This is a genomic window from Enterococcus sp. AZ128 (assembly GCF_051714485.1).
Lineage (GTDB): Bacteria > Bacillota > Bacilli > Lactobacillales > Enterococcaceae > Enterococcus_A.
In genome coordinates this window covers 1857180-1914850 of record NZ_JBIORZ010000001.1, presented here as the reverse complement: position 1 = coordinate 1914850, position 57671 = coordinate 1857180, and the positions used below count along the sequence as shown (strand labels likewise).

Sequence of the window (57671 nt, the reverse complement as noted above, 5' to 3'; positions counted from 1 at the left end):
GGAGGAGATCAAAAAATGATTGAAAAGCAATGTGCATTGACTGAATTTGTAGGAGCTACAGAGTTTGGAGATACGATTGGCTTAGTAATCGCAAACGTAGATTCATCTTTATTAGAAACGATGAAATTAGAGAAAAAATACCGTTCAATCGGAATTGTTGGTGCCCGTACTGGTGCTGGACCTCATATTATGGCTGCTGATGAAGCGGTTAAAGCGACAAACACTGAAGTTATCTTAATCGAAATGCCTCGTGATACGAAAGGCGGAGCTGGTCATGGATCGATCGTGATTTTTGGCGGCGATGACGTATCTGATGTGAAACGTGCGGTAGAGGTTACCTTGAAGGAAGTTGATACTCGTACGTTTGGCGATGTATACGGAAATGAAGCTGGGCATATCGAGTGCCAATATACAGCACGTGCTAGTTATGCCTGCAATAAAGTATTTGGTGCTCCAGTCGGAAAAGCCTTCGGTATTCTAGTGGGCGCTCCTGCTGCGATTGGGGTTGTAATGGCTGATACAGCGCTAAAATCAGCAAATGTAGATGTAGTTTCTTACGCAACACCGCAAAATGGTCAAAGTTTCTCAAACGAGGTAACGATGACAATTACTGGCGATTCTGGAGCTGTTCGTCAAGCGATCATTTCAGCGCGCGATATTGGTTGCCAATTATTGGGTACAATGGGAAGCACGCCTAAAAATGATCAACCATCATACATTTAAGAGTGGGAGTGAAAAATAGATGAAATCAAAACGATTTGAAGAATTAGAAAAAAGACCGGTCAATCAAGATGGTTTCGTAGATGAATGGGTAGAAGAAGGACTAATTGCGATGCAAAGTCCCAATGACCCTAAACCAAGCATCAAGATCGCCAACGGTGAAGTGGTCGAACTTGATGGAAAAGACAAAGCCGATTTTGACTTGATCGATTCTTATATCGCTCAATACGGAATTGATTTGACTCGTACAGAAGAAGTAATGGCTATTCCATCGAAGGAATTAGCCAATAAAATTGTTGATCCAAATATTTCGCGAGAAGAAATCGTTCAATTAACAACGGCTGCTACACCAGGGAAATTGAATGAAGTCGTTGGGTATATGAACGTTGTTGAAATGATGATGGCCGTTCAAAAAATGCGGGCTCGTCGTCGTCCTACAACCCAATCTCACGTAACAAACGTTCGTGATAATCCTGTTCAGATCGCAGCAGATGCGGCTGAAGGTGCTTTGCGAGGATTTGATGAACAAGAAACGACGGTTGCCGTAGCACGTTATGCACCATTCAACGCGGTTGCAATCATGGTTGGTTCGCAAACAGGGCGTCCAGGCGTATTGACTCAATGTTCATTAGAAGAAGCAACAGAGCTTGATTTAGGAATGCGCGGATTTACAGCTTATGCTGAAACAATTTCTGTCTATGGGACTGAGCAAGTGTTTACTGATGGGGATGATACACCTTGGTCTAAAGGATTCTTAGCTTCTTGTTATGCCTCTCGCGGATTGAAAATGCGCTTTACTTCGGGAACTGGATCAGAAGTACAGATGGGTTATGCAGAAGGAAAATCAATGCTTTATCTTGAAACACGTTGTATCTATTTAACAAAAGCAGCGGGGGTTCAAGGGTTACAGAATGGTTCAATCAGCTGTATCGGTGTTCCGGGGGCAGTTCCTTCAGGAATTCGAGCTATTTTAGCAGAAAATTTGATTGCAATGCTGCTTGACCTTGAAGTGGCTTCAGGAAATGACCAAACCTTCTCTCATTCAGATATTCGTAGAACTGCTCGCTTGTTGATGCAATTCTTACCGGGTACAGATTTCATTTCATCAGGTTATTCAGCAACACCAAACTATGACAATATGTTTGCTGGTTCTAACTTCGATGCAGATGATTTTGATGACTACAATATTATTCAACGTGACTTGAGAGTTGATGGCGGATTACGTCCAGTTAGTGAGGAAGATGTTGTTGCTGTTAGAAATAAAGCAGCGAGAGCCTTACAAGGATTGTTCGAAAAATTGGGCTTGCCTACGATTACTGATGAAGAAATTGAAGCGGCAACTTATGCGCGCGGTTCGCAAGACATGCCTGAACGTGACATGGTTCAAGACATCAAAGCTGCTCAAGAGCTGCTAACTCAAGGAATGACTGGATTGGATCTGGTAAAAGGCTTATCCGAAAGTGGTTTCGAAGATGTAGCAACCAGCTTGCTTAATCTCTTAAAACAACGTGTAGCTGGAGACTTCTTGCAAACCTCTTCAATCTTTGATGCGGATTGGAACGTAATTTCAGCAGTCAATGATAAGAATGATTACGCTGGACCAGGAACTGGTTACCGTCTAGACGGCGCAGAGTGGGAAAAAGTAAAAGCTATTCCTAAAGCCATCAATCCGAAAGATATTTAAGACTATCAAAGCCGCTTTTCACTGTGTGACAAGTGGAAGGATATGGATGGTAAATCAAAGCATCATACGATTTTGAAACTAACGCGGAATGATAAACAACGAAAAAATTAATTCCTTAATATGAAATAGGATGTCAGTTCCACTTTTCGCAGTTTGATAAAAAGACCAATAATGGTATCAAAGAGAACGACTATCAATTTTTAAGAAGCTAGTGGAATGATATACGGCGAGAAAATAAGACTAATTTTTACGTTAGAAAAATTAATTCCTTAATATGAAATAGGAGGATTAAAAATGACAGAACTGAATGAAAATCTTTTGCGCTCCATTATTAAAGAAGTCCTTACTGAGATGGAATCGAATACTGGAGACCAGCCTGTTGCCTTTGAACAAGCGAAGACAGAATCTGCGACTTCATCTGACTGGTTTAAATCTGTCGGTGTTGCGCAGCCGGGAAATTCTCAGGATGAAGTAGTTATAGCGGTGGCTCCTGCTTTTGCGGATTCGCAAACAACCAATATTATCGGCGTTCCTCATAAAGAAATTCTAAAACAAGTGGTTGCCGGTATTGAAGAAGAAGGATTAAAAGCGCGGGTTGTTAAAGTTTATCGTACGTCTGATGTTGCCTTTGCTGGTGTCGAAGGAGATAGGTTATCAGGTTCAGGTGTTTGTGTGTCGATCCAATCAAAAGGCACAGCAATCATTCATCAAAAGGATTTGCAACCGTTGTCAAATCTAGAGCTATTCCCGCAAGCTCCGCTGATTACGTTAGAAACGTATCGCGCGATTGGGAAGAATGCTGCGAAATATGCTAAGGGTGAATCACCAAATCCAGTACCGATGATGAATGATCAAATGGCTCGGCCAAAGTATCAAGCTTTGTCAGCCCTACTCCACATCAAAGAAACGAAGCACGTAGTAATCGGAAAACCAGCAGAAGAAATTTCTGTAACTTTATAGTGAGGTGACTAGAATGAATGAGCAATCTATAGAAAGTTTGGTTCGAGGAATCTTAAAAGATATGAATAGCGGAGCAAGTACCGTAGCGCCAGAAAATCCAGTAAACGCTGGAGCGGCAACGGTTGCTGACTATCCAATCGCAAAAAATCATCCAGACTGGATCAAAACAAAGACTGGCAAGACATTGGATGATATTACGTTAGAAAATGTGTTAAATGGATCATTGACACCTGACGATTTAAAAATTACTCCACGCATTTTGAAAGCACAGGGAGAAATCGCAACGAGTGCCGGCAGAAAAACAATCGCTTCAAACTTTGATCGTGCATCCGAATTAACTGCGGTGCCAGATGCCCGCGTATTAGAAATGTACAATGCACTTCGGCCATACCGTTCAAGCAAGCAAGAATTATTAGATATCGCGAGTGAGCTGGATACGAAATACAATGCGCCAATCAGTGCGAACTATTTCCGTGAAGCCGCTGATTACTATGAAAAACGTAAAAAACTTAAAGGTGATAATTAATTTTTTGTTCGGAAATTCAGGAAGAGGAGCAATGAACGATGAAACGTGTAATTGGGATTGATATTGGAAATTCCTCAACTGAAGTTGCTTTGGTTGAAATTGATGACCATCAACATGTCCGATTCCTAGAATCAGCAATTGCGGATACGACCGGAATAAAGGGAACGAAGAAAAATCTATTTGGTATCTATAAAGCAATCAACGAGGCTTGTGCAAAAAATCGTTTAAAGGTCGGAGAAATCGATTTGATTCGGATTAATGAAGCGACGCCTGTTATTGGCGATGTTGCGATGGAGACGATCACAGAAACGATCATCACTGAATCAACAATGATTGGGCACAATCCTAAAACGCCAGGGGGGTTAGGCCTTGGCGTTGGAACGACGCTTCGTTTTGCTGAGCTTGATAAAATCGGCGAGAAGGATGTTCCCTATATTTTGATCATCGAGAAGTCATTTGATTTTGACGATGTCGCTCGTCAAATCAATCATTTTGTGGCAAATGGCTATTTGATTAATGCGGCAATCATGCAGTCAGACGACGGAGTCTTAGTGAACAATCGTTTAACTAAAAAAATACCGATCGTTGATGAAGTTTCTTATATCGATAAGGTTCCTGTCAATATGTTGGCAGCAGTCGAAGTTGCTGAAACAGGTCGCGGAGTCTCACAATTATCAAATCCGTACGGGATTGCAACTGTCTTTGATCTTGATTCCGAAGCGACTAAGAACATTGTTCCTGTCGCCAGAGCACTGATAGGAAATCGTTCAGCAGTCGTGATAAAAACGCCAAAAGGTGATGTCAAGGCTCGAACGATTCCTGCTGGGAAAATCGAGGTCACTGGCGGAAATCGCCGCAGTACAGTTGGTATTTCAGCAGGTGCTGAAAAAATTATGGAGACTGTATCGGCTTTCGAAGTGATCGACAATGTGACTGGCGAATCAGGTACGAATGTTGGCGGCATGTTAGAAAAAGTTCGATTGACGATGGCTGAACTAACAGATCGCCCAGTCAATCAAATCTTTATTCAAGATTTATTGGCGGTCGATACGTTTGTACCCATCAGTGTCAAAGGCGGGGTTGCCGGAGAATTTTCTATGGAACAAGCTGTTGGGATCGCATCGATGGTCAAATCAGATCATTTGCAAATGTCAAAAATTGCGGATGAAATTCAACAAGATCTAGGGATCAAGGTTGAAATTGGCGGTGCTGAAGCTGAGGCCGCGATCTTAGGCGCACTGACGACACCTGGAACGTCTGCACCATTAGCAATCTTAGATTTGGGTGCGGGATCAACTGACGCGTCCATCATCAAAAAAGATGAGGTAATCGTAGCGACACACTTGGCTGGTGCAGGAGATATGGTAACGATGCTGATTCAATCGGAACTAGGCTTGGAAGATGTCTACTTGGCAGAGGATATAAAAAAATACCCATTAGCTAAAGTGGAAAATATTTTTTACATCCGCCATGAAGACGGCTCTGTTCAATTTTTTGATCAGCCGTTAGATCCAGCGTTATTTGCAAAAGTAGTGGTAGTGACACCTGATGGCTATGTACCGATACCAGGCGATGATTCGATTGAGAAGATTCGGTTGGTTCGACAAACCGCGAAGGAACGTGTTTTCGTAACGAATGCCTTGCGTGCGTTACGACGGGTGAGTCCTACTGGAAGCATTCGCGACATTCCATTTGTCGTGATCGTCGGGGGCTCGGCTTTAGATTTTGAGATACCGCAGATCGTAACTAATGCCCTTTCTCACTATGGGTTAGTGGCTGGACGTGGAAATATTCGACAAATCGAAGGGCCGCGAAATGCTGTGGCGACCGGTTTGATTCTTTCCTATTTGAGGGAGGGATTCGATGGAGCTTGATTTTAATGTTCGTCCAGAGGTGTTGATCTATTTTTCTAAAACCGCTTCGGCAGAGGATATCCAATACGTTCTTTATGGTTTAGAAGAGGAAAAGATCCCTTTTTCTCTAGAACAAAAAGATTTTCCAACAGCGACAGAAGCTGCCTATGTTGCAGCAAATACTTCTTCGCTTAACGTTGGAATTGGTTATGTAAATGATGAAGTAGCTCTTCATTACAAAAATTTGGCACCAGAAACTCCTTATCAATCGATTCAACGAGTTGTAACTTGTCCGCCATTAATTTTAAAAAGCTTTGGCGGGAATGCGGCACGTTTAGTAAAGGGTGTGCCATTCAAATCAATTGATCCTATGGAGGTGAAAATATGAATCAAGCAATTGGCTTAGTCGAAGTAAAAGGTCTGGCTAGTGCAATTGAAGTATCAGATACGATGGTCAAAGTAGCAAATGTTGAACTCCTAGGTGTAGAAAAAGCCAAAGGATTTGGCTGGATGACTGTGAAGGTCGCTGGTGATGTCGGGGCAGTGAAGGCAGCGGTAGATGCTGGAAAAGCAAAGGCTGTCGCAAATAATGTGTATCTTTCAGCACTGGTTATTCCTCGCCCAGCCAATAATCTAGAAAAGTTTTTCTTTGCGAAAGAGCAGAAAGCTTCTGATAACTCTGTTGAAAGTGTCGAGGAAACACCACCGATGGTAAATGAACCTGTAGAAATATCACCGGGAAAAGTTGAAGCAGAATCGAAAACGGATGAAAAATCAGTGATCGAGGAACCGACTAAAGCGGAGAATATCAAAGAAGAAGCAATCAAGAAAGAGCCAATTAAAGAAAAACCAATCAAGACGGAACAAAAAAAGAAAAAAAATCCATCTAGAGGATCGAAAAAAACTTCAGATTCCAAGAAGAAGTAGTCCCAGATGGTAGATGGTATACGGCTTGAAAAAAGAATTAATTTTTACGTTAGGAAAATTAGTTCATTGATATGAAATAGGAGGAATAGACATGAATGATGCATTAGGAATGATCGAGACAAAAGGATTAGTAGGTGCCGTTGAGGCAGCCGATGCAATGGTCAAGGCTGCAAATGTAACGCTAGTTGGAACTGAAAAAATTGGTTCAGGACTTGTTACTGTCATGGTTCGCGGCGACGTTGGTGCAGTCAAGGCTGCTGTTGACGCAGGCTGTGCAGCTGCTGAAAAAGTGGGAGAAGTGGTTTCCGTTCACGTAATCCCAAGACCGCATCGCGATGTGGATGATATTTTAGTACCTAAAGTAGGCAATGAGTAATTACAACATTGAGGAAATTAGAAAAATTGTTCGTGAAGTGTTATTGGAGATGCAAGCAGAAACATTTCCAATCGGCATCTCTAACCGACACATACATTTAACGGAAGAACATTTTGATATTCTATTTCCAAATGAAGTGATTGAATCGTTGAAACCACTTAAACAACCTGGAGAATTTGCTTCGAAACAAACCGTAACGCTTGTTGGGCCAAAGGGCGAGATTACTAAAGCTCGAATTTTAGGGCCTCTGCGGAAACAGTCGCAAGTTGAGATCTCAAAAACGGATGCTCGAAATCTTGGAATTCAAGCTCCGATTCGCTTATCTGGACATTTAGATGATGCGGTTGAAATCACGATTCGCAGTGAAGCTGCCGAGTTGACGATTCCAGCGGCGATTGTAGCAAAACGACATATTCATTTGAATTTTCAAGATATGGAACGTTTAAATTTGAAAGAGGGCCAAGTGGTTTCAGTAGAAATTTTTGAAGGAGCGCGTCGCTGTATTTTTAATGATGTTGAATTGCGGCCTGGAAAAAATTTCGTTTTAGAAATGCATGTAGATACAGATGAAGCCAATAGTGCAGATATTCAGCTAGATACACGAGGACGGATTATTAGAGAATAGTCCAAAGGAGGAAGTATGGAATCAATCGAGAAAGCCAATCAATTATTAACATCTTTTCATGAACTTGTGAACACAAAGCAAGCGGAGGATTTTGATCCGGAAGATGGCTATAAAGTTGGAGTCGATTTAGGTACTTCCTCGATCGTGTTGGTTGTTTTAGATAGCAATAATCGACCGATTTTTGGTGCTTTTGAGTATGCGGATGTTATTAGAGATGGGCTGGTTGTTGATTATCAGAAATCAGTTCAAATCGTTAATCGTTTACGGGAACAAGCAGAAGAAGCGCTTGGTTTTTCTCTGAAGGCCGCGTCAGGTGCCATTCCGCCGGGAACTGTAGGAAACAACAAGCGAGTGGTAGCGAATGTTATCGAGAGTGCGAATATGCTGGCAGATCAACTAGTCGATGAACCAACAGCGGCGGCATTAGTCTTAAGTGTAGACAAGGGTGCTGTAGTGGACGTTGGCGGAGGAACGACGGGGATCAGTATATTTGAGAATAATCAGCCGATCATTGTGGAAGACGAACCAACCGGCGGTACCCATATGACATTAGTAATCGCCGGGAATAGTAGAATTTCTATTGAGGAGGCGGAACTGATCAAACGAGATCCCGACCGTGACCGAGAAAATTTTATTATATGCCGCCCAGTGATTCAACGAATGGCAAATATTACCGCCAATGTATTAAGTAAGCATCCAACAGAACCAATCTATGTCGTTGGCGGAGCATCTTATCTATCTGAATTTGAACAAGAATTCTCAAATTATTTGGATCAAAAGGTTTATAAACCAAAATATCCTCAATTTGTCACACCAATTGGAATTGCGATGTCGTCCACTCCGATCGTTGATTAAGCGAGCAGACGCAAGGCAATCTTCAATGGAACAGCAACTATATCTGCAATAAGAATTGGGAGTAAGAATATGGACGAGTTAGTTGAGCGTATTATTTCAATTATCAATCAACGAGAACAAAATACCCTATTTCTTTCTTGTCGTACGCCTTACCATACTAATCAAGAAATTAGAAGCTTTTTATACAATAAGCATATTCATTTGACCGAGGTAGATATCCTATTTTTAGAGCGGTTCATAAAAAAGGACAGTGAAGATCCGCTAGTGAAGTGGCTTTATCATAGCTATGACTATGATTGTTGCTTAACCTTTGAACTTGCTTTTTCAAACACGGATTTGATTCCAAATGAATTATTCAACGAATGCAGTGTGACATTGCTTAACAATCAAGGAAAACAATATTTTCGATTTCCTAAAAAAATCATCACCTATCAGCAAATAGCCATGTTGACGCAGGAGGACATTTTGCTGCTTGCGTCCAATCAATTAATTACAGACTTGGCAAGGGATCGATTACGGGAAAAGAAAGTCATTGTTATAGAAAGGAGTTCAACCCTATGTTGATGGCAAAAGTAATTGGAAGTGTTGTTTCGACCCAGAAGGATGAATCATTAGTGGGGAAAAAACTGATGATCATTCAGCCGATTAATTCTGAACAGCAAGAGATTCGCTTTCAACAGGTAGCGGCAGATACGGTAGGGGCTGGTATTGGAGATTACGTCTTGTTGACGAATGGTTCCTCGGCCAGAAAACTATTTTCGACTCCTTCAGATGCTGTTGATTATGCAATCGTTGGAATTATTGACACGTTTGATTTTTAGGGAGCTGAGGAAAGTATATGGCGATTTATACAAAAACGGGAGATAAAGGAACAACGAGCCTTTTTGATGGGACACGAGTAAAAAAGTCTGATCTGCGAGTAGATACTTACGGAACATTTGACGAATGCTGTGCGCAAGTCGTTGTAGCTCAGAAATTAGTGAAGGATTCCGAGACTATCCGGCATTTGGAATGGGTTCAGCAAAAACTATTCCAATTGAATGCGGAAATCGCGACAGAAAAGGATTTCAACAAACTAGAGACAAAAAGCACCTTGATTGCGGCAGCTGATATTCATCAAATGGAAGACTGGATCGATCAGTACACCAAACGGTTGCCTGAGCTTCACAGTTTCATTTTACCGGGACAGACACTTTCAGCAGCCCAACTGCATGTGGCGCGTGCTATTTGTCGGCGAGGTGAACGCTTATTGACGGATTTATCGGAATCAGCGGAGGTACGAGAAGACGTACGGAAATTTGTTAATCGGCTATCGGATTGCCTCTATATTTTTGCTCGAATGGAAGATCATGGTGAAACCGAAAAAAAGTTAGTAGATGAAATTTTACACCGTTATCTAGAACAAACCGGAAGCCCAAGTAAAAAGAGTCCTCTGACAAGACATCATAAGATTTTTGGAGCTTGTGAAGAACAGGCTGAAAAAATGGGTGTCCCAGTTTCAATGGCATTAGTTGATGAAACGGGTTGTTTACTAAGTTTTTATCGGATGTCAGGAGCCTTGCTGGTCAGTGAATCCTTGGCTCAGAAAAAGGCCTATTCAGCTGTTGCGATGAAAACAAATACCCATGAATTGAAAGAACTGGTCCAGCCAGCGGGTGCTCTGTATCAATTGGAGACTCTGACGGACGGACAAGTCGTTACTTTTGGCGGCGGCTTCGTGATCAAAGATTCAGCGGGGAATGTAATCGGCGGTTTAGGTATCAGCGGCGGCGCGGTTGAGGAAGACATGGCGATCGCTCAAAAAGGTTTAGAGAAGTTGAAGGAGATTTGACATGCGAGAAGAAGAGATAAAAGAACTAATCACAAAAATTCTTCAAGAAGCTCAAACAACAACATCTCCGGCGAAGGAATTTGGTGTTTTTGAGACTGTTGAAGAAGCTATTCATGCGGCGAAATTTGCCCAGGAATGCTATGAAAATCAAACTTTAGAAACAAGAAGAAAAGTGATTGAAGCAATTCGTTGCGGCATGCGGCCGCATATTGAAAAAATTGCCTGCGACACTTTGGAAGAAACTGGCATGGGACGCTACGAAGATAAACTTCAAAAGCTCCAGCTCGTTTTAGATAAAACACCAGGTGTCGAGGATCTGCACACAGAAGCATTGACTGGCGATAATGGTATGACGCTTTATGAGTTATCACCTTATGGAGTGATCGGAGCTGTAACTCCGAGTACTAATCCAGCGGAGACATTGATTTGTAATTCGATCGGAATGCTGGCAGCTGGAAATGCGATCTATTTCAGTGTCCATCCAGGTGCAAAGAAGATTTCTCGCTGGGTAGTAAGTAAGATGAACGAGCTTGTCTATGAAGCGTGCGGTATTCAGAACTTGATTGTCACGATTGCTGAGCCGTCTATTGATGCGGCCCAAGAAATGATGGTTCATCCTGATGTGCCGTTATTGGCGATCACAGGTGGACCGGGCGTGGTACGACAAGCGTTGAAAAGCGGAAAAAAAGTTATTGCTGCTGGAGAAGGAAATCCGCCATCGCTGGTTGATGAAACTGCGAATGTTGAAAAGGCGGCGAAGGACATCGTTATCGGTGCTTCTTTTGACAATAATATTTTATGTACAGCTGAAAAAAGCGTAGTAGTTGTTGAACAAGTAGCAGACTATTTAATTCTTCAAATGGAAAAAAATGGCGCCTACTTGGTTCAAGATGAAGCGGTCATTCAAAAAATGGTCGATATGACGATTATGGGGAATGGTGCTCCAAGTCGGAAATTTATCGGAAAGGACGCCAACTACATTTTAGCTGAAGCGGGCATTGCGGTCGATTTTGATGTGCGGGTAATCATTTTACGGACAGATAAAATCCATCCTTTTGTTGTGAAAGAGATGTTGATGCCGATTCTGCCGGTTGTTACGGTGAAGGATTTTGATGAAGGGCTTGCGACAGCTTTGCAGGTTGAAAATCGCCGTCATCATACAGCAACGATGCATTCTCAAAATGTTGGCCGCATGAATCTTGCAGCTAAGAAATTCCAAACATCGATCTTTGTCAAAAACGGTTCATCTTTTGCCGGTTTAGGTTTTGGCGGGGAAGGTCCAACGACCTTTACGATCGCGACACCAACGGGAGAATGTACGACATCTGCCCGCGATTTTGCTCGAAAACGCCGTTGTGTACTGACTGATGGGTTTTCAATTCGCTAGAAGGAGGAATTCTTTTTGAAAAAATGGTCAATGAAGCCGGAAATATATTCTGGATTTGCCAGTCTTGAACGACTGCAGCAGTTTGAAAAAGAAAACCTCTGTTTCGTATGCGACCCTTATTTAGCGGAATCCGACAGCTTAAAGAGAATCTTAGGTTATGTGAAGCGGACCAACCATGTCGAGATTTTTTCTGATATTATTCCAGATCCTCCGATTGAGACCGTAGTAGAGGGTATCGAAAGAATGACGAAAATTCAACCAACTGTGGTCATCGCAGTTGGTGGAGGGTCTGCGATTGATACGGCTAAAGCGATGCTGTTCTTCTACAAACGAACTACCGGCAATAAAGTGAAACGATTTGTTGCGATACCAACAACGAGTGGAACGGGTTCAGAAGTAACAAGTGCTTCTGTAATTACGGATACACAGAACAAAATAAAATATCCGATTTTCCATGAAGCAATCATTCCCCATGAGGCAATTTTAGATGCCAGTTTGGTCATGTCCAGCCCGCCATCAGTTACGGCCTTCAGCGGATTGGATGTACTGACTCATGCAATGGAATCATTAGCTTCAACCAATCGCACCAATTATACGAATGCTTTGGCAGAAAAGGCGACAGAATTGGTTTTTCAGTTTTTGCCAACCTGTGTCAATCAGGGAATGGAGCTAGATGCTCGAATTCAAATGCACGAGGCCTCAACCTTGGCAGGATTAGCTTTTGATGCCGCCGGGTTAGGGGTGTGTCATGCGATTGCGCATCAGGTAGGTGCAAACTTTAAGGTTCCTCACGGATTAGCCAATTCAATGCTGCTTCCTTATGTGATTGAAGCAAACAGCAAAAACAAAGAAACCAGAAAAAATTACGCGAGAATTTCGCGTAAGCTGGGGATCTGTCCACCAAGTTTGCCAGACCATTTAGCTGTTTCGAATTTGTCGCAAGCGGTTCAGCAATTGGCAATCGAGTGTAAAGCGCCGATCAAGCTGAATAGCTTTGGGATTCAGGAAGAAGCAGCACTGCTTGCGGAGGATGTCATCGCAAGCAACGCATTAAATGACATCACCTTCAAAACCAATCCAATTCAGTTTTCAGTGGAAGAGGTTAAGGAAATTTATCGCAACATAATAAAATAATCATTTTTCCTGACAATATTTTACAACTTTAGCTATAAGAAAACCATTATACTATAGATAGGTAAATTGTCAGGATCGTGTCACGAAGGTCGGATTTATTTTTCTGCAGGAAAAATAAACGCATTAAAAGAATAAGGAGGTCAGGTCCTCTTTTCGCAGAATAATTAGATAAAGGAGAATAAAAACGGTTACAAAATTAAAGGCAGGTATGTTTAGAGGAATGATATACGGCATGAAAAACAGACTTATTTTTCTGCAAGAAAAATAAATACATTACTAAGAATAAGGAGGTCTCATAATGAATAGTCCTGTATTTGGAGAATTTTTTGGTACGGTTGTTTTGATCCTTTTTGGTTCAGGTGTTGGTTGTTCGGTCAATCTAAAAGGTACTTTAGCAAAAGGTGTGGGAGCTAGTTGGTTATACATCGCGATGGGCTGGGGTGTGGCAGTTATGCTGGGTGTTCTAGCCAGTGGACATTTTGGTTCACCTGGACATCTGAATCCAGCGGTAACTATTGGCTTTGCCGTAGCTGGTTCCTTTGAATGGGGGCAAGTAGCGCCGTTCATTTTAGCGCAAGTAGCGGGTGCATTCGTCGGAGCGTTGATCGCTGCGATCCACTTTTGGCCGCATTTCCAACAGACGACTGTGGAAGAAGGAAACAGCGTTGGAATTTTTGCGACTGGACCAGCAATTCCAAGCACAGCATTAAACTTAGTTAGTGAAATTATTGCTACTTGTTTCTTCGTATTAGCGATTCAATTAATGCCCGCTGATATTCCTCCAGGTTTACAACCATTGATGCTCGTATTCGTCTTGATCGGGATCGGATTGTCACTGGGATCGACTACAGGGTATGCGATCAATCCTTGTCGTGATTTTGGACCACGATTAATGTATGCATTGATGCCGATTCCAAATAAGGGCGATGCGAATTGGGGTTACGCGTGGATTCCAATCGTTGGTCCAATTATCGGAGCGTGTATCGCAACACTTCTAGTTAAAGGTCTAGGATAAATTAGATAGAATGATCATGGTGAATTCGTTTGACGCTCAATGAGTAGAGGACGAATTCATTATTATTAAGGGGGAAAAATATGGCGAGTAAAATTATGTCTATTAATGCCGGCAGTTCCTCGTTGAAATTTCAATTGTTTGAGATGCCAGAGGAAACGCTGTTAGTAAAAGGATTATTTGAACGAATTGGTTTAGAAGATGAGATGATTTTTTCTTATTCGATGAAGGATGCGAAGGTAAAAACATCCGTCAAAGGAAAAAACCATGAGGCGGCAGTTGATTTTCTGCTTCAGTTTTTATTGGAAAGAGGCGTCGTAACTAGTTTGGATGAACTTTCTGGTGTGGGACATCGAGTGGCTCATGGCGGCGAGGATTTCAAAAAATCTAGTTTAGTGAATCAGGATGCGTTAAGGAAAATCAAGGATCTAAGTAAGCTAGCGCCTTTGCATAATCCAGTCAATGTCGTTGGAATCGAAGCTTTGCAAAAGGATTTGCCGGATTGTCCGCAGGTTGCGGTTTTTGATACTTCTTTTCATCAGACGATGGAAGCAAAGAATTATGTCTATCCATTGCCTTATCGTTTTTATGAAGAAGACAGTGTTCGACGTTATGGTTTTCATGGAACAAGTCATCAGTTTGTTGCAGCTGAGGCGGCTGATTATCTTAAAAAGCCGCTAGAGTCCTTAAAGATCATTTCTTGTCATTTGGGAAATGGCGCGAGTATTTGCGGGATCAAAGATGGCAAGTCAGTGATTACCTCGATGGGGTTCACACCTTTGGCAGGATTGATGATGGGTACACGCTGCGGAGATATTGACCCTTCGATTATTCCATTCTTGCAGAATGAAAAAAATCTTTTGGCTAGTGAGGTGGACAAGCTGATGAATGCTGAGTCAGGCTTTAAGGGCGTGACGGATTTCAGCAGTGATACGCGAGATATCATCAGTGAAGCGAAGAAGGGAAATGAAAGAGCGAAACTTGCTTTGGACATGTTTGCTGGTCGGGTCAAGCAAACGATTGGCGCTTATGCAGCTGAGTTAAATGGTGTTGATGCATTGATTTTTACAGCGGGAATTGGCGAAAATTCTTCGGTTATTCGTGAAATGATTTGTGAGGATATGACTTTCTTTGGGATTCACATTGATCAGAGCAAAAATCAGCAGAATGCGAAAAACATTAGTTCAGAGGATTCTGCTACTCAGGTTATGGTGATTGAAACGAATGAAGAATTAATGATCGTTCGAGATACGTTTGATTTGATTTAATTAAAATAAAGAGAGGTTGTGACAGAAGTTACTTCTGTCACACCGTTTGTTCGGAAAAAGGCCCTGTGACAAGATTTTTGTCACAGGGCTTTTTTTCTATTGGATCAGACTGTCGATCAATTCTGGTCGAGGATTGGATAGGACAATCTTATTGATCAACATTGCTTGCTCCTTTGCCCCTTTTGCGCCAGCTTCGACAGCGGTTTTTACGGAAGCAACGTCGCCTGTTAATACGACGAAGGATTTTCCAGCGATCCCCGTTCCCAGCTGAATGGCTAAAAGCTCGACATCGGCCGCTTTTACGGCAAAGTCAGCAGCAATAATTGAACCTGTCGCAGAATAATATTCTAGAACACCCACTGCATGGACATTCTCTGGAACCTGCGCCATGTTGATCGCTTGGATCACGGCAGGATTAATCCGTGGAATCAGCAGCTGTCCAACGACATAACGTCCACCAAGCTCAACACCGACTGCCATTGAACGTTCGATGGCAGCGACTTGTCCGCAGATCATGATGTAGTATTTTCCAGGACAACTTGCTCTCGCCATGATCAACTTTGCGTCGGCTGCCTTAAGCATATAGTCCACGACCTCGATCCCTTTAGCGATACTGTTTAATTCTAAAAATCCGATCGTATCCATTAATTTCATTCGTTGTCCCTTCTTTCAATCGTAATGCTGCCAGTTATCGCGGTCACAATGCCGTCGATACTGGCGTGAATATCTGCGCCTAGTGCTTTTTCAGGTTTTCTTCCAATCAGGTCGCCGGCTTTGACGTGTTCGCCAATCTGGATGACAGGTTCGCAGGGCGCTCCGATATGCATTTTCAGCGGAATGTCTACCTGATCTGCTTCGTATGCAAGACGCTCTTCGACTTTCACATCGACATATTGTTTCAACCCATCTTTTAGCAAGATTTTCATGGGCGGAACCTTTTGATAATCCCGCATCATTGTTGGCGTAAGCGGCTGATCACTTTTTTGATAGCGAATGCCTTTTTCCGCTAAACGTTGCTTCACATATTTATTGACTTGCCGCGGTAACAGGTCCATTGGGCAAGCAATCGTTTCACAAATACCGCACTCGCAGCAAAGGAGGGCTTCTTTCCAAATTGGATCATCCTCAATATCATCGGGTATCTCTTTGATAGTTAAATGACGCATCACGCGATGAGGATGAATCGGATGCCCGATCTGATAACGTGGGCAAAGTTCGGTACATAAGCGGCATTGGATGCAAGAAGAACGCGCCTTGTTGATCATTTGCGGGATTTCCTTTTCCAGCAACTCATAAATAAAGTCACGTTTTTCCATAATAATAATACCGGAAGTCGTTTTAGTGACGACCTGCTGGGAAAAGTCTTCTTTGGTTCCGGTTTTCCCCATCATTGGTCCGCCGTTGATAAACATGAAATCATCGATCGTTGCGCCGCCAGCTAGAGTCAAGCAGTCATCAAAGGACGTACCGATTGGAACGTCCAAAATTTTTGGTTCCTTGACCGCTCCCGTGATCGTCAATAGCTTATGGGTAACGCTGGCGCCTTGTTGCGCATGATAGATATTCAGCATCGTAGCGATGTTTGAAATCACACAGCCGACTTCGATCGGGATACCTCCAGGAGGAACGGTTCGTCCAGTCACTTCAAACACCATGATCTGCTCGTCTCCTGCCGGATAAAAATTATCCATTTTGAAAATGGAGATCGGGGCATTTTGTGATTGGATCGCGTGCTCCAATGCAGTGATTTCTTTTGTATAATGACTTTTTGTCGCGATTACGATCTGTTCTGCTTCTAATAATTTACCGACTGCTGCGATGGCTTGAACGCATTCATTCGCGTAATGATTCATTACGTAATGGTCTGTTTTCAGAAGTGGCTCACATTCCGCCGCATTGATAATAAAATACTCTGCTTTTGTATTGTATTTTACAGCGGTAGGGAAGCCCGCCCCGCCGCAGCCTACAATACCGGCCGAAGAGATTTGTTCCAGTAGCATATTCGTTCCTCATTTCCTTAAGCTAGAATAATAGCGTTTTCATTCGTAGAGATCAATTGGTGTAAAAAGTTCTTTCGTGTCGTTTGGATCAACGTGCAGGCTTCATCAGTCGAAGTGATACTCTGTCTATTTTTTAGTAATGTCTGGGCCAGCATCATGGAGAGTCCTTTGGCTAAAAAAGCTTCTTCAGGGCTGATCAAACTGTCAAAATCTGGAAACTCACCTAAATTAGCGATTCGATTGATATTCGCCATCGCTAAGTATCCAAGAGAGTCTTGCAGGATTTCTAAAAATCGTTCCTGTTGATTCCCGGCGGCATGATCAGAGAAATAACTGAAATAGGTCTTATTGGTATCCTTGATCACCTGCAATAAGTAGGTACACATTCCAGCGTCGCCCCGAATACTAAAAGCCGCATATTGCGAAAGGATATTCGCTAAGAAATAACCGATGTCATAAGAAAAAGGGCCAGTCATGGTATATTCCATATCGATTACCTTGAAGGATGATTGTGAGACAAAAACATTTGAGGAATGAAAATCACCATGGATCAAACATTCATCCTTGCTGGAAATTCGTTCGATCAATGTTTCCCAGTCATTTTTCACCGCATCATCTTCCAAGATCACCGCTAGGATATCTAGTAGCGCTTCTTGATAAGGGGGTTTCTCCGTATTATTTTTCGGCGGTGGTTTCAGAATGAAATCTGTGATAATCAGCCGCATATCTGAATTTTGAAAGTATGTCTTCAATGCGTGCCAATACTCAGCCGATAATTTTATCTTCGATGTTGCTAAATGTGTTCGTGCCAGATATTCACCGACTTGTTTTCCTAATCGTGGAAACTGATCTCCGCGACAAAGAGAAAAACGCAGGACCGTTAAATAAGAAAGATCCTCCATAATAAAGAGATGCGCCGCAGGATCTGCAAAATACGTTTCCGGAACCATCTGCGGCGCTAAACCAGCCCGCAACTGATAGGTCATGTATTCCAAATAATTCCGTTTAGGATCAATCGGCGCCAGTGAGATACCGCTGGAAATCGTCTCCTTCGAATGCTTGACGATGTAGGCCTGATTGCCTTGCTTCAAGGTGTATAGATAGTTCAAATAGCCATCAACGTATTTGTCTTTTTCGTTGCAAAGAGCCGTCACGATGAGGGGACTAGTTTTGTTAAAAAGGGTGGTTCGCTGGGTTAAGTATCCCGCTAACGTCTGTTCACTAATCTCCATCGTATTCCTCCTGTTCGAAATAGTGAATGTAGGTGTTTTAAGATAGAAGGAATCCCGCAAGAATCCTATCCTATCAATAATTTTATCGAATAGCGGGATGGAAATATATAATAAAAATATGCACTAACCGCTCAGTCTGCGGAAAGCCTTTGAGGGCTTGGATCAGCGAAAAGATGCAAAAAAAGTGAGCAAAAAAATACAATAAAAAAACCGTTTTCAAATAGAAAACGGCTTATAGCTCATACATTGCTTCTTCGTAATTCTCTACATAATAACGGAAATTTTTCCTGCCGCGACGAACGACCGTGTGACCTTCAGCCTCAAGTTTTTTGATTTGGGCCTCCACACCGCCAGGAAATTTTGGATTGATTTCTCCTTTAGCCTTTAGCGTTCGCCAGTAAGGCGTTAAATCTGTGTCCCGCTGTTCGCTTGCCCAAGCAGCAATCGAGATAAACGCACCGGCTGTAATCGGTTCGGTAAAATCACCGTCATTCTGTTTTGCCAGATAGTCTCTAATTACACTCGTGGTAATGATTTTTCCTTCGGGGATTCTTTTCATGATCGCATCGTAATCCAACGGGGGTGCGAAATACATCTTAGTTCCGCCATATCGTTTGATCGTTGCTTCATCGGTTACGATCTGCATTTTGGGCATTCCTTTATCCTCATTCATCATCCCATTGAAATCTTTCTGATCCTCATTTGCCATGAGGGTCACCTCCTAACTTATTGATTGGTTAGTTATTACGCGCGCAATTCCTAGTACTAGTGTACCCAGTATGAAATTATCCTGCAATGAGACAGTTTATTTTTTATGAAAAAAAGTTGGGATATTTTTATCCAATTTTTCGGCTGTCGCTACGATCAAAAGTTCTTCGAGCGCCGACAAACTGCCGCAGATCAATAGAAGGATACCAAAAGGGTTGATTGGAAGGACCAACAAAAGAATAGGAGACAAGAAAAGCAGCAGGCCTGTCAACTTATTCAAGTATGTATGCAGACTCGCAAACTGACGGAAACGAAAATAACCGATCAAGTAAGTAAAACAGCGAATCAAGACAATGATCAAAGCACCCCACAATAAAAAAGCCGGGAGTTTGATCGTAAAGATTATTTTCAGTACGACAACGATAAAAAAGATCAGGTCAGCCAAGCTATCCAATAACGTTCCGAAGCGGCTGGTCCAATTCATTTTCCGAGCAAGCCAACCATCGAGGATATCAGTGAAGCCTGCAAAAAAGTATAACGGGAAGAACAGCTCGTTTGGGACAAAAGGGATCAATAGTGAAGCGCAGATCCGAAAAATAGTGATGACATTTGGAATGTAGTGCATAAAGAAGCTCCTTTTTACTCATTTGTTAAAAATAAATCAGAAAACGAGTATCCATTTTGAAAGATAACTTAACTTTAGCATGTTCTTAGCGCGTTTGAAATCAAATTGAAATCAAAATGCAATCAAGTTGTGCTACTTTTGTTAAAAAGGATAAGGGGAGGAAGAAATGACGACGACATTGATAATTGATCATCCGTGGAAGGGCAGCTTCAATCACGGGATCTTGAACAAGCTGATTGCGGGATTAGAACAGGAGCAAAAGCTCTATCAGGTAATTGATTTAAATAAAGACGGCTTTAATCCGGTCATGTGTGAGGAAGAACTGGCTGGCTATCAAAGTGGTTCGGTTTTAGATCCATTAGTCTTGCACTACATGAGTTTGCTGCGGGAAACAACGCAGCTAGTATTGATTTTTCCTATTTGGTGGTACAGTTCACCCGCAAGTTTAAAGGGCTTTCTTGATAAAGTTTTGTTAAACGATTTCGCCTTTTTCGATGGCGGGAATGGCATTCAGCCGCTTTTGTCAATTGACTCGGTCACTGTCTTCACTACCTCGGATCAGCCCACCGACGGCTTAGAGAAACGCTGCACGCGCAGCTATAAGCATCAGCTGACGACGACCTTAGAAGATGTTGGGATGCGGAACATTTCTTGGTATCATTTGGGCTCGGTGAAAAATTTAGGCGATGAAGAACGCCAGGAGTATCTTAATTCCGTTTATGACAAAATGTAAAAATGATTCGAAGCTCACGGATGTTGAGTTTCGAATCATTTTTTTGGTTAATTTATAACTAATTTTGCCAGAATGGTGTCGATTTTAGTTTGTTCATCTGGACTGAATGCTAGATTATTTAAGGCTTTTAAGTTGTCTTCTAATTGGCTGACGCGAGAAGCACCGATCAAGACACTGGCCACAGTCGGTTGGCGCAAATTCCAAGACAGCGCCATTTCTGCTAAGCTTTGCCCCCGTTTTTCGGCAAGTTCATTTAATTGAGTAACGACATCTAAGGTGGCGTGAACTCTTTCCTCAGTTAAAAAAGGACTGCCGCTGTGGGCGCGTGAATCTTCTGGCACGCCATTTAAGTAACGCCCGGTAAGCAAACCTTGTGCTAATGGGCTGAAAGTGATGGCACTTAGTCCTTCATCAGCTAATACATCGGTTAAGCCGTCTTCGATCCAGCGATCAAACATGTTGTAACGCGGCTGATGAATGATGAAAGGCGTTTTCAGTTCATGGAAGATTTTTGCGATTTCAGCCGTTTGTTCCGCAGAATAATTCGAAACGCCGACATATAACGCTTTTCCTTGATGAACGAGCTGATCTAAAGCAAGCGCCGTTTCTTCAAGCGGAGTATCGGGATCTGGACGATGGGAATAGAAAATATCCACATAATCAAGCCCCATCCGTTTCAGACTTTGATCACAGCTGGAAATAATAGACTTTCGAGAACCCCATTCGCCATAAGGCCCGGGCCACATATAGTAGCCGGCTTTTGAAGAAATGATCAATTCATCGCGATAGGGAAGCAAATCCTCTTTTAAGATTCGACCGAAATTAGTCTCAGCAGAACCAGCTGCCGGACCGTAATTATTTGCCAGATCAAAATGGGTAATCCCGTGATCAAACGCCGCTTGGATGATCGCGCGTTGATTTTCAAAAGGGTCCACATCGCCAAAATTATGCCATAGCCCTAATGAAATTGCGGGAAGCTTCAGTCCTGATTTGCCGACGCGGCGATAGACCATTTTTTCATAACGTTGCTCATTTGCTAAATACATAGATGTCCTCCTGATTTGTAATTTGTAAAACGCTTACTTGAGATTATCCGCTTTTACTCAAGAAAGTAAAGCAAAAGCGTAAAAGTCAATGAATTGGAGCAACTTATGGAACCATTATTTCTTTTCAAAATCGTCGTGGTATTCTTTTAGAACAGCGAGAATTTCTTGACCAATCAACTGATAGTTCTTCGTGGATAGGTTAGCTTCAGAAACGCGCAGTTCACCAGCAGTTGTTCCGAAGCCTACACCATCAATCAAAATGACGCCTTCCTTCTCAGCTAAGTTTACGAGAAAGTCGAGGTACTCGAAGTGAGAAGCTAAATAATTGCGAAAGGCTGCTCCATATTTTGTTTCTGCCAGCTCGTAAATATTGATCAGTGAGTAATATTTGGCGTTTTCTTTAGAATCGTCAACCGGAAGTTGTAATGCTGTGTGCAGATCATTGTACCGTTGGGCAACGATTTCCCGTGAAGCTTCAATATAAGGATCGGGCTCGCCTGCGACTAAATGTGTCAACGCAAACAGCACTTCCATGATTTGCTGGGGTGTTGATAACCCTGCTGTATGATACAAGCCGATTGAACGACTGTCAGCGACTAGCCTTTCAATGAAAGGCAGCTTTTCAGGCGCCACCACGACTAAGTCATAACGTCGATTCAGCATGTCACGGTCTGAATCAGGTAATTGCCGAATCAGACGATCAAAAACATTCTCTTTGTGGGCAGCAATCAAACCTACTCGCCAACCGGTCGCACCAAATAATTTTGAAAAAGAGTAGACTAGCAAAGTATTATGAGGTACAACAGCATAAATAGTTTGAAAGTCTTCGACAAAAGTTCCATAAACATCATCTGTGATAATCATCAAATCTGGATTTTTTTCGACAACTTTTTTAATTTCCGCTAAGTCTGATGTGTTAAGCGCCTTTGAGCCGGGATTGCTAGGATTGACCATAAAAAAGGCTTTCAGTTTAGGATCGGTTAACTTATCAATTTCTTCTGGCAATAACTCCCAATTCGTTTCTTCCGTAGATTGCAAATTTATCTCGATCAAGTCATAATCCGCTAATTCGGGAATTTGCAGATAGGGAGTAAAAATAGGTGTATTGAGAGCGATCCGATCACCGGGCTGAATCAATTTGTTTTCCTTCAAAGATTGAAAAATATAAGCAATAGCAGCAGTTCCGCCTTCTGTTGGGAAAATCGTTGTTTGATCGGCCAATGACACACCGTTGTAAAGGGTGGACTCTAAATAGTGATTCAAGATAATTTCGCTATTCTTTAACACGCGACTAGGAACGGGGTAATTATTTCCAAGCACACCGTCAGCCAGTTCCTTGACCCATTCCTCGCCGTCGATCCTTAAGTGATCTGTATATTCTAGAATGTCTAATAAGAATTGATCTGTTTCATTTGATTCAGGTGACAAAAATTGCGTGAAGCGTTTCAATATACCGCTTGTCTCCGGGGTACCGATCAAATCGCCTTGAAATAGTGTGCGTTCAGACTCGCTGATGCCAAATTCCACAAGACGATTAAAGGCAAGGCGCGCTTTCTTATTGATCCAGTTTGGGTTTCCTCTTCCAGCATTCAAAAAGACGTTCTGATGTTGATTTTTTTTGGCTAACGATAACATTTGATCACTGATTTCAAAAGAACCAAGTTGTTCTAATTTTTTCTCATCCGATGTTTTCATTTTGTTAGGCCACCTCCAAAGCTAGCGTACCGCGTCGTTAAGCTTTAAGCAAATGAAAGCCGTAGTTTCTTGGTTACTAGATGGGTTAGATAAATAATCAAAGAAGACCAGCTTCGCCAAAATCTCAAAAGTTTCTTTAAAATTTCGACGTAGGGCATTGGGATGGTCTTGCACTGCTATCTTTTTATCGTTACACTGGCTAAGGACATTAAAAAACGCTGAGGTCAGTTTAGAATTTTTTGGATTCGTACATGGCGTGACAATTAAGAAGCATTTTTGAGCCTTTAAAAAATGTTTACTTGGAAACGAATTAGGAGGACTTATTTTTTTATGGAAAACGAGAAAGTGACACAGCCGAATAAAAGCGACTGGTTTTTACGCTTCGTTAAAGGAATGTTTATCGGCTCTGGATTTATTTTACCGGGTGTCAGCGGCGGAGCGCTGGCGGCAGTTTTTGGTATTTATGAACGCATTATTTCATTTTTAGCTCACATTACAAAAAACTTCAAAGAAAATGTCTTGTTTTTTATTCCAGTCGGATTGGGCGGCTTAACAGGGGTATTCGTGTTATCCTTTGCAGTCAGCTTTTTACTGGGAGAATTTGAAACGATCATGCTTTGGTTCTTTGTCGGGTGTATTATTGGGACCGTCCCAGCATTATGGAAAGAAGCTGGGAAAAAGGGCCGAGAAACAAAAGATTATGTTATTATCGCTATTAGCTTTGTCGTAGGATTCTTGTTCTTGTGGAAGGGTTCGAGCTTGTTTGGAACGGTCGATCAAAACTTCTTCACCTGGATGATCGCAGGTGCGTTGATTGGTTTAGGCTTGATCGTGCCGGGACTTAGTCCGTCAAACTTTTTAGTTTATATGGGCATGTACAAAGCGATGGCGGATGGCTTCAAAACGGTCGATATGGGTGTGATCATTCCGATCGGGATCGGTGGATTAGTGACAGTCTTGAGCTTATCTAAAGTGATGGATTGGGTTTTCAGTCGTTATTATGCACCAATGTATCATTTTATTTTGGGCATTGTTTTTGCTTCGACGGTCATGATCGTGCCGACGGATTATAGCGGCATCGGCTTCCTTGGTTTCCTTGGCTGCGCGGTTTTATGTGTTTTAGGTGCGGCATTAGGATGGTGGATGAGTCGTCTGGAAGAACGCTACGTTCCAGAGGATTAAAAAAAGAATTTGAAATTAAGGCTTGCAATTTTGATTAGAAGTCTTTAATATGGTGGTAAGCATTTGGAATAGTAATAAATTTTATTGGCAGCAGAGAGTTGATTCACCGTCTGAAAGATCGACACGCCCGCTGAGATTTATGAACCTACCAAAGTTGATTGTTGTGAAAACAGCACGCGACTCTAGCGTTATTGGAGCTGAAAGTTGGGTCAACACGTTTGGCCAAGCAAGGTGGTACCGCGAAATTATCCGTTTCGTCCTTACAATTGTGTAGGGACGGAACGGTTTTTTTTATTTTTATTTTCTAGGAGGATGCATGAATGACAAACTTACAAAAAGAAGATTTTTCTAAATGGTATTTACAAACAATTCAAAAAGCTGACTTGATGGATTATTCACCTGTTCGTGGTTGTATCATCTTTAAAGCCGATGGCTGGGAATTATGGGAACATATTCAAGAGGATTTTAACAAATACCTGAAAACACAAGATATTCGCAATGTTTACTTCCCAATGCTGATCCCTAAACATTTCTTAGAAAAAGAAGAAGAGCACGTAGAAGGATTTGCGCCAGAGTTGCCATGGTTGACGAAAGTCGGCGACGAAGAATTGGAAGAACCGTATGCATTACGTCCGACATCTGAAACATTGATCGGCGATGCGTTTTCTAACTGGATCAACTCTTACCGTGATCTTCCATACGAAATCAACCAATGGGCGAACGTTTTCCGTTGGGAGAAAAAGACGATGCCTTTCTTACGTACATCAGAGTTCTTATGGCAAGAAGGACATACAGCGCATGAATCAGAAGAAAATGCGCGCGAACGGACAATGGCAATTTTAGAAGCCTATGCGACATTGATCGAAGATACATTAGCTATTCCAGTATATCGCGGACAAAAAACACCGTCTGAACGTTTTGCTGGTGCCGTAGATACGTATTCTGTAGAGGCAATGATGCGTGACGGAAAAGCCGTCCAAGCAGGAACGTCTCATTACCTTGGTCAAAACTTTGCGGAAGCCTTCGATATCAAATTCTTGAACCGCAACAACGAACACGAGCATGCCTATACAACTTCATGGGGAATCTCTACTCGTTTGATCGGGTCATTGATTATGGTTCACGGGGACGAACAAGGGTTAGTATTACCGCCAAAAGTAGCGCCAACTCAAGTTATCTTGGTTCCAGTCGGCCCTTGGCAAAAGAAACCCGAAATCTTAGATCGCTTGAAGGAATTAAAAGCAACGTTAGCGGCGAAAGGTTTGCGTGTTCGTATTGATACAACTGACAATACACCAGGTTTCAAATTTAATGAATGGGAACTAAAAGGCGCGGCTCTCCGTGTTGAATTTGGTCCTCGTGATTTAGAAAATAACCAAGCAGTCATCAAGATGCGTGATCTAGACGACAAAGAATCGGTGTCATTAGACGGCATTGAAGAGTACATCGTTGATCAATTGGATGTTATGCAAAAACGTTTATTCGAAAGCGCGCAAAAACGCTATGAAGAGAATGAACATACTGATATTGAAACATTAGACGAATTGAAAGCCCACATCGAAAAATCAAAAGAAGCCGGCGAAACGCCAGGATTTGTTTTGATCGGTTGGGATGGTACCGAAGAGACTGAAGCTAAGATCAAAGAAGAAACTGGCTTCACGACAAGAAACATTCCATTCAATCCGCCTGTTGAAAAAACAGTCGACATTGTTACTGGAAAGCCTGCGAAACATACTGTTTGGATCGCGCGCGCTTATTAATTTGAGGAAGTCCGCCACAGTATCACTTTTAGATAAATAAGTTTTTGCAATTACTGTTAAATCAATCAGCCACCAGTAAGCAGGACGGTCGGGAATTTGGTTTCCCAAAAGGTTGATCTGTGCGGTTATATTCTTAGAGCCTGGGGCGATCAAAGACATTTGATCGGCTCAGGCTTGTTTTTGTCAGTTACACTTTTCGCAGTTTATTTAGTGTGAGAATTTAATCGATGATTTAGAACGAATTATTGATCAAGATGTCTAGTGTAATGATATGCGTGACGAAAATAAAACTAACTTTTTTTCGCTTTTTGAAAAAAGTTACTACCTTAATAAGAGTTAGCTGCCAAGCAAGTTGCCGCTCCAGCAGTTTAATGTATTCGTATGCGTATGACAATAAAAGCCCTCTCCCCATTTTTGGAGTAGATGGCTTATTTTTTATATTCTAATTATTCAAATAGACTGAATCTAGGAATTGTTTACATGCAGACTGCATCTGGTTCAGCCCCACTTCCTTGATCGGGAAATGGCCTGCTTCTGGAATCATTAACAGCTGCTTTTTGGCATAGATTTTATCAAAAAATAGTTTGCTCAATGAGACATCAGTCCATTGGTCGTTCTCAGGGTGTACAAGAAGAATAGGGCATTTATCGAACTCCTCTGGTTCGATTGTTATGACTGGATTAAGCATACCACAAATGAAATTGAGACTGACCCTAGTACCAGAAGAACGTTTATCAGCAATTAGTATTTTGGCTAATTCTGGGTTATTGACGATGGCTTTCATATTTCCGACAAATTTCATAGGTATCTTGAAATTTGGAAAAAGGGATGCTGTAAAAGGCAAAATGTTTCTACTCATTTTACCAACAATAGGAGACAGAGCAGTAGATTCTGTAACGAGCGGTATCCGCTGATCTAAAATGCAGGTTAAAAGAACACTTAAAATATTTTCACTTGCACATGCCACTTGATATGCGAGTAATCCGCCAGCACTCAAACCAAATAATGAAACTTTCCGATCAATACCTTGAAAATATTTAACTAACCAGCAACCGCATTCAATCCAAGTTTGATAAGAGACAGATTGGTTTTTAGGTAACTGTGTGTTTCCGTAGAGGGGCAAGTCTGGACAAATGACTTCGTAACCAGATTGTTGTAATAACAATGCGATAGAAGAAACCAATCGACCGTTTCCTCCCACACCATGAAGTATGATGACTGTTCCTTTAGGATTAGACTGTTCGTAATGATCGATGTGAATCTTGATATTGTTCCAATCGAGAAAATACTCGTTGGGTAAGCAGTCATCACTTAATTGGAAGGAAGCTGGAAGATACGATTGGATTCGTTCCCAATTCGTTTGGTTTTTATAGAACATTGTTCTCTACCCTTTCATTAATTATATTTTTTTAAGGCCTGTGCAGAAAATAAAGAAAACATCTAAAAAAGATTTTTTTACTTGAGAATAAGAGTCAAACTGACTAAGCGACTGACGTAAACATTCGATCAGCATTTCTAAAATGATTATGGAATACTTTTGGTTGTTCAACTGTATATGACAATCCAAATGACTCAGTAATGATAGATAGATACTGTCTCGTAAGTGGTATTCATGTGGATCAAGATCAAACAGGATGATCGTTCGCTTATCAATCAGCAAGCTTAAGTGACTTTCATCAAAATACTGTTCTAAGGATTCTACCCTTTCTATGATGGACTGTGGTGAAACGGGTGGATTTTCAGAATGCTGATAAATAGTCTCCAAGACTTGTTCTGCAAAATCATCTAGCAATTCAGACAGAATATCTCTTTTTTTCGGATAATAACTATAGATGTTACTAAGAGAGATGTTTGCTTTTCGGGCAATTGTACGTAATGATGACTGCGCGTACCCGCGGACAAAAAATTCATTTTCAGCTTGCAATAAAATACTATCGGCGATTTCCTCTTTTTTTACTTGCATCATGCCACCTCCTTAATGAAAAGTATACTTTAGTTGATTAACCAAACAAGGGGTGTTCGTTATTAACGATCATTAATGTCATTCTGTTCGTTTTTGAAAAAAATGACACATAAAAAACTAGACTGTTTCTGGTAATTAATTGTTGTATTGAAGGTGATTTTCTTGTTTTAACAGGTTAGATAAATGATATGCGTACGAAAATAAAATCCTTTTTCTGAACACCAGAAAAAGGATTTCTTTAACGAAAAATGTCGGATTCTATCGGTTCCCCCACATGGACATAGCTTGCGAATAGAAAAAGATGATCTTCATAATAAAAAAAACTGACTACTGAAACACAGTAACCAGCACGCTGAGAGTTTCTTACATTCCATAAAAAAGTTGTCCTACTTTTTTATTCTCTTAAAAATCCATAGTATTAAAATGACTACACTCCCTGAAATTAAACCAGTAAACAAGGAATTTATTGCTAAAGACTTTGTGAAAGTAAAATCAAAATATGAAAGGGTGCTTACAACTAGAAATACCGTGATTGTAATCAAAATTTTTTCGCCCGAATTTATTGATTTCAATTTTACTTCTCCTATTCTTATTGGTGGCCCACAAACATACAATGGCCTGAGTTTCAATCAATAGAAGACATGTCCAAAAGATAAACGTTTATTTATACTTTAAATTTAACACAAGGAGTTCCCTATATGCTCGTGTTACATAAAAAAATGCACCATATATTTTGCATAATTACAAAAATTGGGGATATTTATGAGTAGGAGCATCAGCTGAATTTTGCCATTTTTTGTTTTTAAGAATGAGTGCTTTTTGATGATTGAAATTGGATATTTAGAGAATACCGAAGAGCAACAAGAATACTTTAAACGTATGAAAATTGTTACTTCTAAACAGTCTGGCAGTCAAAAGCGAGGCTTTTTTTGTTCATTAATTGATGTATTTAAAGTGGAAAGTTTGAAAAATAAGAATTGATTCCACAAAATTAATTTTTCATAATATATTTAATGTGTAATAATGGTTTGTATAACATTAAAATGGAGAAGTGGGATGAAGCAAAAAAAACTATTTAATAAACGTCTTTTATTCGTATCGATTATTATTTATCTGGTCTTTGTTTGTGTGATCGTGCAGAGTGTTTATGTCTTTCGAAATTTATATCGGGATGCCGAGGATACCTATATCGAAGGTGTCAAAGAGGACATCAATGAATCGCTGCAAACGGATCATTGGAAAGCGGACTTAGATAAGCTAGTAGAAGATGTGGCGGTCGAGATCATCATTCGGGATGAATCAGGCGCACGGTTGTATTCAACGATTGATTTGGCTGACGATGCGAAAATCAAAGGTGTGGTTAATGATAACGCAAAATTTCTGGAGTCCTTTGAACACACTGAAATCGGTAAACAGAAGGTATCCGTTTGGTATGTCATTTATCAAGTTCCCTTCATTCAGGTGCTTCAGAATTTCATTTTTAAGTTCAATGTTCTGATCCTGTTGATCTATATTGCATTAGTCTTGATCATTATTTGGCTGCAACGCAAGCTTTTGACGCCGCTGTATCAGATATCGAACTCCTTGGATCGGGCAGAACGGAATGAACTGGACGAACAATCATTGGCAGACGTTGACGATCAGCTGAACGAACGCTTGAACAATTTCTTTTTGAAGCAAAAGCATACCCTGCATAATGTCTATGGGAAAAATACGAATCTTGAAATCGCGCTGGCCTTGGAACGTGAACATTTGGAGAATACCATCAATCTTTCGAAAGCGATGGTTCATGATCTAAAAGGGCCGCTCCACAATCAGCTTTTAGACAGCGAAATGACGTTGATGCATACAAAAAATGGCGAACAACAGGCCTTTTTGGAAAAAGAGATCGAGGTCTATAATCAATTATTACTGGAAATCAATGATATTCTTCATCAATTAAGAGAGAATATGTATCAATTTGACGCAGGCCTTGAGCTGTTTGACCTAGTGGATATGGTTCGAACAGCCCAGCTATACCAAATGAACGAGCTGAAGCATAAAAAGCTGAGCTTCTTTTTTGATGGCCCAGAGCAGGCGCTAATTTATCAAAATAAAGTTGCTGTGCGTTTACTGCTTCATAATATCAGCTCCAATATGGTTCACTATACGTTGGAAAACTCCGAGCTAGAAATATCACTAGAGCTAGTGGAGGACGAGGCACATCTGACGTTCAAAAATGTTACGCAAAATCATCATATTCAAACGATTTTAGAAAGCGGACAATCGCCTTTCTTAGGTCCAAGGGCATCGCAAGATTACTCCTACAGCAGCGGCAACGGTATATACTTGATCAAGGATTTGGCAAAATTCCTGCACGGTTCTTGCGAGTACCAGATCGACGGGGACTACGTCGTTACCCATCTTGTGATACCGAATGAGGAGAAATGCGATGAAGATTAGTCGAAGAATACTCATTTTACTCCTGCTTTTACTATTTCCAACGCAGGCCTTTGCCGAGGAGAAAGCCGAGGATGAACTTTGTTCAGGCACCTATTTTCCGACGGTGACGATTACGAATCAAAAGAAACAAACAAAGCTTCCTTTGAAGGTGACGATCACTTCGAAAAAAGGGAAGATCAATGAAAAGAAGCAGGTAGGAATTGACGGCAGAGATTTTGAATATGATAAGAAGGAGAACCTGCTGGGGCTGAAAAAAGAGGCCTTGGCTGAAATGGCGGAAGTTCGTTTCTGGTCTTTGGAAGATGGCAAGGCTCTAGCGATCGATACCTTCGAGGTCAAAACATTAGATAATGTAGAAAGCCAAATCACTTTTTATAATTTTGAGAAGAATGTGACTAAAACAGTTCATGCCTTTAAAAGCGGGGATGAAATCCATGCTAATAAGAAATATTCTCACGTCAGCATACAAAAATACGATAATATTTCCGGTGATACAAAGGAACGGCCTTGGAATATTGAGTACCGGACGTTGTTCACATATATAATTTTTATGCTGACGATCTGTCCAGTTATTCTGGTGCTCATACTTATTATCTTTGTGTATGTACAAACCAAAGAGCTGAATAAAATTATTTATAAAAAAGGAATAAAGAAACGTTTCTTATGGCTGCTGCTACCAGCACTGTTTTCCTTTGGCGGTGAAAGTCAGGCAAAGGAGTTCACGCTGCAGGACATTCACTTAACCCAAGAACAAGCGACTGAATTAGAAGAAGCGGGTCAGTTAGAAGACTATCTCATAGAGAAATCCGGCATTCAAGATCAGGTGAAGGAAATCAAGACTGCCGCTATTCAAGTGGATACGAAAGACTTAACAGCGAAGCTGAACCAACCAAGGGAGCAGGTGGTGGAGGTCTACCATTCACGGACCCTGATCATCGGTGATTATGAGAACCATATTGTCTTGGCGATCGTTATCTACTCTGCCTTGATCGTTTTACCGCTATTTTATTTTTTGAACAAACGCTTTAAAACAACCTAAGATTACTTAAAAAAAACTATTAAACATCCTATTTTTGTTGCTGGATGTTTAATAGTTTTTTTGGTTATAAGAAAAATAATTTAACAACAATAAATAAAACACATAAAACTCACAAAAAACATCGAAAAATATTTGAGTTAATACTAAATGATTGATAAAATTATTTTGTGTCATTATTATTTTGTTAATATATTTATATTAGTGTAAAAATAAATGAAGTGACGGAGTGAATTAATGAAAGAACAGGTAATTTTGTTGCAAATATTACGATTGATAAACAGGGGAGGATATTAATGAAGAAGAAGCCAATAGCCTATGTCGGAACGTCCATTTTGTTATTTAGCACATTACTACCAACAGGGGTGGTATTTGCGGAGTCGATCGCTATCGAGGCGCCGACAGCACAATCTGGAAAAACATTGGAGTCCGTTCAAAGCAAAGTAGCGATTCCAGAACAATCATCTGAAGCAGTACAAGAATCAAGTGCGGCTGCGACAAGTGAATCAAGCGAACCACAAGTTGTACAAGAAGCACCTCAAGAGGAAAAAGAAGCCGCCCAAGAAGAAGCAGCTGCACCAACAATGACACTGAAACAAAAGAATGCTGATTCAATTAAAGAAGGCGAAAAAGTTGAATTCCAACTTTTTGGTAATTTACCACAGGTGACACTCGCTTTACCTGAAGGGCTTGATTTTGATGCCAACGACCATCTTGATGGCGATGACAAACCAAGTGAAGACTACGCTTGGAATGAAGAAAAACGCGAATTAACGATCAAAAACATTGCGGAAGAAGAAGCCGCAGCGAAGGTTCTGATCTTAACCGCTGAAAAAGCCGGCCATTATGAATTAGCCGCCTTCGATGAAGAAACCAACTACGAAAGCGAAAAAATTACTTTCGACGTAGCGGAAAAAGAAGAAGTCAAAGAAGAAAAAACAGAAGACTCAACGAAAGAATCAAAAGAAGAAACAACCGAATCAAGTAAAGAACAAAAGAAAGATGCCGAAAAAGCAGCGAAGAAAGCACCACGAGCGAATGAAGTAATTGTTGGGTTGAATGCAGCAACCACCCATAGAACTTATACAGATCCAGTATCAGGCTTAGCACCAGCGGAGTATGCGGTGGCTGTTCCGTTATCAATTAGTACAGCTGGGCTTACTGGTGTTACGGTGGAGATTCCTTATGGCTATACTCCAGACACTTCGAATCCAAATTTTAAGAATTTTGAAATGACTGATCCTATTTTTTCACTAGTGACTCCTGCGACACCAACGGCTGATTCGATCGTAGACTACTATGAAGATGATATAGCTAATCAAAAATTGATTATTCATTTGAAAGAAACAAAGACGACCGTTGAAACGGTGAATCTACGTTTTAAATTCAACCCTGATTACGATGCGAAGATTCCAGCGAATCAAGTTATTTGGGAAGATTTGCAGGCGACTGCCTATGACTCAACAGACGGACAGATGTCACAGTCTAGTAAAGTACAATTAAAGAGTGACACAAAAGATGGATTATATCCGGGAATTCAGAAATTTACTCCAACTGGTGATAGCTATTCAAATGGAGAGATAACGAATAGGTTAACTCTTTATAACAACAATAATAAGTTGTGGCTTTTAGATGAAGCATATGATAATAAATTCTTTATTGAAGTACCAACTGGTTCTACTCTTTCAACTAATGTTACAAGTTACTTTGGTACAGATGGAAAAACAAATAGTGATGACTCAACTATTCCAATAGGGTATACGAGATACTATCGTACAATCACTGATGATAGCTCACATTTTAATTATTGGCAATTGTCTGGAAGTGTAAATTCTAATCGTCATCAGGTTGATACCAAAATTACTCCGCCAAGCTCAATTTTGGAGAATGAGAATTTCTCAATTACTCTTGGAATGATGACAAAAAAATTCAATGAAAAAGCCAAAATTGTAACTGAGTCTGCTACTTATACAAAAAAAGCACAAGCAGAGTGGGAAATAACACTTGGCATGACTGGTCACGACACTGGGACTGCTGGATCTCGAAAAGCAGCGGTTGTTCAAGATGAATCGTCTTCGATTAGTTTGCCAAACTATGTTGTTGGATATAGTAATTATGGTAATCTGAAAACCTATAAAAATACCGGGAAACGTGATATTACAGGAACAAGTTTTACTTTGTATCATAAAGGAACAGGTTCTGAAAAAGTGAATTTTAATTCGATTACTGTATACGGAACAGTTTTAGACAGTGCTACAGATGTTGCCTATTATAAAGCAGATATTGAAATTATGAATATTTCTGGTGGAAGCCGAATAGTTTCGACAACTCCTAAGAAAGGAGCTCATAAGCTTGAATTACCTGTGCTTAATCCTGGCGAATACATCAATAAAGTTACTGCAATTCCTATGGGGACAGATGGCACAACACATGGAGCTTGGCCGACTGGAAACGGCATTGGATTCGCGTATGATGCCAAAAATTGGGATAGCAACAAATGGCCTGATGAAACAAAAATCCCAACTGATAAGGTAACAAAGATTGAAATGGGGGCCTTTCTGACCTACGACAATGAAGAAAACGGTCAAGCACCGATGCCAGTGACTATTGAAATGGATACAGGAGAAGTAATCTATACACCGAATCATGTAACCGATGCCTCTGCAGTTTTTGTCAGCAGTAATGCGAATAGCCGACAGCCTGGTGACACAGTCAATTATGAAATTCAAGGATACAATACGTTGCATGCTATTTCAAACTGGAAAAATCCTGAAATATCGATAGCTGTTCCAAAAGTTTTGGAAATGCAAAATCCTGGAGCCAGCAAAGATTTTTATGATGAAGTAACTGGAACTAATTATCCTAATGCCGTAAAGATTGAATTATTGGGATCAGATACTACCAATAATTACTATCGGTTCAAAGTGACGGGCAATGGTCAAAAAGTAGATAGTGGTGTGTCATTTAAGATACCTGTTTCTTTCAAGGTCGCTTCTGGAACGCCAGTAGGAAACTATGCAATTCCAGCAGTCGCCTCTTCAAGTAAAGATTTTCTACAAATGGATAGAGCAACTAACAACTTATCAGATGCAATCGCAACGAAGTTGAATTTGGACAATACAGTAGTTGGTTCATATACAGGAACAGGGAGTTCATCCAATACTCAACTTTCAATCGTCTACGCTTCAAAATTGAACGGCGATACCTCAGCTCGTAAGAACAACAGCGACGGTTGGACAGAAACAACCCACTTTGCGGTTGACAAAAAAGGCACGCCGCAAATGAAGGCTACGATCAACAATACTGGTAATACGAGCTTTACCAATGTTCGTCTGTATGACATCTTACCTTCTTCATCTGATGGACGTGGATCGAGTGGGAATATTGATTTTACTGGTTTAGATAGCTCAAGTGGTACCGTGTATTACACGACAGCTGCGGTAGGTTCATTGCCAGATTATAGTAGTGATCTACAAACTTGGAATGCTGCTAAATTAGCAAGTCACGGATTTAGTACGACACCTCCGGCAGATATGAAAGATGTTACAGCGATTTACATCGACTTTGGTGCACATGTAGTAAATCCAAATGACACATTAGACACAGTAATGAATTTCTTAGTACCGGATTCGGACAATCAAAAAGCGGTTAATCAATTCCAATATTCTGCTAAAGAGGTCGGACAGAATACAGTATTGAATGCGAAAAGTTCTGAGATTACCTTTAGTACCGAAGTAGCGAAAGTTGCTTATGACGAAAACTTGCCAAGCTTCATGGCTTCTGGTGAAACCGCTGCTGGCAATATGCCGGATGATCAGGCGGTCTTACTGGATGTTTCAGGCAATGGCTCGATTACATTGTCTAACAAGAAACCAACGATGACAGGCTACACCTTTGTGAAATGGCAAGACAAAGCTAATGCCAGCAAAGACTACCAGCCTGGCGATAAGATCGACTTTACTTCAGCTTCGACTGAATTGAATTTGAAAGCGATCTGGAAAGCTGTTTCGGTCAACGTGACCTACAAGAAAAATGATGGCACAACGGCAAATGTCGATGTGAAGACGTACGACTTCGGCGATACGGTGAGCCTATCAGCGGTAGCGAATCCAACACGGACTGGCTACCAGTTCAAAGACTGGGGGACGACGGATAACGCGGCGACGGCTGACTTTACTGATGGCACACGGATTGATTTTGTAGCGAACAAGACGGTTTATGCGATTTGGGAAGCCAACACGTACACTGTTCAATTCGATAAAAACGGCGGAACAGGTACGATGACCGATCAAGCCTTTACCTACGATACAGCGGCGAAATTGAAGAAGAACACCTATACGCGTGCCGGCTATGCCTTCAAAGGCTGGGCAAAAACCAGCAATGCGGTAGCTGCGGACTATGTGGATGAAGCCTCTGTCGTGAATCTAAGCTCAACAGACAAAGCAACAGTAAAAGTTTTCGCTGTCTGGGAAGCACAGGATCAAACGATCCAGTTTGACGTGAACGGTGGCGATGCTTCAAGTAAGCCGAATGACATCGTTGAAAAAACCGATACGAATGTCAATATTTCTAGCGTGAAGGCACCAACACGCACGGGTTATACCTTTGATGGCTGGTATAACGGTGCAACAGCGGTAACGGGTACGATCAAAATGCCGGCTGGCGGAATGATCTTGAAAGCTGCTTGGAAAGCAAATAAATACAAAGTAACCTTTGATGCCAATAAGGGCGGGGGCACGATGGCAGCGCAAGATTTCACCTATGATACTGCGCAAAACCTGACTGCGAATACCTTTACACGCTCTGGCTATAGCTTTGTCGGCTGGGCAACGAGTGCTAGCGGTACTTCTGCTTACGTGGATCAACAGTCTGTCAATAATTTGACTGCGACTAACAATGAGACGATCAAGCTGTATGCTGTGTGGTCGCCAACGGCTCAAGTATTGCAATTTGATGTGAACGGCGGGGATGCTTCTAGCAAGCCAGCCAACATTGCGTCAACAACCGATGCAACCGTGGATATTTCTAAAGTCAAAGCTCCAACCAGAACCGGCTACAAATTTACTGGCTGGTATGACGGCGCAACAAAAGTAGGCAGCTCGATCGTGATGCCTGTCGGTGGGAAAACGTTGCGGGCAGAGTGGGAAGCTATTTCTTACAAAGTCAATTTCCATGCCAATACTGGTAACGGAACGGCAATGGCGAAACAGCAATTCACTTATGATGCGGCGCAAAACTTAACGAAGAACACGTATACAAAAGCTGGCTATGCCTTCGATGGCTGGTTATCTGCTCAAAACAGTCCTCTATGCGACTATATTGATGAACAAAGCGTCATGAATTTAAGTGATACACATGATGCCGAAGTAACTGTATATGCATCATGGCGTGCGCTGGATCAAACAGTGACCTTTGATGTCAATGGGGGAGACATTGCGACGAAACCATTAGATATCGTGCAGGTAACAGATTCAACAGTGGATATTTCTACCGTTGTTTCACCAACGCGCACCGGGTATACTTTCGCTGGCTGGTACGATGGTGCCAATAAAGCAACCAATACCTTCACGATGCCGGCAGGTGGCAAGACCTTGCGTGCGGAGTGGACGCCAATTAATTATTCGATCGTATTTGATGGGAATAGTGGAGACGGCACGATGGCGGATCAAACCTTCGAATATGATTTGAATCAGTCATTAAGCAAGAATGAGTTTACAAAAGCGGGTTATAGCTTCACCGGCTGGTCAACGAAGAAAGATGATCCAATCGTTTATACGGACGAAGATGCGATCCTGAACTTAACCGATGTTGATGGCGACAAGATCACCTTGTTCGCGAATTGGAGAGCGGACGACCAAACAGTGACCTTTGATGTCAATGGCGGAGATGAAGCAACGAAACCAGGGAACATCGTTCAACCAACGGATTCGACGGTTGATTTGACGAAGGTCGATGCACCAAAACGTACGGGCTATATCTTCAAAGGCTGGTATGAAGCATCCGACAAAATGGATGACAGCTTTGTGATGCCAGCTGGCGGGAAAAATCTGCGGGCAGAATGGACACCGATCAAGTATTCTGTCGCATTTGACAGCAACAGCGGCTCTGGCAAGATGTCAGATCAGGCCTTCGAATACGATACAGAACAAGCGTTAAGCAAAAATGAATTTACCAAAGCAGGCTACGGTTTTGCTGGCTGGTCTAGTAAGAAAGACGGAGAGGTCGAATACAAGGACGAGCAAGCACTGAAAAATCTGACAACGGTCGATGATGAAAAGATCACTGTGTACGCCATCTGGCAGGCAGAGGATCAAACAATCACGTTTGATGTCAATGGCGGCGATGACTCATCGAAACCAGCCGATATCGTGGCGAAGACTGGCGAAAAAGTCGATATCGACAAAGCGAAGACACCAACTCGCGACGGCTATGAGTTCACAGGCTGGTTCTTGAAGGACAAAGAAATCAGCGGTGTGATCGAAATGCCGGCTGGCGGAATGACGCTTGTGGCTCAGTGGAAGAAGAAAGATGTCAAAGACGATACCAAGGATGATGATAAATTACCTGGTACAGGGGATTCAGGTACAGGCTCTTCGAATTCGAAGAGTACCTATATTTCAGGCAGTCTTTATCGTGGAGGAACCACTAACAATGGAACTGGAACATCTGGTAAGAACTTGCCGAAGACCGGTTCGGAATATCAAAGTCCGTTAACTGCTTTAATGGGACTATGTATTGTGGCAGGAACAACGGTATTCGCTTGGTTCAGAAGAAACAAAAAAGACACAGAAAAATAACGGAAACATAGGGAGACCTAGCGGCTAATATGAAGCTGCTAGGTCTTTTTAATTCATTTTTATAATTTAAAATAAAGTTTTAGAGTATTGTTTTTAGCGACAAATTATTAAATTCGAAACGTTTTTAGCGTATATTAATTACAGAAAGCTATTTAGAGAGTTAGCTAATGAAAACGTATACTGAAATTAGTGGGGAGCGAATGTCATGTCAGTGAAAAAATTATCAAGTCGTCAGATTTTTGGAATGAAGAGAGAATCGGTAGAAACTAAAATAGAGGAATATTTCGAAGAAACAAACGATACTGCGACTGTTTTGGAATATTTATTTGCAATATTAATCCGCAACGCATTGTCTGTATCTGATTTTTCAGGTATGTTGACGGCGGTTGTTCATCAGATCTTTCTTCAATCAGAACCGACAGAATTGATGCGCTGGCTGGCACCATTTTTTAAATCCTACTTTTCAGGTGGCGAATGGGAAAGTGTGCTCTCGCGACTATATACGAAAAAGAAGGAATATCACGCGGTTAATGAAGGCGTTTATCAGTATAAGAAGTTTCTCTTTTCAAAGACCACGCCTATCGAAGAAATGGACAATCAAGAATATAAGATCGTCGTTGTTTTCTTGAAAGAGAATGGCAAAGAACAGACATGGACCATGCGTGATGCGGACGATAAGGTATCCGATGAGAAGTTGCAGGTGTCAATGGAGTTATTGAGTTCATTGACTGTTTTTGAGCAGGAGGGTGTGCGTTTGTTTGAAAAAGTCGTCTGCGCAACAATCTTTAACTGCACGCGTCGCATTGTCATCAAAAAGGAGAAAAAACCTAGAAAAACTGCGGCTAAGAAGGTCAGCGAGCCCGCTGAGAAAAAAAGCAAGAACACTATAGTCGAAGCTGGAGAGATGGTCCAAGCAGCATCAAATGAAAAAGAGCAAGAACTAGCTGTTGCATTACCCCCAGATAACGAACTAGATAGCATGAGTGAAGAGGAACTGCTGGCGTATATTCAAAACCAATTACCAGAAGGCTCGAAATTGACGGGGCTGCAGCTGGTTGACGAAGAGGATGAGGAGGAAGAGACGGACGCCGCAATCGAGGAGCAGACTTCCCACGAGAAAGCGATGAACACCATTCCAATGGGAGTCGTGACGGAAGATCCGCCAAAACAGAAGAAAAAGAGCTTTGGCTCGTCCTATAAGAAAAAGAAAGATAAACCTAAAGGAAAAAGTCAGAAGGCTCTGGATAATGAGCGGAAAGAAGAGCTGCTGAAGTCGAATGGCGGAGTAAAAAAGGTTCGGAAAAAGGGCCAACGCAAGAAAAAGAAGAAATAAGTTCTGTTTCTTCTATTACTACAAAAGAACAGCTGGAGTCAGCTTATTTGTTACGGCTAGCGCGTATCTCTAAATGAAAAATTGAGGGCAGATTAAGCAATAAAATAAAAGATAGAGCCTGGCGGCGAAAAACTGCCAGGCTATTCGTCTTGCTTGCAGAAATGATCCTGCAAGTCTTTTTTTACATAAGAACGAAAAGGTTGTTCTTAAATAAAGGTGTCTTTCTCATTTTATGAACTAAAAATACCTTATATTTATTAAATTAATTAATCGTTCATCATTTGTGCGTTTAAAGGAATTTATCTTATAAGAAAGCGATAATTTTAAATTAAGTGATTATTTTTAAAAATGATAGGCAAAGACTAAAATATGTTCATTTTGTTAGATAAAAATGTTTATTTCGAAGTTTTCTTAGTCTTTTTATTTTCTTGCAAAATATATCAGCGCATTATTTAAGCTATAAACACACAAAACGCACAAATTTAACGATAAAAATAATAAAAATATATAATATTGTTTTGAAAAACTGTTTAACTTTTGTTAAGATTATAATTAGTAGAAAACGTTATTTCGAGTGTAATTAATTAATTTTTAGTTAACATGATTAAACCGTTGTTATATAAACAAAACGTGGAATAGCGAAAAGAAAATTACACAGTTATTACAAGAACCATAGTGTTGATGGAGGTATATCAATTGAAAAAACGAATCATGTTAGTAGAAGACGATGAAAAGTACGCTGAGAAGCTGAAGCAGGCAATTGTTAACGAGGGGTATGAAGTTGCCTATTTTAATACGCCGATAAAATCCGTGGCAGAATTTACGAAGAGTAATTATGACTTGGTTATTTCGGATTTCTGTATGAAAGACATGGACGGCGTCAAGCTGTTGACGATTTTGAAAGAAATTAATCCTTCGATCCGCAGCATTATCTTAACTGCATATCCAGAAGAAGAAGTAGAGATGGAAGCGATCGACATCAATGTGGATCATTACCTGAGCAAGGATAAAAGTTTGACGATCATGCTCAAATATATTCAATTCCTATTAAAAAAAGAAACCGTGCCGACTGAAACAACGTCTTCTTACAAATTGAGTTCGTCGATCGAACGGATTTCGGTTGATATGAAAACCCGAATAGTTGAGAAAGAAGACGAAGTGGTTTCATTAACGAAAAAAGAATATGAACTTCTGGTTCTTTTCCTAAAAAACAAAGGAACTGCGTTAAGTCGTGAAGACATCGCGGAAAATCTTTGGAGCAATGACATCGAGAATATTGATCTACGGGTGATCGATGGTCACATCAAACGTTTGCGATCAAAATTATCGTTGTTCAGTATTTCTTCTGTGCGCGGCTATGGCTACAAATGGAGTGAATAAGGCAACACCTAACCTATGGGATTAAAGCAATGGTGCTTTTTTTCAACAATATAATTAACTGATACTAAAAGGGGTGGAAGGTTGCAAAGGTAGTATTACAAAAATATTTCTTAGAGATCAAGTAAGTAGCTCTAAATTAGTGACACTACTCTTGGAAATAAAAAAAAGGAGGCTTTATGAATGAAAATTAAAAAGGCGGCAGGGTATATCGCAAAATTATTATGGGTTTTTTTATTAATCTTTCCTAGTAATTTGATCGTGTATTCTGTCGAGACGAATCAAGATACACATTCGTCGGAGAAACATTCGATTACTTTCTTAAATGAAGAGGGAGAGAAAATCTCTGAGGTAGAGTTGTCTGATGATGAAACTCTTTCGCAAGATAAAATTCCGAATCAAGAAAGTTTGGTAAACGATCCAGACTTTTGGGGATGGTATAAAGAAGATGTAGCAGAAAAAATAAACCAAGCCATTACAGCAAGAAATTTGCAAGTGGAGAGTGGTCAAGAAACAACGCCTTTGAGAAAACAGGAAGTAAAAGATATTGGTGAAGATTTTGATTTCAATTCTAATATTTCTGAAGATGTAGTTTTGAAGCAAGTTTTTGGTGAAGAAATTGCTACGTCAACTTCATCAGAAGTGGACTCATCTACGATAGAAAGTGTTCAGGAAGGTTCAAACGAAGTAACTGAACAGAAAAAAGGTACTGAGGAATCTACTTCTAAAGAGTCTGATGATACAAAAGAAACGGAGAAACAAACTAAGAAGGAAAATGAAAAATCTAAGAAGTCAAAAAAAGGAATTGCACCTTTAGCTTCTGTCACTGGGGACAAAATTGAGTTATCTAATGGTGATACGCTTACTTTTACTGGAGCGGGTTCTTTCACAGTAACTGGTGTATCTGGAACACAAACAGCAACTGCAAATTCTTACATTGAAATCGATGCAAATGCTTCGGTAACGATTAAAGTCAACGCAGGAGTGACCTCAATAATTAAGTATATCCACGGGCCGGATAGTACAGTCACCTTTAGTGGTGATGGAACATTGTTAGTGGATAATGGATTTACTAGCGGTTCAGGGACAGAGTTAGATTTTACTAGTATGCAAACTTCTCATAGTGATCCTGATTTTGAAACGATTGCGGGAATTATTGTTCGTAAAGCAATTTTTGATAAAGCTAATGTAGATATAAAAGGGGATGCTTTAGGAGCACTATTTGAAGATTTAACAGTGAAGAATAATAGTTTGTTAAAAGTCGAATCTAAAGAAGAGCCTGTCGATGTGAATGCTGAAAATAATATCGACTTTGAAAAAGGAAAAGGATTGTACGTCCAAGGATCGGCAATTATCAATTCAGGTTCTACTGTTCATGCTGAAGGGTACCATGCGGGAATATATGCTTTAGGTTCGATTGAGGTTAATGACGCTACGTTGACGGGCGTCTCTCGTACTGGTGGCAGCGCAGGTGGTATCACTACACATAAGAAACTGATTGCCAGTAATGGTGCACAGGTAACAGGAACAAGTAGTGTATCCGGAGTCACACCAGAAGAATATGCAGCAGGAATATTTACTGGTGTTGCGCTTGAAGCAACTGGAACCACAACAAAAATCGTCGGTGAATGTACTACAAGTACTGGTAAAGGGAGTTCGGGTATCTGGGTGCGTGCCGATCTTACTAACGGCAATGGCTATCTAAAAGTCAACGCTGCAACTGTTGAAGGTCTGGGAGGATCTTACGGAATTGCTTTAGGAGAAATGGAAACGACATTCTCACATCATGCGTCTTATGGAATCATTGAGAATGGTGCCAAGGTAAAAGGAACCCATTCTGTAGGTGTTGGGAATGCGGCAGGTTTTTATCATGGTCGAAGTACAGGCTATTCTGAAACAGATAATTATCTAAAAATTACAGATAGTACGTTAGAAGCAGATGTCACTGGGGTTATCGAATATGGACAATTACGCTCTATCAATGCCATTAAACTTCATAATCTGATCGCGGACAACGCGACGATAACTGCGAGAAATGATTCTGACTTTAATGACTCAATTCATATTCTAAATAATTATACTGTCACGGATAGTACGGTGACTTCATCCGTTGGCGGGACTGCTGTAGAAGACAATCTACTTGGTGGACCTAATACGCGTGCGTCATTGTATGTTGCTGATGGTGAACTGCTTCAATCTGGCGGAACTTTTGATGGCGTAGGAAACATTCGTGTTTACCGGAAAAATCTTACGCTAGAAAAAGCTGGTACTATGAACGTGAAGTCAGATAAGATTGGTGTTCGCCTGATGACGAAGGATCTAATCATTAATGATGCTAACTCAAAAATTGAAGTTATTGGTAATGTAAATACGGATGCACAAGTCGGCGCAAATGTCGCAGGAAATGTTTCTGTTACCAAAGGAAGTTTGATTGTTGAGAAATCTAAAGATGTTGGTTTAGTAGCCACTGGGGATATTTTATCAACATCCAAAGGAACCATCTCTGGTGCCTGTACAGATGAGACGTCAACTGCCACAGATATTGGTGGTGTCGTTAGTAAAATAGGTGACATTACTGCCGATAATGGCGATATCATTGGTGTGACAGTCCATGAATATAATGATTCTGATAAAGTTTCTGGAGCGACAGATCATGCTGCTGTACATGCAAAGGCAAGTGGTAAAAAAGTTTCTTCTATTAATACTGGCACAGTTAGTGAATATTATGAGCTGAATTGTAATATTAATCGCAACAAAGAACCCATCAAAAATTTCTAGTAAAATGAGTTTAGGATAACAAACTACTAGGAGTGATTTTGATGGGTTCACACAAAAAGCTTACACGAGATAATCGAAAATGTATAGAGACGATGATTTATGATGCCAAGAGTATTCAAGAAATAGCGGACAGAATTGGTGTTAGCCGAACAACGATTGATCGTGAGTTGAAACGAGTACCCGAAGATTTGATCTATAATGCCGACAATGCGCAATTAGATGCGGAAATGAAGCGCAGTGCCTGTGGTGCGAAGTCCAAATGGACTTCTGAATTCGCTTATCAGATTGAATGTGATCTTGAAGACAGCTGGTCCCCTGAACAAATTGCGAATGATCGTCAAATAGTTTCATTCAAAACCATTTACAATTGGCTCTATGCCGGTATTCTTAATGTGTCTAAACAGTGTCTGAGACATAAAGGCAGAAGACAAGAAAAACAAGAAGAGGCACGAGGCAAAATGACTGTAGGGCATACCATTGATGAACGCCCAGCTTCTGTGTCAACTCGAGAAGAATTTGGACATTGGGAGTTGGACACAGTTGTTTCTAGCAGAGGGGAAAGCAAAGCCTGCGAAGCAACGTTTATTGAACGGAAAACACGCTTTTATTGGGCGATCTCAATGAGGGATCGTACCGCGAAGTCAATGGCACAAGCGATTAAAGCTTTTGTGCAAGACCTAGGGAGTCACAAGGCATTTTTAAGCTTTACGGTCGACCGTGGGAAAGAGTTTTCTTGCTGGAAAGAAATTGAGAAAGATTTAGACGTACCTATGTATTTTTGTGATCCATACTCCCCATGGCAACGCGGATCTAACGAAAATGGGAATGGTTTATTTAGAGAATTCTTCCCTAAGGGAACTGATTTTTCAAAGGTACCCCCTACGGAGAAACAGGAAGCATTACGCAAGATAAATATGCGTCCTAAAAAAACATTGAACTGGAAAAATTGTTGGGAAGTCTTTCAAGAAGAAATGTTGCAATTAATTTGACAATTCAGCATGAAAAACAATGTCAAACACTTTATAAAGTGTGGAAGAAGAAATATGCGAACAAAGGGGTTTCAATCAGTACGGCAGATTTTGCTAAGTATGATTGGAGTTCGCACGGTAGTGATAGCGGTAAATGGTCTAGTATCTCTCAAACGGGTCGTATCACTGTAAAAGCTGATGGTTCAGCAATTAAGGCAGTGGCGATAGCAGCAACTGAATATATCATTGCTAGTTCAAAAGCGGGAGCAATCAGCTCAAAACATTTTGAAAAGGATGCAAACAGTAAACATGATGTCCATTTCAAATTAGCTTTAGCTGATTCTGATGATATTTCTCTGCATAAAAAAGTCGCGAAAGGCAAAACAACCAATAAGACTGATTTTTCTGAGAATATTTTTGAAAAAGGAATTGCTAAAGACGATCAATTCACGTACTTCCTTGAAATGCCTACATCGTCAACAGGAGTTAGTGGGTATGATTCGATTGATATAACAGATACTTTACCAAATAAAACAGCATTGGACGATACATTAGCTAATTCGCTTACTGTCAAAGCTGGGACACAAACCTTAACGATTACTGGAAATGATTTGATGGATGGAAGTACTAAAGTAGGAGAGGTTGAATACAGCTCATCTACACGAAAACTTGAAGTTCATTTGAATCAAGCTGGAATTGATTTACTGGTTGCAGCAAATAGCACTGTTGAACTATTTGTGACTGTTAAGGCGACAGAAAATATCACTAAAGGGACTACATTAACGAATAAAGCGGATGTTTCAATCAATGGAGATGATCCAGTTGATAGTAATGATTCGAAAATTACAGTCATCGAAGAACCTAAATCGCTGAAGAAACAAGTGAAAGATAAAGATGGTACCTATAAAGACGCACTGACGATCAATGCCGGAACTGCACAAACTTTGGATTATCAAGTAACGATGAGTTTGCCAGATAGTTTAGCAGGTTACGAGCAATTAGTGTTGACTGATTCAGCGCCAACAGGTACAACGTTTACTGGAACGGCAACTGCTAAAGTTGATGGAGTTAATGTAGGAACGGTTGTCATGAAAGATGATAACTCGTTATTAAGGGTAGATTTGAGTAAGGCACAATTAGCAGGATTGGATGGGAAAGACTTGAAAATCCATGTGCAATTATCTGTACCCGCCAATTATTCAGCGAAGACAATTAAAAACACTGCATCCTATTGGGTTAATCCAACTGTTATTGGAAATAATACTTCAAGTGGAACGACTGAACCTGGTGGAACGGCAGATGGCACTGCCGAAAACATTGTGACAGTTAATACTGCATTTAACGTTACGTATGATGGAAATGGTCACACAGGAGGAACTGTTCCAACAGACACCACTCCGTATACAGTTGGAGAAACAGTAAATCTAAAGAAACCTGGAACTATGATTCGTGATGAATTCAAGTTCATAGGTTGGAATGACAAACCAGATGGAACTGGAACGAATTATGCATATAATTCAAAAACTGATTTATTTACACCAGCTTCATTTGGAATGCCTGCAAAGAATGTTACTTTGTACGCACAATGGGAAGCGTCTAAGGATATTACGATATTGAAGAAGGATGCTTCTAGTAAACAAATCATGGACGGTGTCGAGTTTACTCTGACAAAACCTGCTGATCCAAGTTTCAAACAAATTGAAATCAGTAATGGAAGCGGAAAACTAACATTCTCAGACCTAGAAACTGGGGAATATGAATTACGTGAAACCAAAACTAAAGCGGGTTATCAACTACCCTATGGTTATTGGAAAGTTAAAGTAGAAATTGTCGCTAATCAAGTCAAAGTAACATTTACTGGAGAAGCTGCAAAAAATGGTGGTAAGCCACCTGCGGTTGAATGGAGTTCGACTGATGATGCATATATTATTTATAATTCAAAAACATATACACTTCCAAAAACGGGTGGGATTTTCACAGCTTTGAAAGTCATGATCGCCGGATTAAGTGTATTAGTTATTGCATTTGGGGTATATGGAGTAAATAGAAAGAGAAGAGGGGTATAAAAATGAAGGTCGTTAAAAAAATTGTTTCATCACTATTTGCATTACTAATTGTATTAAGTGGGTTAGTTGCTGGTGGAGGCGCGTCATTTGCAGCTTCAACTGTTGATACTACAAAGGCCGTTGACTTCACAATTCATAAATATAAGGAGACAGATTTAACAGGATTGCCCGGATCTACTGGTGACAAACTTGATTTATCAGCGTTTCCAACTTTGAAACCATTAGAAAATATAAGCTTCAATATCTATAAAACAAATATCAATTTTAATGCGGCTAGTGCTGCTGAATTACCTGATGCAGCGACTGTTTTTGCTAGTCCTGGAACTTATGGAATTAATTTGAGTTCGCCAACTCAAACAAAGACAACGGATGCAAATGGCGAAGCTAAATATTCAGTTGCGGCAGCAGATCAAGGAATCTATTTGGTTACAGAGGTAGCAAATCCAGTGGTTGAGGATGCAGAAGGAATTCCATTTTTAATTTCACTTCCATCTACAAATAAAGATGGTACAGATTGGAACTATGATGTACATGCTTATCCTAAGAATAAATTAAAAGATGGTCCAAACATTAAGAAAGAAATCGAAACAGCTGATGTAACAAACAAAGGTGTGAATGTTGGAGATGATGTAAAATGGAGAATCATTTCTGATATCCCAGAAGATTTATACTATAAAGATGCAAACAATAAAGAGATTTATGCTAAGAAGTTTGAAATGGTTGATGTGCTTTCTAAAGGCTTATTGTATAAGGGGGTAAGTTTTGAGGTTGATGGAACAACATTAGCTTTGACACCTACGACAGATTACACAGCAACAACAACACCACAAGGTACAGATACAAAACTTACTTTTACACTTACAAATGCTGGGATGAAAAAAGTAGCACAAGCTGCAACAGCTAGTTATCCACTGTTTACTGTTGAAGTACTGACTACTGTAACAACAGATGCATTAACGGTTGATAAAATTGAGAATAAGGCAACGTTAAACTATACAAATAGTCTTGGTGTTGACTTTGTTGCAAACACGGATGACTCTAAAGTTCCAGGAGATCCAACAGATCCTGTTGATCCAACGAAACCAACTGTTCCTGAAGTACACACTGGTTCGACTGGTTTTGTTAAACTTGCAAGCGGAACAAGTACAGCATTATCAAGTGTTAAGTTTGCGATTGCTGATACAGAAGCTAATGCAAAAGCCGGAAAATATGTGAAGAAAACAGCAGCTGGGAAAATTGTATTTCCAGGAGATACGGGCTATGCAACAGCAACAGATTATATTGTTGAATCAAATGCTACAGGTCAAGTCGTTTTTGAAGGATTGAAATATGGGAATGATAATGAATCCTGGACAACTGCTAAAACTACGTATTATGTAGTGGAAACACAAGCTAAAGATGGTTATCAACTGTTAAAGAATCCAGTAGCTTTTGAAGTTAGTAAAAATAGTGATTTAGCATCTAAATTGCAAACAAATAAGGTTTACAATAATAAAGGGTTTACTTTACCAAAAACAGGTAGTGCTGCATCACTTGTTCTAGCAGCAGCTGGAATCTTAACTCTAGCAGCAGCTTATATCGTATTTAAAAAATCACGTAAAGAAGCATAGTATAGTAAGGAGACTAGACTTAAATAGAGATAGCTATTTAAGTCTAGATTAAAATGACCGTATGAAAATTTATAAAATACTTTTCCCAATTCTTGTTGTTATAGGTATTGGACTTTTAAGCTATCCATTCGTATCAAATTTTTTCGCAGGTATTCAAGAGGAGAGAGTTATTTCTGAATATGAAAAGAACTTTGATCAATATTCAGAAGAAGATTCTGAGAGAGAGATTTTGCTAGCAAAGACGTATAATGACAGCATTTCTGGAGAAAAAATAAAAGATCCGTTTATTCAAAATAGCGGAGCGTCCATACCGGATAATTATATGAGTATATTAAATTTTGATGGGGTCATGGCGACGGTTGAGATACCCAAGATTAAGGTAAAGCTTCCAATATATCATGGCACTAGTGAGAAAATACTGCAAAAGGGGGCTGGACATTTAGTTCAAAGCTCATTTCCAGTCGGTGGTAAGTCAAGTCACGCTGTTATAAGTGCTCATCGAGGGCTACCGAATGCAAAGTTTTTTACAGATTTAGTCAAGCTTAAGAAGAAGGATCAATTCTTTATCAATGTAATGAATGAGACCTTATGTTATGAAATTGACCAGATAAAAAAAGTTGAACCAAGTGAGATAGAAGATTTATTGCCTATTATCAACGAAGATCATGTAACATTAGTTACTTGCGTACCATACGGTGTCAATAGTCATCGACTATTAGTCAGAGGAACAAGGGTTCCATATTCAAAAGAACATTCAGAAATAATAAAAGTGAATAATTATCGTTCAAAGACGTATGTTTGGTTGTTACCGCTTGGATTGTTTATAACTGTAGTTATTTTTGTTTGTAAAAAGAAAAAACACGCCAAAATATAAATGTTTCAACTTACTCATTAATTAAAAGAAGGTGATTCCCACATGGGCCACGTATTAATATTAACCCGAAATATCTTATCCGATGGAGAATTACAAGAAAAGCTGCAGTATTTAAATTACGAAGTATTTTGTTCATCCAGTCTATTTGAATATTTGATTCAACATCAAAACTATCCTGAATTAATGAATCATTTTCAATTCATTATTTTTAGCGAAACGGTTTCAAGTGCTGAAATAAACTTTTTACTGCCGCTTTTTGAAGGGAAAAAGAATCTGATGTTCCGTAAAACGGGTGAAGTCTCAGACTCGGAAGAATTACTGAAGGTGAAGGAAGTAACGACCATTAATTTAACGATGGATTCGTTACGGGAGAAATTGATGGCGTCTAAGTTTTCTCAATCTGAACAAGTCAGCTTTAGAAAAATGGGAATGGAGTCGGGTTTTGGTCAGAAGATCAAGATTCCAGAACAGATGGACCAGCTCAACCTTTCTAAACTGGAAGAAAAAGTATTCAATGAACTGTATTATTCAAATGGTGAAGTGATCACGAGAGAGGCGCTTTGCAACAAGATATGGGGAACCGGTGTAACCAACTCGCATTTATCTCATCTTTCATCAATCATAAAAAAATTGAGAAAGAAAATTGAGAAAATGAATTTGACTGAAGAAGCCATTCGAACTGTTTGGGGAGAAGGCTATCAGCTTTCATCAGATTTCTATAGTGAATAGAATACTTTATAAGTGATTAGGGGATGGAAGTGACTATCTTTTAATCACTTTTTTGTGCTTTCGCCAACTTTCCGCAAAGGATTTTCTTTACAGTGAATCCCTTGCAGTGCTATTGTTTAAGGAAATAAGCCACGAGGAGGCTAATGATGAAGATTGTTGTACTGGATGGTTATGCGTTAAATCCCGGCGATTTAAGCTGGAAGGGTTTTGAAGAATTCGGTAAAGTAACGGTCTACGAGCGTACGTCTTTTACGGATAAGAAGGAGATCATCGCCCGGATTGGGGATGCGGAAGCGATTCTCACGAATAAGACACCGATTGATGAGGAAGTCCTGGCGGCTGTGCCGCAGCTGAAATATATCGGTGTGGTCGCGACAGGTTACAATGTGGTGGATATCGAGGCAGCTAGAAAGCGTGATATTCCGGTAACGAATATTCCTGCATATGGAACAGATGCGGTGGCGCAGTTTACGTTTGCGCTTTTGCTGGAGATCGCGAATCAAGTCGGTGTGCATAATGCGTCTGTCCATCAAGGAGAGTGGCAGCGCAGCGTTGACTTCACGTATCAAAAGACACCATTGATGGAATTGCAGGGAAAGACGCTTGGTTTGATCGGCTACGGCGAGATTGCCCAGGCGACTGCGGCAATCGCTCATGCGTTTCATATGAAAGTCATTTATTGGAATCACCGTCCAAAAGAACCGCAAGCAGAATGGGCGCAGCAAGTATCCATCGATACGCTTTACCAACAAGCAGATATTATTAGTCTGCACGTTCCGCAAACGGCTGATACTCAAGAGATGATCAATCAAGAATCGATCGCCAAAATGAAAGAGGGCGTCATTTTATTAAATACGGCACGGGGCGGTTTGCTGGACGAGGCAGCTGTTGCAACAGCTTTAAATGCAGGCAAGATCTTCGCGGCGGGTCTCGATGTCGTTTCGAAAGAACCGATGGCAGCGGATAATCCTCTGTTGAAGGCGAAGAATTGTTTCATCACGCCGCATATTGCGTGGCGGCCCTTGGAAACGCGGGAACGGTTAATGGGGATCGCAGTGGCTAATTTCGCGGCTTTCTTGGCGGGCGAAGAGAAGAATGTCGTCAATTAGAGCAGATTAGGTGGTCAGGCTGCCATAAGCATCGCGGTTGATTTTGTAATTATATAGTCATCACTACAGATTGTTAGGAGGAGTTTGTATGAATAAAAATGAGGTTTTGGACTATCTTAGTAAGAAGGATATTTGGCATGAAGTGACGGAGCATAAGGCTGTTTATAACATGGCGGAGCTCTCCGAGGTTGCTCTGCCATATCCAGAAGCAGATGCGAAAAATTTATTTGTCCGTGATGATAAAAAGAGAAATTTTTATCTGATCACCATTAAGGGCGATAAAAGAATGAACCTGAAAGAGTTCAGAAAGAAAAACAACACACGCCCGCTGTCATTTTCTTCAGAGGACGATTTAATGAACGTGATGGGATTAATCCCTGGTGCCGTCAGTCCTTTTGGGATTTTGAATGACTCTGACCACAAAGTGCACTTTTTTATTGACGCTGCTTTTCTTGAAGAGCCAGGACTTATTGGCGTTCATCCGAATGACAATACCGCAACAGTCTGGTTAAAGGCCGAAGACTTAGTTAACATCGTGAAAGAGCAAGGCAATCAAGTGACGGTGCTAGAATTCTAAGTTCAATCAAGTAAATTCAGCTTCACTATAAAGCATGATGAATCGTGTCATGCTTTTTTGTCATGTAATCGAATGAAGGATTTTGTTATACTTTTCTCAACTGAAAAGAAACCTACAGCCGATGCTTGTGGGTGATCCTGTTGGCAAATGTGGAAAGGATATAATAAGGTGACGAAACAGAAGAAAGATACGATCTCTAGAGAAGCCTACGTTCGTTTAATAAATAAAACTGAAGACTATGTAGAAAACCATTTAAAAGAAACGATCTCGTTAAGTGATCTAGCTAGACACGCTAATTTGTCAGAGTTTCATTTCCATAGAATTTTTAAAAAATATTCCGCTGAAACGGTGAATGAATTTGTGACACGATTTAAACTAGAGCGAGTAGCGATTTTTATGCGTATTAATCCTAAGCTGTCTATCACAGCTATTGCGATGGACTATGGCTATAATGACTCAAGTTCCTTTAGCCGAACGTTTAAGAAGCATTTTGGGATGAGTCCGAAAAAGTATCGAGAACAGCAAGAATTGTCAAGCAGTGCCATGTGGTTCATGGAATAATAATGACTGTAAGAGCGGAAAGAAAAGGGAGGATTATTATGATTGAACCAATGAGTATCACGACAAAAGAGCTGGAAAATCAAAGAATTATCTATGTCCGTTATCGCGGAAGTTATGCTGGATTTAGAAAACAGAGCAGAAAATTATTCAAAGAGTTGTTCGACTTTGCGACAAAGAATGATCTGATTATTCCTGACGAAACAAAGGTGTTGACCATGTATAACGACAATCCTTTTATAACTGACGGGGATAATCTTCGTACGAGCGTGGCGATGACCATTGCACAAGAGACAAAAATCATTGAAGCGGGGAATATTTGCGAAGCGAGCATCTCGGGGAAATTTGGTGTTGGACACTTCGAGATGTCTGGTAAACAGTATGGCGAAGCGTGGCAATACATGTATCAAGAGTGGCTTTTTAAAGACAAGGCGCAACCAAGAGATGCCGTTCCGTTTGAAATGTATATCACTGAACCGCCGAAAAATTTAAAAGATAAAAGTCTAACGGATATTTATATTCCAATTTTATGATTTTCCATAATTAAAGCCATGACGAGCTTCTGTCATGGCTGTTTCTCTTCTGTTTACTGAAAAAAGATTCAATAGCGAAGGTTTCATAGAGTCGCTCTTCTCAGAGAATAGAATTATTAGATACACAACACAATTTCAGGGAAAATAAAAAATTTTATTGATTCATGCAGAACCATTTAAAGAAGAGAATCCTTTCCAAGAATGTATGAATTTAGCAATTGCAACAGAGTTATACAAAATGATTGGCTCCTTAATATACTTTTGGAAAAAGGGATCATTTATTCTAAAAGTGAAGTAGACCCGTTTAAGATGATGAGTTCAGAGAACGTTTAATGGAAAAAATCAAAGAAACATATTACTCATAAAATTGGTAGCTGGAAAAGAAACAAGGTTTAAAACCAGTTGTTAAGGATTAGAAGGCTCATCGCGCTAGTGGGTCTTTTTTTTTATTTTATTACGAAAATACAAATTAGTGATTACCGTTCTGGGTCTAAAAGTAACCAATTAGGGATTTTTATGTATTTCGCTATCCAAATATGATATTTTTAGTTAATTGATAATAATTATTATATGGAGGAGTTTTCTTATGTCAGGAGCAATTACAGTCACACCCGAACAGCTAAAATCACAAGCGAAGGTATACCAACAAGCGTCACAACAAATTGAGGATGCGATTCGTAAAGTCAATTCAATGAATCAAACGATTTCCCAACAATGGCAAGGGGAAGCATTCCGTGCTTATTTGGAACAATATAGCCAGTTGGAAGGAAACGTGAAACAAATGGAAGAACTGTTGGAAAGTATTCACGGACAGTTAAACAAATACGCGGATACGGTGGCAGAACGTGACCGTCAAGATGCTGGATCATTTGGCTTAAACTAATATCAAAACAGAGCATCAGTACATTATGTGCTGGTGCTTTTTTCAAAAGGAGTATTCGATATGGCAGTAAAAAGTAATCTAGGTGTGGCACAACAACGAGCAAGTGCGTTAAAGAGCGCGGCAGGTAGTTTGACCTCTAGCGGAACAGTGACAAGTGATCCGCAAACAACTGTTGCAGGAAATAAATCCGCTCAAAATTCAGTGAAATCGGCTATCAATGCAGTGAAAAAAGTCACTGAAGCAGTGAACAGTGCTTCTAGTAATATCAATAGTGTAGCGAAAAATTTTGAAGCGATCGATCAAGCAGGAAAAGAGTTGTTCACGAGGCAGAAATTATGATGACTGAAAAGAGAATCAATGAAATTGACAAGCAACAAAAAGATGTGACAAGAAACCAAGAGGTGCTATACGAGCGTCAGCGATCGGCGGATCGATTGACTGATGGGATTGGAACTTATTTTCGACAAACGCAACAGCTATTACAAAAAACAAGAGAAGTATTTCGGAAGAACGATGGCGGTCGTGATTTCGATGAACTCTATTCCTTCTTTTCCCGTGATGCGGGAAAAACGATGGAAGCATTAGGAGAAGAGAAGCGAGAGATTAAACGAACGCAACAATTATTAGAAGAACAGAATCAAGCATTGGTCAAAGAGAAAAAGGCTATTCACAGTGAGGAGAGAAGCAATGAGTATTGATATGTATGTCAGCAGTTCGCAAGCACAAGCAAGTAGTGTCAAAGCAATGTGTCAAAAACAGATCCAAGGATATAACGAGCTTCAACAAGCGATTAATCAATTTGTAATGAGTAGTGCGGAATTGCAGGGGAAAACGTACGATTCTGCAAAACAATATTTTTCAGCCGTCTTATCTCCTTTGTCAAAAGGTGGTATGCTTTTATCTGAGGCAGTTGCAGAAGCGTGTCAGAAGTTTCCAGATGACTATCAATCACAAGTCGATAGCGCGGATTTGAAATCTTCTGAGTTAGAGCAGCAGATCCAACAATATCAGAAGGGGATCAATACCGCTAATTCGATTATTCAAGAGGTTTCAAGCAGCCCGCTGCCGGACCCAGTGAAGAAGATGGTATTAAAGTCGATCAAAAGTGTTAGAGATGGTCAAAAAAAAGCGAAGAAGAAACTAGATAAGAAATTAAAGAAATTAAAAGCGTTTCATGCATCCTCGCCGTCCATCTTTTCTGAGATTGCCGCCTTAGAATCAGCAGTGAATGCAGGAGCATCACAAGCGGGGACTTGTTGGAATGGAAGTACCGGAACATTTAGTGTGCCGAAAGACATGTCGTGGACCGAAACGATTGAGAACAAAGAGTTTGAAAAGAAATATGCAATAGAACGACCAAAAGAAATGTCTGATGAAGAATACCAAGTCTATCTGACGAAATTACGTGCGCAAGAAAAGGATTTACGAGTAGAGGATGGTTGGGATAAATCAGCGATTGAAGAATACTTCAAGGCAGCAAATAAACAAACAAGAGAATTAACGGCGGCAGAGGCGATGGAAAAAATTGCGGAGTTATATAGCCAAACACTGCTAGTTGGTTCTGACTTGTACACTAAAATGTATGAAGCTTGTGGCTATTCAGATCAAGGAAAAATTGACATGGTACTAAAACAGTTAGGCGCAAGAATAGATGAAAATGGAGCACTTCAGCTTACTGGTAGCCACAAGCTTTTTGAAAAAATGCCTCCTCACGCGGAATTTTTAAATACATGGGCTAAAACAGTTCAAAAAGCTTATTCAGGCAAAGAGCTAGATGATGCTAGAGTTCATCAATTGCGGATGTATATCGATCGAAATAACATTAATTATGTACGAACCAAATATGGTGAAGGTGTTTCCGATGAGGAGGCCTTAAGACAATACGCATTAACTGAGCTTGATGGTAAGAAAATGATTGCAGAAAAAGGAAGAAAACACAATAAGTCCTTAAAAACAGAAGGCTACACGCCGGGAAATGAAAACCGTAAACGTACATCGCCTGATTTCCATTCCGAATTCATTTTAAATAATGATGGGAAATTTGTAAGTCAGTGGAATGTTTTAGAAACAGATAAAAACGGAAATGTAATCACAGATTGGGAGTATTACAAGAAGAAATATCCAACAGCAGAAGCACAGAAGAATTTTGAAAGTCAAATTATGAACGGAGAATCATATAATTATGGAAACAAAAACGATAAAGAACATGATAGATTAGATAGTAAGTCTACAAAAAATGACTATTCTTTGAGAAAAAATATTAAGAAAAGTTGGGACGAGCCTAAAGATGATAGAGAATATGATTGGACGAAAATTGATAATAAGAAAGACGACTATTCTGAGAAGCAGAAGTAGGTTAATATGCTTTGTTTTTTTAATTTGTTTAATGACATTGGGAGCTTGTTCCTCAGAAAAAAAATTAACTGAATCAAATTTCAAGTCAATTAGAGCAGGAATGTCAACTAGCAATATAAAGACGAGGATTGGGGAACCTCAAAAAATAGTAAAGAATAAGGAAGAAGTCAAAAATCTTATGGATGAGGACTCCAATTCCTCTACGGATAGATGGTCTAGCGAGAACCCTAATCTATTTAATGAATTTTATGGGGAAAAGAAAGACTATTACTACGATATATTAGATCAAATGAAAGATATAATTTGTTATGAATATGATTATAAGTATGATAAAAAAAGTTCTGATACCGAGAAATGGCATATCTACTTTTACAGAGATGAAGTCGTGTGGATGTCCTTTCCGTAGATATTAGGACATTACGGTTGATTAAGAAGTCCATCGTGTTGATGGGCTTTTTGGTATACTATTCTATATTCGAATAATATATTGAGGTGAAAAAGTGGAGAAAGAGTTTGTAGTATATCAAAGTAAGAGTAAGCAAATTGGACTGTCATTCCTAGGCATACTTATGGTACTTGCAAGTTTTTTTATATTAATTGCAGGAATAGTTGAGACTAAGTATCTATTTATGGTAATAGGCATAATAGGTTTCTTATTTTTCGGAGCTTGTGAACTATACATAGTGAAAAAAGTCTTCTTAGGGAAGAAATTAGTTGTTTTAACAGATGCAGGATTCTATGATTATAGTAGTGCTCTTGCGACAAAAGACCAACTGATCTTGTGGGAAGAGATAGACAAAATTGAAAATAAAAGTATGGTCAATCAATCGTTTGTTTCAGTATATCTAAAAGAACCGGAACAAGTTTTATCTGGTATATCTTCTTTACAGAGAAAGGCAATAGCTGCAAACGTAAAAATGGGGTTTGGGGAAATCAATATAACTCTTCAAAGTGCAAAGTCGTGTAACGATGATCAATTGATTTCAAAAATGAATAGTTTTATTGAAGATACTGTCAAAGAAGAATGAGTTAGATAATAAATGTTAGGTGTTGGCTGCAGTAGGATAAAATCTAATAAGAATTAAATATTTATTGGTTTTTAAAACGCAATAAATATTGATAAAACAACAGATATTCATGACGAAGTGTGGTGTGTGTTTGATAAAGATAGTTTTCAAGCTCAGCAATTCAATAATGCTTGCTTTAAAGCGATAAAAAACGCGAAACGATTAGTCACCGATCATAACCATGGAACTCCCCCCTCTAACCAGTTTCCGGTATGAGCTAGTTGAGGAATTAAATAAATGGTCTCGTAAGAATAGATAGTGATTCCATTGATGATAGTTGAACTAGAAATAAGCCGATCAACCAATAACGGTTAGTCGGCTTATTTTTCTTAGTAACTAACTAGAATAGTGTGTTTCTTCTATTTAAAGAGTTGATCGATTTTGTCAAAGTCTTCATTAGATAAGCGAATATCAACGGCTTTGGCATTGGCTTCGACTTGGTCTGGACGTTTTGCGCCAGGAATGACCACATCGATT

Annotated in this window: 51 protein-coding genes (2 of these 51 cut by a window edge); 41 read left to right on the top strand and 10 right to left on the bottom strand. The window is 40.3% G+C overall.

Features of this window, described 5'->3' with window-relative positions:
• The 17 genes from pduB to IGI38_RS09285 form a co-directional block, all read left to right on the top strand.
• A protein-coding gene (gene pduB, locus IGI38_RS09365) for a propanediol utilization microcompartment protein PduB (RefSeq protein WP_438729115.1) crosses the window boundary here: on the top strand, positions 1-723 show its 3' portion. It extends 87 nt beyond the left edge of the window; 723 of the gene's 810 nt are visible here — the last part of the coding sequence; its start codon lies off the left edge, out of view; it ends in the stop codon at positions 721-723.
• A 19-nt stretch (positions 724-742) separates the two neighbouring features.
• Positions 743-2404 (top strand): propanediol/glycerol family dehydratase large subunit, encoded by a 1662-nt coding sequence (locus IGI38_RS09360; protein ID WP_438729113.1) that lies wholly within the window; start codon positions 743-745, stop codon positions 2402-2404.
• Between the two features lie 294 nt (positions 2405-2698).
• Complete coding sequence (locus IGI38_RS09355) at positions 2699-3364, top strand: propanediol/glycerol family dehydratase medium subunit (RefSeq protein ID WP_438729111.1); 666 nt, start codon at positions 2699-2701, stop codon at positions 3362-3364.
• 13 nt (positions 3365-3377) lie between these two features.
• The gene (locus tag IGI38_RS09350; protein WP_438729109.1) at positions 3378-3890 is read left to right on the top strand and encodes a diol dehydratase small subunit; all 513 of its coding nucleotides are present in this window, start codon (positions 3378-3380) and stop codon (positions 3888-3890) included.
• 38 nt (positions 3891-3928) lie between these two features.
• Positions 3929-5764 carry a diol dehydratase reactivase subunit alpha gene (locus IGI38_RS09345; RefSeq protein WP_438729107.1) on the top strand — a complete coding sequence of 612 codons (1836 nt, stop codon included), beginning with the start codon at positions 3929-3931 and terminating at the stop codon, positions 5762-5764.
• Positions 5754-6131, top strand: coding sequence for a glycerol dehydratase reactivase beta/small subunit family protein (locus IGI38_RS09340; RefSeq protein WP_438729105.1), 378 nt, complete (start codon positions 5754-5756; stop codon positions 6129-6131). Before IGI38_RS09345 ends, IGI38_RS09340 begins: the two co-directional genes overlap by 11 nt.
• Complete coding sequence (locus IGI38_RS09335; RefSeq protein ID WP_438729103.1) at positions 6128-6670, top strand: BMC domain-containing protein; 543 nt, start codon at positions 6128-6130, stop codon at positions 6668-6670. The genes IGI38_RS09340 and IGI38_RS09335 overlap by 4 nt, the downstream gene beginning before the upstream one ends.
• Before the next feature lie 91 nt (positions 6671-6761).
• The gene (locus tag IGI38_RS09330) at positions 6762-7046 is read left to right on the top strand and encodes a BMC domain-containing protein (protein ID WP_016181462.1); all 285 of its coding nucleotides are present in this window, start codon (positions 6762-6764) and stop codon (positions 7044-7046) included.
• The gene (gene pduL / locus IGI38_RS09325) at positions 7039-7671 is read left to right on the top strand and encodes a phosphate propanoyltransferase (RefSeq protein ID WP_438729101.1); all 633 of its coding nucleotides are present in this window, start codon (positions 7039-7041) and stop codon (positions 7669-7671) included. The genes IGI38_RS09330 and pduL overlap by 8 nt, the downstream gene beginning before the upstream one ends.
• 15 nt (positions 7672-7686) lie before the next feature.
• Positions 7687-8526 (top strand): ethanolamine utilization protein EutJ, encoded by an 840-nt coding sequence (gene eutJ, locus IGI38_RS09320; RefSeq protein WP_438729099.1) that lies wholly within the window; start codon positions 7687-7689, stop codon positions 8524-8526.
• 69 nt (positions 8527-8595) lie between these two features.
• A complete protein-coding gene (gene pduM, locus IGI38_RS09315) occupies positions 8596-9090 on the top strand; it encodes a PduM family microcompartment protein (RefSeq protein ID WP_438729097.1) in 495 nt (164 codons plus the stop codon).
• On the top strand, positions 9084-9347 hold the full coding sequence (locus IGI38_RS09310; RefSeq protein WP_438729095.1) for a EutN/CcmL family microcompartment protein: 264 nt from the start codon (positions 9084-9086) through the stop codon (positions 9345-9347). Before pduM ends, IGI38_RS09310 begins: the two co-directional genes overlap by 7 nt.
• 17 nt (positions 9348-9364) lie before the next feature.
• Positions 9365-10357, top strand: a complete 993-nt coding sequence (locus tag IGI38_RS09305) for a cob(I)yrinic acid a,c-diamide adenosyltransferase (RefSeq protein ID WP_438729093.1) — start codon at positions 9365-9367, stop codon at positions 10355-10357.
• Between the two features lies 1 nt (position 10358).
• Positions 10359-11744, top strand: coding sequence for an aldehyde dehydrogenase family protein (locus IGI38_RS09300; RefSeq protein ID WP_438729091.1), 1386 nt, complete (start codon positions 10359-10361; stop codon positions 11742-11744).
• Positions 11745-11759: 15 nt separating this feature from the next.
• Positions 11760-12878 (top strand): 1-propanol dehydrogenase PduQ, encoded by a 1119-nt coding sequence (locus IGI38_RS09295; RefSeq protein WP_438729089.1) that lies wholly within the window; start codon positions 11760-11762, stop codon positions 12876-12878.
• 298 nt (positions 12879-13176) lie between these two features.
• Positions 13177-13893 carry an MIP/aquaporin family protein gene (locus IGI38_RS09290; RefSeq protein ID WP_438729087.1) on the top strand — a complete coding sequence of 239 codons (717 nt, stop codon included), beginning with the start codon at positions 13177-13179 and terminating at the stop codon, positions 13891-13893.
• Between the two features lie 80 nt (positions 13894-13973).
• On the top strand, positions 13974-15158 hold the full coding sequence (locus IGI38_RS09285) for an acetate/propionate family kinase (RefSeq protein ID WP_438729085.1): 1185 nt from the start codon (positions 13974-13976) through the stop codon (positions 15156-15158).
• Positions 15159-15254: 96 nt separating this feature from the next.
• Here IGI38_RS09285 and IGI38_RS09280 read toward each other — a convergent pair whose 3' ends face one another.
• The 5 genes from IGI38_RS09280 to IGI38_RS09260 form a co-directional block, all read right to left on the bottom strand.
• A complete protein-coding gene (locus tag IGI38_RS09280) occupies positions 15255-15812 on the bottom strand; it encodes a BMC domain-containing protein (protein ID WP_438729083.1) in 558 nt (185 codons plus the stop codon).
• Positions 15809-17158, bottom strand: a complete 1350-nt coding sequence (locus IGI38_RS09275) for a 4Fe-4S dicluster domain-containing protein (RefSeq protein ID WP_438729081.1) — start codon at positions 17156-17158, stop codon at positions 15809-15811. The genes IGI38_RS09280 and IGI38_RS09275 overlap by 4 nt, the downstream gene beginning before the upstream one ends.
• Before the next feature lie 17 nt (positions 17159-17175).
• The gene (locus IGI38_RS09270; protein WP_438729079.1) at positions 17176-18390 is read right to left on the bottom strand and encodes a phosphotransferase; all 1215 of its coding nucleotides are present in this window, start codon (positions 18388-18390) and stop codon (positions 17176-17178) included.
• A gap of 232 nt (positions 18391-18622) precedes the next feature.
• Positions 18623-19099: an MGMT family protein gene (locus IGI38_RS09265; protein WP_438729077.1), complete on the bottom strand. Its 477-nt coding sequence runs from the start codon at positions 19097-19099 to the stop codon at positions 18623-18625.
• Between the two features lie 96 nt (positions 19100-19195).
• Positions 19196-19723 (bottom strand): CDP-alcohol phosphatidyltransferase family protein, encoded by a 528-nt coding sequence (locus IGI38_RS09260; protein ID WP_438729075.1) that lies wholly within the window; start codon positions 19721-19723, stop codon positions 19196-19198.
• 166 nt (positions 19724-19889) lie between these two features.
• Here IGI38_RS09260 and IGI38_RS09255 point away from each other — a divergent pair, with 166 nt between their 5' ends.
• Positions 19890-20456, top strand: a complete 567-nt coding sequence (locus IGI38_RS09255) for an NAD(P)H-dependent oxidoreductase (RefSeq protein ID WP_438729073.1) — start codon at positions 19890-19892, stop codon at positions 20454-20456.
• A 47-nt stretch (positions 20457-20503) separates the two neighbouring features.
• Here the strand turns inward: IGI38_RS09255 and mgrA are convergent, their stop codons facing one another.
• Both mgrA and IGI38_RS09245 read right to left on the bottom strand, forming a co-directional pair.
• Positions 20504-21502, bottom strand: a complete 999-nt coding sequence (gene mgrA / locus IGI38_RS09250; RefSeq protein WP_438729071.1) for an L-glyceraldehyde 3-phosphate reductase — start codon at positions 21500-21502, stop codon at positions 20504-20506.
• Between the two features lie 114 nt (positions 21503-21616).
• A complete protein-coding gene (locus tag IGI38_RS09245; protein ID WP_438729069.1) occupies positions 21617-23197 on the bottom strand; it encodes a bifunctional aspartate transaminase/aspartate 4-decarboxylase in 1581 nt (526 codons plus the stop codon).
• Positions 23198-23527: 330 nt separating this feature from the next.
• Between IGI38_RS09245 and IGI38_RS09240 the strand changes: the two genes are divergently transcribed.
• Both IGI38_RS09240 and proS read left to right on the top strand, forming a co-directional pair.
• Positions 23528-24379 (top strand): DUF368 domain-containing protein, encoded by an 852-nt coding sequence (locus tag IGI38_RS09240; RefSeq protein WP_438729067.1) that lies wholly within the window; start codon positions 23528-23530, stop codon positions 24377-24379.
• A gap of 320 nt (positions 24380-24699) precedes the next feature.
• On the top strand, positions 24700-26139 hold the full coding sequence (gene proS / locus IGI38_RS09235) for a proline--tRNA ligase (RefSeq protein WP_438729065.1): 1440 nt from the start codon (positions 24700-24702) through the stop codon (positions 26137-26139).
• 442 nt (positions 26140-26581) lie between these two features.
• Here proS and IGI38_RS09230 read toward each other — a convergent pair whose 3' ends face one another.
• Both IGI38_RS09230 and IGI38_RS09225 read right to left on the bottom strand, forming a co-directional pair.
• Complete coding sequence (locus tag IGI38_RS09230) at positions 26582-27517, bottom strand: alpha/beta hydrolase (protein ID WP_438729063.1); 936 nt, start codon at positions 27515-27517, stop codon at positions 26582-26584.
• Positions 27518-27538: 21 nt separating this feature from the next.
• The gene (locus tag IGI38_RS09225; protein WP_438729061.1) at positions 27539-28102 is read right to left on the bottom strand and encodes a TetR/AcrR family transcriptional regulator; all 564 of its coding nucleotides are present in this window, start codon (positions 28100-28102) and stop codon (positions 27539-27541) included.
• Positions 28103-28924: 822 nt separating this feature from the next.
• Here IGI38_RS09225 and IGI38_RS09220 point away from each other — a divergent pair.
• The 21 genes from IGI38_RS09220 to IGI38_RS09120 all read left to right on the top strand — a co-directional run bounded on the left by IGI38_RS09220 (position 28925) and on the right by IGI38_RS09120 (position 57155).
• Positions 28925-29083 carry a hypothetical protein gene (locus IGI38_RS09220; RefSeq protein ID WP_438729059.1) on the top strand — a complete coding sequence of 53 codons (159 nt, stop codon included), beginning with the start codon at positions 28925-28927 and terminating at the stop codon, positions 29081-29083.
• Between the two features lie 75 nt (positions 29084-29158).
• Complete coding sequence (locus IGI38_RS09215) at positions 29159-30544, top strand: sensor histidine kinase (protein ID WP_438729057.1); 1386 nt, start codon at positions 29159-29161, stop codon at positions 30542-30544.
• Complete coding sequence (locus IGI38_RS09210; protein WP_438729055.1) at positions 30534-31583, top strand: hypothetical protein; 1050 nt, start codon at positions 30534-30536, stop codon at positions 31581-31583. The genes IGI38_RS09215 and IGI38_RS09210 overlap by 11 nt, the downstream gene beginning before the upstream one ends.
• 293 nt (positions 31584-31876) lie before the next feature.
• Positions 31877-38377, top strand: a complete 6501-nt coding sequence (locus tag IGI38_RS09205) for an InlB B-repeat-containing protein (RefSeq protein WP_438729053.1) — start codon at positions 31877-31879, stop codon at positions 38375-38377.
• A gap of 205 nt (positions 38378-38582) precedes the next feature.
• Entirely contained in the window at positions 38583-39710 is a 1128-nt protein-coding gene (locus IGI38_RS09200) for a hypothetical protein (protein WP_438729051.1), read from the top strand.
• 696 nt (positions 39711-40406) lie between these two features.
• Positions 40407-41090: a response regulator transcription factor gene (locus IGI38_RS09195; RefSeq protein WP_438729049.1), complete on the top strand. Its 684-nt coding sequence runs from the start codon at positions 40407-40409 to the stop codon at positions 41088-41090.
• Between the two features lie 180 nt (positions 41091-41270).
• A complete protein-coding gene (locus IGI38_RS09190) occupies positions 41271-43865 on the top strand; it encodes a hypothetical protein (RefSeq protein ID WP_438729047.1) in 2595 nt (864 codons plus the stop codon).
• A 41-nt stretch (positions 43866-43906) separates the two neighbouring features.
• On the top strand, positions 43907-44854 hold the full coding sequence (locus IGI38_RS09185; protein WP_438725454.1) for an IS30 family transposase: 948 nt from the start codon (positions 43907-43909) through the stop codon (positions 44852-44854).
• Between the two features lie 38 nt (positions 44855-44892).
• The gene (locus IGI38_RS09180; RefSeq protein WP_438729045.1) at positions 44893-46899 is read left to right on the top strand and encodes an isopeptide-forming domain-containing fimbrial protein; all 2007 of its coding nucleotides are present in this window, start codon (positions 44893-44895) and stop codon (positions 46897-46899) included.
• A gap of 2 nt (positions 46900-46901) precedes the next feature.
• Positions 46902-48509, top strand: a complete 1608-nt coding sequence (locus IGI38_RS09175) for a SpaH/EbpB family LPXTG-anchored major pilin (RefSeq protein WP_438729043.1) — start codon at positions 46902-46904, stop codon at positions 48507-48509.
• Positions 48510-48570: 61 nt separating this feature from the next.
• A complete protein-coding gene (locus IGI38_RS09170) occupies positions 48571-49383 on the top strand; it encodes a class C sortase (RefSeq protein WP_438729041.1) in 813 nt (270 codons plus the stop codon).
• A gap of 42 nt (positions 49384-49425) precedes the next feature.
• On the top strand, positions 49426-50112 hold the full coding sequence (locus IGI38_RS09165) for a winged helix-turn-helix domain-containing protein (RefSeq protein WP_438729039.1): 687 nt from the start codon (positions 49426-49428) through the stop codon (positions 50110-50112).
• A 146-nt stretch (positions 50113-50258) separates the two neighbouring features.
• On the top strand, positions 50259-51221 hold the full coding sequence (locus IGI38_RS09160; protein WP_438729037.1) for a D-2-hydroxyacid dehydrogenase: 963 nt from the start codon (positions 50259-50261) through the stop codon (positions 51219-51221).
• Positions 51222-51309: 88 nt separating this feature from the next.
• Positions 51310-51798: a prolyl-tRNA synthetase associated domain-containing protein gene (locus tag IGI38_RS09155; protein WP_438729035.1), complete on the top strand. Its 489-nt coding sequence runs from the start codon at positions 51310-51312 to the stop codon at positions 51796-51798.
• A gap of 147 nt (positions 51799-51945) precedes the next feature.
• Positions 51946-52359, top strand: coding sequence for a helix-turn-helix transcriptional regulator (locus IGI38_RS09150; protein ID WP_438729033.1), 414 nt, complete (start codon positions 51946-51948; stop codon positions 52357-52359).
• Between the two features lie 38 nt (positions 52360-52397).
• Positions 52398-52889 (top strand): AraC family transcriptional regulator, encoded by a 492-nt coding sequence (locus IGI38_RS09145; RefSeq protein ID WP_438729031.1) that lies wholly within the window; start codon positions 52398-52400, stop codon positions 52887-52889.
• Positions 52890-53475: 586 nt separating this feature from the next.
• A complete protein-coding gene (locus IGI38_RS09140; protein WP_438729029.1) occupies positions 53476-53772 on the top strand; it encodes a WXG100 family type VII secretion target in 297 nt (98 codons plus the stop codon).
• Positions 53773-53832: 60 nt separating this feature from the next.
• Positions 53833-54111: a TIGR04197 family type VII secretion effector gene (locus tag IGI38_RS09135; protein WP_438729027.1), complete on the top strand. Its 279-nt coding sequence runs from the start codon at positions 53833-53835 to the stop codon at positions 54109-54111.
• Entirely contained in the window at positions 54108-54470 is a 363-nt protein-coding gene (locus tag IGI38_RS09130; RefSeq protein ID WP_438729025.1) for a DUF3958 family protein, read from the top strand. The genes IGI38_RS09135 and IGI38_RS09130 overlap by 4 nt, the downstream gene beginning before the upstream one ends.
• Entirely contained in the window at positions 54460-56127 is a 1668-nt protein-coding gene (locus tag IGI38_RS09125) for a DUF3114 domain-containing protein (protein ID WP_438729023.1), read from the top strand. The genes IGI38_RS09130 and IGI38_RS09125 overlap by 11 nt, the downstream gene beginning before the upstream one ends.
• Before the next feature lie 500 nt (positions 56128-56627).
• Positions 56628-57155, top strand: a complete 528-nt coding sequence (locus IGI38_RS09120; protein WP_438729021.1) for an STM3941 family protein — start codon at positions 56628-56630, stop codon at positions 57153-57155.
• A gap of 398 nt (positions 57156-57553) precedes the next feature.
• Here the strand turns inward: IGI38_RS09120 and IGI38_RS09115 are convergent, their stop codons facing one another.
• Positions 57554-57671: the 3' end of an aldo/keto reductase gene (locus IGI38_RS09115; protein ID WP_438729019.1), read on the bottom strand. 818 nt of this gene lie beyond the right edge of the window; 118 of the gene's 936 nt are visible here — the last part of the coding sequence; the start codon falls outside the window, past its right edge — the gene reads right to left on this strand; its stop codon occupies positions 57554-57556.

Excerpts from the sequence above, each read along its gene's own strand:
- IGI38_RS09360 (WP_438729113.1), top strand. The coding sequence starts at position 743 with ATGAAATCAAAACGATTTGAAGAATTAGAAAAAAGACCGGTCAATCAA.
- IGI38_RS09355 (WP_438729111.1), top strand. The coding sequence starts at position 2,699 with ATGACAGAACTGAATGAAAATCTTTTGCGCTCCATTATTAAAGAAGTC.
- IGI38_RS09350 (WP_438729109.1), top strand. The coding sequence starts at position 3,378 with ATGAATGAGCAATCTATAGAAAGTTTGGTTCGAGGAATCTTAAAAGAT.
- IGI38_RS09345 (WP_438729107.1), top strand. The coding sequence starts at position 3,929 with ATGAAACGTGTAATTGGGATTGATATTGGAAATTCCTCAACTGAAGTT.
- IGI38_RS09340 (WP_438729105.1), top strand. The coding sequence starts at position 5,754 with ATGGAGCTTGATTTTAATGTTCGTCCAGAGGTGTTGATCTATTTTTCT.
- IGI38_RS09335 (WP_438729103.1), top strand. The coding sequence starts at position 6,128 with ATGAATCAAGCAATTGGCTTAGTCGAAGTAAAAGGTCTGGCTAGTGCA.
- IGI38_RS09330 (WP_016181462.1), top strand. The coding sequence starts at position 6,762 with ATGAATGATGCATTAGGAATGATCGAGACAAAAGGATTAGTAGGTGCC.
- pduL (WP_438729101.1), top strand. The coding sequence starts at position 7,039 with ATGAGTAATTACAACATTGAGGAAATTAGAAAAATTGTTCGTGAAGTG.
- eutJ (WP_438729099.1), top strand. The coding sequence starts at position 7,687 with ATGGAATCAATCGAGAAAGCCAATCAATTATTAACATCTTTTCATGAA.
- pduM (WP_438729097.1), top strand. The coding sequence starts at position 8,596 with ATGGACGAGTTAGTTGAGCGTATTATTTCAATTATCAATCAACGAGAA.
- IGI38_RS09310 (WP_438729095.1), top strand. The coding sequence starts at position 9,084 with ATGTTGATGGCAAAAGTAATTGGAAGTGTTGTTTCGACCCAGAAGGAT.
- IGI38_RS09305 (WP_438729093.1), top strand. The coding sequence starts at position 9,365 with ATGGCGATTTATACAAAAACGGGAGATAAAGGAACAACGAGCCTTTTT.
- IGI38_RS09300 (WP_438729091.1), top strand. The coding sequence starts at position 10,359 with ATGCGAGAAGAAGAGATAAAAGAACTAATCACAAAAATTCTTCAAGAA.
- IGI38_RS09290 (WP_438729087.1), top strand. The coding sequence starts at position 13,177 with ATGAATAGTCCTGTATTTGGAGAATTTTTTGGTACGGTTGTTTTGATC.
- IGI38_RS09285 (WP_438729085.1), top strand. The coding sequence starts at position 13,974 with ATGGCGAGTAAAATTATGTCTATTAATGCCGGCAGTTCCTCGTTGAAA.
- IGI38_RS09280 (WP_438729083.1), bottom strand. The coding sequence starts at position 15,812 with ATGAAATTAATGGATACGATCGGATTTTTAGAATTAAACAGTATCGCT.
- IGI38_RS09275 (WP_438729081.1), bottom strand. The coding sequence starts at position 17,158 with ATGCTACTGGAACAAATCTCTTCGGCCGGTATTGTAGGCTGCGGCGGG.
- IGI38_RS09270 (WP_438729079.1), bottom strand. The coding sequence starts at position 18,390 with ATGGAGATTAGTGAACAGACGTTAGCGGGATACTTAACCCAGCGAACC.
- IGI38_RS09265 (WP_438729077.1), bottom strand. The coding sequence starts at position 19,099 with ATGGCAAATGAGGATCAGAAAGATTTCAATGGGATGATGAATGAGGAT.
- IGI38_RS09260 (WP_438729075.1), bottom strand. The coding sequence starts at position 19,723 with ATGCACTACATTCCAAATGTCATCACTATTTTTCGGATCTGCGCTTCA.
- IGI38_RS09255 (WP_438729073.1), top strand. The coding sequence starts at position 19,890 with ATGACGACGACATTGATAATTGATCATCCGTGGAAGGGCAGCTTCAAT.
- mgrA (WP_438729071.1), bottom strand. The coding sequence starts at position 21,502 with ATGTATTTAGCAAATGAGCAACGTTATGAAAAAATGGTCTATCGCCGC.
- IGI38_RS09245 (WP_438729069.1), bottom strand. The coding sequence starts at position 23,197 with ATGAAAACATCGGATGAGAAAAAATTAGAACAACTTGGTTCTTTTGAA.
- IGI38_RS09240 (WP_438729067.1), top strand. The coding sequence starts at position 23,528 with ATGGAAAACGAGAAAGTGACACAGCCGAATAAAAGCGACTGGTTTTTA.
- proS (WP_438729065.1), top strand. The coding sequence starts at position 24,700 with ATGACAAACTTACAAAAAGAAGATTTTTCTAAATGGTATTTACAAACA.
- IGI38_RS09230 (WP_438729063.1), bottom strand. The coding sequence starts at position 27,517 with ATGTTCTATAAAAACCAAACGAATTGGGAACGAATCCAATCGTATCTT.
- IGI38_RS09225 (WP_438729061.1), bottom strand. The coding sequence starts at position 28,102 with ATGCAAGTAAAAAAAGAGGAAATCGCCGATAGTATTTTATTGCAAGCT.
- IGI38_RS09220 (WP_438729059.1), top strand. The coding sequence starts at position 28,925 with ATGATTGAAATTGGATATTTAGAGAATACCGAAGAGCAACAAGAATAC.
- IGI38_RS09215 (WP_438729057.1), top strand. The coding sequence starts at position 29,159 with ATGAAGCAAAAAAAACTATTTAATAAACGTCTTTTATTCGTATCGATT.
- IGI38_RS09210 (WP_438729055.1), top strand. The coding sequence starts at position 30,534 with ATGAAGATTAGTCGAAGAATACTCATTTTACTCCTGCTTTTACTATTT.
- IGI38_RS09205 (WP_438729053.1), top strand. The coding sequence starts at position 31,877 with ATGAAGAAGAAGCCAATAGCCTATGTCGGAACGTCCATTTTGTTATTT.
- IGI38_RS09200 (WP_438729051.1), top strand. The coding sequence starts at position 38,583 with ATGTCAGTGAAAAAATTATCAAGTCGTCAGATTTTTGGAATGAAGAGA.
- IGI38_RS09190 (WP_438729047.1), top strand. The coding sequence starts at position 41,271 with ATGAAAATTAAAAAGGCGGCAGGGTATATCGCAAAATTATTATGGGTT.
- IGI38_RS09185 (WP_438725454.1), top strand. The coding sequence starts at position 43,907 with ATGGGTTCACACAAAAAGCTTACACGAGATAATCGAAAATGTATAGAG.
- IGI38_RS09175 (WP_438729043.1), top strand. The coding sequence starts at position 46,902 with ATGAAGGTCGTTAAAAAAATTGTTTCATCACTATTTGCATTACTAATT.
- IGI38_RS09170 (WP_438729041.1), top strand. The coding sequence starts at position 48,571 with ATGAAAATTTATAAAATACTTTTCCCAATTCTTGTTGTTATAGGTATT.
- IGI38_RS09165 (WP_438729039.1), top strand. The coding sequence starts at position 49,426 with ATGGGCCACGTATTAATATTAACCCGAAATATCTTATCCGATGGAGAA.
- IGI38_RS09160 (WP_438729037.1), top strand. The coding sequence starts at position 50,259 with ATGAAGATTGTTGTACTGGATGGTTATGCGTTAAATCCCGGCGATTTA.
- IGI38_RS09155 (WP_438729035.1), top strand. The coding sequence starts at position 51,310 with ATGAATAAAAATGAGGTTTTGGACTATCTTAGTAAGAAGGATATTTGG.
- IGI38_RS09150 (WP_438729033.1), top strand. The coding sequence starts at position 51,946 with ATGTGGAAAGGATATAATAAGGTGACGAAACAGAAGAAAGATACGATC.
- IGI38_RS09145 (WP_438729031.1), top strand. The coding sequence starts at position 52,398 with ATGATTGAACCAATGAGTATCACGACAAAAGAGCTGGAAAATCAAAGA.
- IGI38_RS09140 (WP_438729029.1), top strand. The coding sequence starts at position 53,476 with ATGTCAGGAGCAATTACAGTCACACCCGAACAGCTAAAATCACAAGCG.
- IGI38_RS09135 (WP_438729027.1), top strand. The coding sequence starts at position 53,833 with ATGGCAGTAAAAAGTAATCTAGGTGTGGCACAACAACGAGCAAGTGCG.
- IGI38_RS09130 (WP_438729025.1), top strand. The coding sequence starts at position 54,108 with ATGATGACTGAAAAGAGAATCAATGAAATTGACAAGCAACAAAAAGAT.
- IGI38_RS09125 (WP_438729023.1), top strand. The coding sequence starts at position 54,460 with ATGAGTATTGATATGTATGTCAGCAGTTCGCAAGCACAAGCAAGTAGT.